Annotated in this window: 45 protein-coding genes and 2 pseudogenes; 22 read left to right on the plus strand and 25 right to left on the minus strand. The window is 69.3% G+C overall.

Annotated elements, in window-relative coordinates:
- Positions 1 to 1,313 precede the first annotated feature (1,313 nt).
- From ACZ7IB_RS40940 to ACZ7IB_RS40950, 3 genes are all read left to right on the plus strand, one after another.
- The gene (locus ACZ7IB_RS40940; RefSeq protein WP_470919787.1) at positions 1,314 to 2,318 is read left to right on the plus strand and encodes a hypothetical protein; all 1,005 of its coding nucleotides are present in this window, start codon (positions 1,314 to 1,316) and stop codon (positions 2,316 to 2,318) included.
- A gap of 574 nt (positions 2,319 to 2,892) precedes the next feature.
- Positions 2,893 to 3,681 (plus strand): hypothetical protein, encoded by a 789-nt coding sequence (locus ACZ7IB_RS40945; protein ID WP_470919788.1) that lies wholly within the window; start codon positions 2,893 to 2,895, stop codon positions 3,679 to 3,681.
- A 31-nt stretch (positions 3,682 to 3,712) separates the two neighbouring features.
- Positions 3,713 to 4,381: a hypothetical protein gene (locus ACZ7IB_RS40950; RefSeq protein WP_470919789.1), complete on the plus strand. Its 669-nt coding sequence runs from the start codon at positions 3,713 to 3,715 to the stop codon at positions 4,379 to 4,381.
- Positions 4,382 to 4,456: 75 nt separating this feature from the next.
- On the opposite strand, the gene ACZ7IB_RS40955 is transcribed toward ACZ7IB_RS40950, so the two are convergent.
- Complete coding sequence (locus tag ACZ7IB_RS40955; protein WP_470919790.1) at positions 4,457 to 4,609, minus strand: hypothetical protein; 153 nt, start codon at positions 4,607 to 4,609, stop codon at positions 4,457 to 4,459.
- 282 nt (positions 4,610 to 4,891) lie between these two features.
- On the opposite strand from ACZ7IB_RS40955, the gene ACZ7IB_RS40960 reads away from it, so the two are divergent.
- Both ACZ7IB_RS40960 and ACZ7IB_RS40965 read left to right on the plus strand, forming a co-directional pair.
- On the plus strand, positions 4,892 to 5,197 hold the full coding sequence (locus ACZ7IB_RS40960; RefSeq protein ID WP_470919791.1) for a hypothetical protein: 306 nt from the start codon (positions 4,892 to 4,894) through the stop codon (positions 5,195 to 5,197).
- Between the two features lie 96 nt (positions 5,198 to 5,293).
- Positions 5,294 to 5,623, plus strand: a complete 330-nt coding sequence (locus tag ACZ7IB_RS40965) for a hypothetical protein (RefSeq protein WP_470919793.1) — start codon at positions 5,294 to 5,296, stop codon at positions 5,621 to 5,623.
- A gap of 443 nt (positions 5,624 to 6,066) precedes the next feature.
- Here the strand turns inward: ACZ7IB_RS40965 and ACZ7IB_RS40970 are convergent, their stop codons facing one another.
- Both ACZ7IB_RS40970 and ACZ7IB_RS40975 read right to left on the minus strand, forming a co-directional pair.
- The gene (locus ACZ7IB_RS40970) at positions 6,067 to 6,339 is read right to left on the minus strand and encodes a hypothetical protein (protein ID WP_382959844.1); all 273 of its coding nucleotides are present in this window, start codon (positions 6,337 to 6,339) and stop codon (positions 6,067 to 6,069) included.
- Positions 6,336 to 6,614 carry a hypothetical protein gene (locus ACZ7IB_RS40975; protein WP_382959842.1) on the minus strand — a complete coding sequence of 93 codons (279 nt, stop codon included), beginning with the start codon at positions 6,612 to 6,614 and terminating at the stop codon, positions 6,336 to 6,338. The genes ACZ7IB_RS40970 and ACZ7IB_RS40975 overlap by 4 nt, the downstream gene beginning before the upstream one ends.
- Positions 6,615 to 7,109: 495 nt before the next feature.
- Between ACZ7IB_RS40975 and ACZ7IB_RS40980 the strand changes: the two genes are divergently transcribed.
- Complete coding sequence (locus tag ACZ7IB_RS40980) at positions 7,110 to 7,517, plus strand: hypothetical protein (protein ID WP_470919795.1); 408 nt, start codon at positions 7,110 to 7,112, stop codon at positions 7,515 to 7,517.
- Positions 7,518 to 7,849: 332 nt separating this feature from the next.
- Here the strand turns inward: ACZ7IB_RS40980 and ACZ7IB_RS40985 are convergent, their stop codons facing one another.
- Positions 7,850 to 8,341: a DUF6420 family protein gene (locus tag ACZ7IB_RS40985; protein ID WP_470919796.1), complete on the minus strand. Its 492-nt coding sequence runs from the start codon at positions 8,339 to 8,341 to the stop codon at positions 7,850 to 7,852.
- Positions 8,338 to 8,505 carry a hypothetical protein gene (locus ACZ7IB_RS40990; RefSeq protein WP_470919797.1) on the minus strand — a complete coding sequence of 56 codons (168 nt, stop codon included), beginning with the start codon at positions 8,503 to 8,505 and terminating at the stop codon, positions 8,338 to 8,340. The genes ACZ7IB_RS40985 and ACZ7IB_RS40990 overlap by 4 nt, the downstream gene beginning before the upstream one ends.
- Positions 8,506 to 8,933: 428 nt before the next feature.
- Between ACZ7IB_RS40990 and ACZ7IB_RS40995 the strand changes: the two genes are divergently transcribed.
- The 4 genes from ACZ7IB_RS40995 to ACZ7IB_RS41010 all read left to right on the plus strand — a co-directional run bounded on the left by ACZ7IB_RS40995 (position 8,934) and on the right by ACZ7IB_RS41010 (position 13,021).
- The gene (locus ACZ7IB_RS40995; protein WP_470919798.1) at positions 8,934 to 10,337 is read left to right on the plus strand and encodes a hypothetical protein; all 1,404 of its coding nucleotides are present in this window, start codon (positions 8,934 to 8,936) and stop codon (positions 10,335 to 10,337) included.
- Positions 10,338 to 10,637: 300 nt separating this feature from the next.
- Positions 10,638 to 11,126, plus strand: a complete 489-nt coding sequence (locus ACZ7IB_RS41000) for a hypothetical protein (protein WP_470919799.1) — start codon at positions 10,638 to 10,640, stop codon at positions 11,124 to 11,126.
- Between the two features lie 1,119 nt (positions 11,127 to 12,245).
- The gene (locus ACZ7IB_RS41005) at positions 12,246 to 12,701 is read left to right on the plus strand and encodes a MarR family transcriptional regulator (RefSeq protein WP_470919800.1); all 456 of its coding nucleotides are present in this window, start codon (positions 12,246 to 12,248) and stop codon (positions 12,699 to 12,701) included.
- Positions 12,701 to 13,021: a replication initiation protein, RepL2 gene (locus ACZ7IB_RS41010; RefSeq protein WP_470919801.1), complete on the plus strand. Its 321-nt coding sequence runs from the start codon at positions 12,701 to 12,703 to the stop codon at positions 13,019 to 13,021. The genes ACZ7IB_RS41005 and ACZ7IB_RS41010 overlap by 1 nt, the downstream gene beginning before the upstream one ends.
- Positions 13,022 to 13,619: 598 nt before the next feature.
- Here ACZ7IB_RS41010 and ACZ7IB_RS41015 read toward each other — a convergent pair.
- Positions 13,620 to 14,906, minus strand: a complete 1,287-nt coding sequence (locus ACZ7IB_RS41015) for a hypothetical protein (RefSeq protein ID WP_470919803.1) — start codon at positions 14,904 to 14,906, stop codon at positions 13,620 to 13,622.
- 832 nt (positions 14,907 to 15,738) lie between these two features.
- Complete coding sequence (locus ACZ7IB_RS41020; protein WP_470919805.1) at positions 15,739 to 15,921, minus strand: hypothetical protein; 183 nt, start codon at positions 15,919 to 15,921, stop codon at positions 15,739 to 15,741.
- Positions 15,922 to 16,063: 142 nt separating this feature from the next.
- Between ACZ7IB_RS41020 and ACZ7IB_RS41025 the strand changes: the two genes are divergently transcribed.
- Positions 16,064 to 17,332, plus strand: a complete 1,269-nt coding sequence (locus tag ACZ7IB_RS41025) for a hypothetical protein (protein ID WP_470919806.1) — start codon at positions 16,064 to 16,066, stop codon at positions 17,330 to 17,332.
- A gap of 99 nt (positions 17,333 to 17,431) precedes the next feature.
- Positions 17,432 to 18,718, plus strand: coding sequence for a zinc-ribbon domain-containing protein (locus ACZ7IB_RS41030; RefSeq protein WP_470919807.1), 1,287 nt, complete (start codon positions 17,432 to 17,434; stop codon positions 18,716 to 18,718).
- A 244-nt stretch (positions 18,719 to 18,962) separates the two neighbouring features.
- Here the strand turns inward: ACZ7IB_RS41030 and ACZ7IB_RS41035 are convergent, their stop codons facing one another.
- The 3 genes from ACZ7IB_RS41035 to ACZ7IB_RS41045 all read right to left on the minus strand — a co-directional run bounded on the left by ACZ7IB_RS41035 (position 18,963) and on the right by ACZ7IB_RS41045 (position 22,876).
- Positions 18,963 to 19,448, minus strand: a complete 486-nt coding sequence (locus ACZ7IB_RS41035) for a hypothetical protein (protein ID WP_470919808.1) — start codon at positions 19,446 to 19,448, stop codon at positions 18,963 to 18,965.
- Between the two features lie 692 nt (positions 19,449 to 20,140).
- Entirely contained in the window at positions 20,141 to 21,949 is a 1,809-nt protein-coding gene (locus ACZ7IB_RS41040; protein ID WP_470919810.1) for a hypothetical protein, read from the minus strand.
- A 3-nt stretch (positions 21,950 to 21,952) separates the two neighbouring features.
- Positions 21,953 to 22,876 (minus strand): hypothetical protein, encoded by a 924-nt coding sequence (locus tag ACZ7IB_RS41045; protein ID WP_470919811.1) that lies wholly within the window; start codon positions 22,874 to 22,876, stop codon positions 21,953 to 21,955.
- A 453-nt stretch (positions 22,877 to 23,329) separates the two neighbouring features.
- Between ACZ7IB_RS41045 and ACZ7IB_RS41050 the strand changes: the two genes are divergently transcribed.
- Entirely contained in the window at positions 23,330 to 23,797 is a 468-nt protein-coding gene (locus ACZ7IB_RS41050; protein ID WP_470919852.1) for a hypothetical protein, read from the plus strand.
- Positions 23,798 to 24,024: 227 nt separating this feature from the next.
- On the opposite strand, the gene ACZ7IB_RS41055 is transcribed toward ACZ7IB_RS41050, so the two are convergent.
- The gene (locus ACZ7IB_RS41055) at positions 24,025 to 24,345 is read right to left on the minus strand and encodes a hypothetical protein (protein WP_470919813.1); all 321 of its coding nucleotides are present in this window, start codon (positions 24,343 to 24,345) and stop codon (positions 24,025 to 24,027) included.
- Between the two features lie 408 nt (positions 24,346 to 24,753).
- On the opposite strand from ACZ7IB_RS41055, the gene ACZ7IB_RS41060 reads away from it, so the two are divergent.
- Genes ACZ7IB_RS41060 through ACZ7IB_RS41070 form a run of 3 tightly spaced genes read left to right on the plus strand, consistent with a single transcriptional unit; the run spans position 24,754 to position 30,927 of the window.
- Positions 24,754 to 28,005, plus strand: a complete 3,252-nt coding sequence (locus ACZ7IB_RS41060; RefSeq protein WP_470919814.1) for a DnaB-like helicase C-terminal domain-containing protein — start codon at positions 24,754 to 24,756, stop codon at positions 28,003 to 28,005.
- Positions 28,005 to 28,625 (plus strand): telomere-protecting terminal protein Tpg, encoded by a 621-nt coding sequence (tpg, locus tag ACZ7IB_RS41065; protein ID WP_470919816.1) that lies wholly within the window; start codon positions 28,005 to 28,007, stop codon positions 28,623 to 28,625. Before ACZ7IB_RS41060 ends, tpg begins: the two co-directional genes overlap by 1 nt.
- Positions 28,626 to 28,662: 37 nt before the next feature.
- Positions 28,663 to 30,927, plus strand: coding sequence for a helicase associated domain-containing protein (locus ACZ7IB_RS41070; RefSeq protein ID WP_470919818.1), 2,265 nt, complete (start codon positions 28,663 to 28,665; stop codon positions 30,925 to 30,927).
- Between the two features lie 682 nt (positions 30,928 to 31,609).
- Here ACZ7IB_RS41070 and ACZ7IB_RS41075 read toward each other — a convergent pair.
- The 10 genes from ACZ7IB_RS41075 to ku all read right to left on the minus strand — a co-directional run bounded on the left by ACZ7IB_RS41075 (position 31,610) and on the right by ku (position 38,158).
- Entirely contained in the window at positions 31,610 to 32,119 is a 510-nt protein-coding gene (locus ACZ7IB_RS41075; protein ID WP_470919820.1) for a hypothetical protein, read from the minus strand.
- Positions 32,120 to 32,374: 255 nt separating this feature from the next.
- Positions 32,375 to 33,268, minus strand: coding sequence for a hypothetical protein (locus tag ACZ7IB_RS41080; protein ID WP_470919822.1), 894 nt, complete (start codon positions 33,266 to 33,268; stop codon positions 32,375 to 32,377).
- The gene (locus tag ACZ7IB_RS41085) at positions 33,265 to 33,420 is read right to left on the minus strand and encodes a hypothetical protein (RefSeq protein WP_470919824.1); all 156 of its coding nucleotides are present in this window, start codon (positions 33,418 to 33,420) and stop codon (positions 33,265 to 33,267) included. The genes ACZ7IB_RS41080 and ACZ7IB_RS41085 overlap by 4 nt, the downstream gene beginning before the upstream one ends.
- 516 nt (positions 33,421 to 33,936) lie before the next feature.
- Positions 33,937 to 34,587, minus strand: coding sequence for a hypothetical protein (locus ACZ7IB_RS41090; protein ID WP_470919826.1), 651 nt, complete (start codon positions 34,585 to 34,587; stop codon positions 33,937 to 33,939).
- A gap of 238 nt (positions 34,588 to 34,825) precedes the next feature.
- Positions 34,826 to 35,602, minus strand: a complete 777-nt coding sequence (locus ACZ7IB_RS41095; RefSeq protein ID WP_406498271.1) for a class I SAM-dependent methyltransferase — start codon at positions 35,600 to 35,602, stop codon at positions 34,826 to 34,828.
- Complete coding sequence (locus tag ACZ7IB_RS41100) at positions 35,545 to 36,252, minus strand: hypothetical protein (protein WP_470919828.1); 708 nt, start codon at positions 36,250 to 36,252, stop codon at positions 35,545 to 35,547. Before ACZ7IB_RS41100 ends, ACZ7IB_RS41095 begins: the two co-directional genes overlap by 58 nt.
- A 250-nt stretch (positions 36,253 to 36,502) precedes the next feature.
- Positions 36,503 to 36,805, minus strand: coding sequence for a hypothetical protein (locus ACZ7IB_RS41105; protein ID WP_470919830.1), 303 nt, complete (start codon positions 36,803 to 36,805; stop codon positions 36,503 to 36,505).
- Positions 36,802 to 37,053 (minus strand): hypothetical protein, encoded by a 252-nt coding sequence (locus ACZ7IB_RS41110; protein WP_470919831.1) that lies wholly within the window; start codon positions 37,051 to 37,053, stop codon positions 36,802 to 36,804. Before ACZ7IB_RS41110 ends, ACZ7IB_RS41105 begins: the two co-directional genes overlap by 4 nt.
- Positions 37,054 to 37,073: 20 nt before the next feature.
- Positions 37,074 to 37,274, minus strand: coding sequence for a hypothetical protein (locus ACZ7IB_RS41115; protein ID WP_470919832.1), 201 nt, complete (start codon positions 37,272 to 37,274; stop codon positions 37,074 to 37,076).
- Positions 37,275 to 37,390: 116 nt separating this feature from the next.
- A complete protein-coding gene (gene ku / locus ACZ7IB_RS41120) occupies positions 37,391 to 38,158 on the minus strand; it encodes a non-homologous end joining protein Ku (protein WP_470919834.1) in 768 nt (255 codons plus the stop codon).
- 98 nt (positions 38,159 to 38,256) lie between these two features.
- On the opposite strand from ku, the gene ACZ7IB_RS41125 reads away from it, so the two are divergent.
- The 3 genes from ACZ7IB_RS41125 to ACZ7IB_RS41135 all read left to right on the plus strand — a co-directional run bounded on the left by ACZ7IB_RS41125 (position 38,257) and on the right by ACZ7IB_RS41135 (position 39,607).
- Complete coding sequence (locus ACZ7IB_RS41125) at positions 38,257 to 38,496, plus strand: hypothetical protein (RefSeq protein WP_470919836.1); 240 nt, start codon at positions 38,257 to 38,259, stop codon at positions 38,494 to 38,496.
- Positions 38,493 to 38,702 carry a LexA family protein gene (locus ACZ7IB_RS41130; protein WP_470919838.1) on the plus strand — a complete coding sequence of 70 codons (210 nt, stop codon included), beginning with the start codon at positions 38,493 to 38,495 and terminating at the stop codon, positions 38,700 to 38,702. The genes ACZ7IB_RS41125 and ACZ7IB_RS41130 overlap by 4 nt, the downstream gene beginning before the upstream one ends.
- A gap of 272 nt (positions 38,703 to 38,974) precedes the next feature.
- Positions 38,975 to 39,607: a hypothetical protein gene (locus ACZ7IB_RS41135; RefSeq protein ID WP_470919840.1), complete on the plus strand. Its 633-nt coding sequence runs from the start codon at positions 38,975 to 38,977 to the stop codon at positions 39,605 to 39,607.
- 202 nt (positions 39,608 to 39,809) lie between these two features.
- Here ACZ7IB_RS41135 and ACZ7IB_RS41140 read toward each other — a convergent pair whose 3' ends face one another.
- A complete protein-coding gene (locus tag ACZ7IB_RS41140) occupies positions 39,810 to 41,366 on the minus strand; it encodes a PIN domain-containing protein (protein ID WP_470919842.1) in 1,557 nt (518 codons plus the stop codon).
- A gap of 180 nt (positions 41,367 to 41,546) precedes the next feature.
- Here ACZ7IB_RS41140 and ACZ7IB_RS41145 point away from each other — a divergent pair, with 180 nt between their 5' ends.
- A complete protein-coding gene (locus tag ACZ7IB_RS41145) occupies positions 41,547 to 41,729 on the plus strand; it encodes a hypothetical protein (protein ID WP_470919844.1) in 183 nt (60 codons plus the stop codon).
- A 225-nt stretch (positions 41,730 to 41,954) separates the two neighbouring features.
- Here the strand turns inward: ACZ7IB_RS41145 and ACZ7IB_RS41150 are convergent.
- The 3 genes and pseudogenes from ACZ7IB_RS41150 to ACZ7IB_RS41160 all read right to left on the minus strand — a co-directional run.
- Positions 41,955 to 43,550 (minus strand): annotated as a pseudogene (locus ACZ7IB_RS41150) (PP2C family protein-serine/threonine phosphatase); the annotation flags it as partial.
- Between the two features lie 1,785 nt (positions 43,551 to 45,335).
- Positions 45,336 to 45,797 (minus strand): annotated as a pseudogene (locus ACZ7IB_RS41155) (trypsin-like peptidase domain-containing protein); the annotation flags it as partial.
- A 68-nt stretch (positions 45,798 to 45,865) separates the two neighbouring features.
- Positions 45,866 to 46,201 carry a trypco2 family protein gene (locus ACZ7IB_RS41160; RefSeq protein ID WP_470919846.1) on the minus strand — a complete coding sequence of 112 codons (336 nt, stop codon included), beginning with the start codon at positions 46,199 to 46,201 and terminating at the stop codon, positions 45,866 to 45,868.
- Positions 46,202 to 46,888: 687 nt separating this feature from the next.
- On the opposite strand from ACZ7IB_RS41160, the gene ACZ7IB_RS41165 reads away from it, so the two are divergent.
- Together ACZ7IB_RS41165 and ACZ7IB_RS41170 are read left to right on the plus strand one after the other, a co-directional pair.
- Positions 46,889 to 48,292 carry a hypothetical protein gene (locus ACZ7IB_RS41165; protein ID WP_470919848.1) on the plus strand — a complete coding sequence of 468 codons (1,404 nt, stop codon included), beginning with the start codon at positions 46,889 to 46,891 and terminating at the stop codon, positions 48,290 to 48,292.
- Between the two features lie 98 nt (positions 48,293 to 48,390).
- The gene (locus tag ACZ7IB_RS41170; RefSeq protein ID WP_470919850.1) at positions 48,391 to 48,801 is read left to right on the plus strand and encodes a hypothetical protein; all 411 of its coding nucleotides are present in this window, start codon (positions 48,391 to 48,393) and stop codon (positions 48,799 to 48,801) included.
- Positions 48,802 to 49,199: the final 398 nt, after the last annotated feature.

Below are 49,199 nucleotides of genomic sequence, written 5' to 3' on the forward strand. Positions count from 1 at the left end.
CAACCAGCCCCGGCCGGACACCCCAGTCGTCACCCTCGTCGGACCCACCAAACCAGCCCCAACCTCCCGGAAAAAGACCTAAATCACCGGTATTGCCTCTAGAAGTGTCTTGAAGATCTTGGAATCGTGCCCGACTTGCCCTGGCTCATGGCGATTGACATTTACCGGCAATCCGGGGTGAGTTGGGCAGCCAGAGCAAGATCTTCAGCAGTCTTCTAGCCGTCCGTGCGCCCCTCCCGTCTCATCGCCGGGGTGCCCCGTGCCTGGCGGGAAGACAGCAGCGTTCAGGTCAGGCATGATCGCGTGTGCCCGCGGATCAACCGCTCTGGGCCGCGGGCAACCTACTCTGCGTATTTTCGAGCCTCGTTCGGCCCAGCCACCGGCCGCGCTACATCCCCGCACCGGCGCGGCCGGGGCACTGTGGCAGGCGGAGCCCGCCCGGGAGCCCTTCGCACGCCGACCGGGCGGGCCGCACCCCGCGAGCTGCTGTCTGCCGGACACCAAGAGGACTCCCTCATCAACGACTCCGGCACCGGCAAGTGGCACCCCTGGATCGCCGTTGGCACCGCGATCGCCGAGGCCGCCTGGACCGTTCCCCGCCCCGAACGGCCCCTGCCGCGTACAGCGCCCCGCCACACACGCGAGGACACCACCAGTACACTCCTCACCGCCCGAACCCGTTCCCACGGCCCTGGCAGGGAAGCGGCCAGCCCCTGCAGAGCCCCTGACAGGCCTTGAGACCGTCACCAGCAACCCCCGCCCCAGGCTCCGCCACGGCCAGCCGCCTGGCTGCGTTTCCTTCCCGCAGACGATCACCGCGGGGTACCGTCCGCCGCCCATCAGCAGAAAGCAGACACCGCCCGTGTCCCCGGAGACCCCGATCTACAACCGCCTCATCGCAGAGCAAGGCGACATTCCTGCCCAGGTACGCGGCGAAGCCCAGAGACTGGGACGGGAGCTGGAGCGCGTTATACCGCCCGGACCCCGGCCCGTCTCAGCTGTGCCGGTACAGGACAACACACGCCCCCGGCCACATGCCTGACCACGGCCCACACCCCGGCCCGACCGCTTCCCCACGCCGTCCCGCACCGCTGCACGGCGTGGCGCTCTCCCCGCCTCGACCCCTGCGGCTACAGTGACGAACTGCGGCATTGGTCTGCTGCTCCTACCGCGAACCTCGGCCCCTCGGGTTCAGGCGGAGGCGAAGAAGCACGGTCTTCGACCAGTGCCGCCCCTTGACCTCACTACCGCACGCAGTGCCTCTCCCTCACGTTCCGCGGGCCGACGGAGCCGAGCGAAAGGTGCTCTTTGCGATGTCGGTGAACCAGATCAGCCGCCGCGCCCGCACGTACGCCCTCTACACCGGTACTCCCCGCCAGCTCGCCTGCGACACCGTCGCTGCCATGCCTCCCGACGCACCCCTCATCCCCGCGACGGCCGAACACGCACAGCTCCTCTTCGAGTCCGAGGTCTTCTACTGGGTACTCAACAGCCAACGGACCTACTTCGAGTACCCGTTCGGCATCCAGTACGTACAGCCCACCGCCGCCGGACTGCGACTGCACCTGGAGAGCACCAGGAGCCTGGACACCCTGCTGAGCGGACTGCTACCCCGCCGCATCCCGCGCAACTACACGGACGTGGACGAAATCTACGGCCTGAACGGAGTCCGCATCTGCGCGCGCTCCGAGAGAGGCATCGAACTCCGGCGCCTCGGACAGCCGACGAGCCTCCAGCTGACCGGCCCCTCCCGCCGCTCCTTCGAGAAGGCCGAGGCCGCCCTCGCCCGGCGCGTCGAGGAAGACGGAGGCGAGGCCTGCTGGCGAACGGAAGGCTTCACCGACTACGAGAAACAGTGGGACGCCGAACACCATCCGCTGGTCTACGAGTCCACGTGGCGCGACGCAGCCTGGCTCCCCAGCGGACTGCTGCGCCGCCTCGGCCTCCTGCACACGGTCGCCGTCCCCCAGGTCGTCACCGGCCACGAGTCGCGGCTGGGGGAATGGTGGATTCTGGAGCTGGACCACTTCTCCGACACGGGCCTGCGGCGGGCGGAGCTGGTGCAAGCGCTGACCGACCCCACGAACGGCTTGCCGTTGGAACTGCGCGGGCACCGCGACCTGGCGCCCGGCGAGAGCCTCGGCCTGGTACTGCTGAAGGCACCCGACGGTACCGCCGCGCTTCAGCTGCGCTATGACCGTGTCGACTACCCGGAAAGGGATCGCGCCGAGATGTTCAAGGCCATCCGGCGACGCATCGGCAAGCTGACCGGCGAGGCTCAGTTGCCGGTGCTGGAGGAAGGCCGGGCCGATGGGTGAACGCGATGCCGTGACGTCCAGGCGAGCCAACTGCCCCGCCCGCGCCCGTTCAAGAGTCCTTCCCCGGAGGGATGCTGCCGGATGCCGACCGGCCCGATCGCAACCGCTCGCGATACGGCGCTCCAGCCCCGCATCGTTCATGATCGGCCCAATTCGCGCGACGGCCTTGCGCCAGCCGACTGTTGCCCACGAGCATGGGGTTCCAGCCCGCACCCACGGTGTGCGGTCCCGCCGGTCATCCCCACCGTTGACTGCCCGGGTGAACTGAGCGGACGCTCGAACCGGTACGACCTGTGATGCACGTGCAGACGGCGACCTGACCCCTGGGCTTGGCGTCGCACTGAGGTGGGGCAGTGCGGTACGCGAAGCCGGGTTCAAGGAGCCTCATGTCCACCGCCCCACCGCACAGCGCCGCGCCCAGCGGACCCAGCCGAACCGGCTCGCCCGTCTCCTGGATGCCGAGACCCAGATCGGCTATCAGAAGGCGCTTCAGAAGGTCACCAGTACCAGCGAGGCCGGCCAACTGCCAGACCGCCTCGACCACCACGGGCTCGACCTGGCACTGCGCATCCTGATGCAGCAGGACTACGCGATGTGGAGCCCGCTCGCGGCCGGCCACCTGTGGCCCGACGCCTACCATCCGCTGATGCACGCCCTGCCCGGCACACGGACGAACCAGGCTCACGAGGCCCTGGAGCGTGCCCACGGCGCTGGAGTAGTCGAAGCCGCCGAGGACGGCGACTTCGACCCCGACGAGGTCCTCCACACCTGGGAAAAGGAGGGCGATGAGGACTACGTGGACGATGACCTCGACGAAGATGCCGAGGACAGTCCCAACCCGGACGGCAACGAAGCCGGTATCTCGCCGGGGCCGCGGAAGGACGCTGAGATCGCCGCCCGCTGGTGGCTGGACCGGCTGGCCGAGGACGGCGTTCTGCCCCGTTACTGCATGCCCGACCCGTACCCCGGCCGATACCCAGTGCCTCTCGATGACGCCCTCGATATTCAGCGGGCCACCGCTGATCTGGAGTCCTACGAAGCAGAACTGCGCCGCATCGTCAGTGACGAGCCCCGCGACATCGACGCCTACGCCCACCTCGGAAGCCTGTTTCTGCAGCGCCATGACGGCGAGTTCGGCGACCTCATCTCCTTCACCGGCCCCACTGCCCCATCATCTCGCATGGCAATGAGTGTCATCCGGCAGCCACAGGCTCTGCACGTTCCTCCGTACCTGCCTCTGACATACGCGAGTACGCAGGCAGGCGGACATTCGCGACAGAGGGACGGTGGCAGAGCATGGTCAACGGCATCCGCGACGGACTGTTCAGTCGCCTGTGAGGAGTCGAACTCGGCGTACCTTTGACTCCCGGCAGGTCCCAGTACTCCTGTGGCGCATGGGCCGCTTCAACTCCGCCGAACTTGTCCTGCTGAGGCTGCTCTACCTCAACCCTGCCGACAACCAGGGCGCGCGCGAACTCCTCACCGATGTCCGCGCGCACCGCCGCTGGCACCCTGGCATCACCGAGTCCGACGATCACCGCATCCGCAATGACGTCCTGGTCGTCGCCCGCCGCCCGGTCCATGTACGCCCCGGCAGCCTGCGCACCCTCCTGACCGCCGATGAGCACCCCGCACCGGACACCGTCACCGCGGTCGCACGCCGCGCCGCCGCTGCGGCCCTGGGCGCCACCTGGGACGGCCACTCGGCTCACGTCGTCATCGGTCCGCTCCGCGACGGCATCAAGGTGACGGTCGTTGCCCGGCACCAGCGCGGTCACAGCCTGGTCCCCGACGACTACTGGTGGGACGCCCACCCCGTCGGTCGGGAGATCGACGGCCCTGTACTGCTTGTACTGGTCGCTGACCGGGGCTACATCGCCGTCGCCCAGTTGCTGCGGGCCGACCAGCTGGCCGCCTACCGGGCCGCCGACCTTCCCGGCCGTGACCGCACGGCTTACACCACCACATTCATCCATGGCGGCACCCGCTACGGGATGAACCTAGCCTCCCTCGTTAACCACGCGCTCGACGACGTCCCGGATCGGCTCGGCCCCTGGAGCTGATCTCTACCGGTGCCGGCCCGGCATTTCCGCCCGGGCCGGCACGCTCCTCCGGCCTGCGGAGCGGTGAACACCGGCCTACTGGCCGGGCTTCACCTTCAGGATCTCGATGTCCGTTGCGCCCTCCCCCTCCAGCCGCTGCTTGCGCGCCTCGGCGCTCGGCAGGTCGTAGCTGACCGCCGACGTACGACTCTTGCCGTCCTGCACCCACCGGAGCTTGTAGTTCACCATCGTCGCCGTTCTCCCTCTTCCCGCTCTATCCACGGCGGCTTCCCAGCCGCACGCACAGATGCTCGCACCCTGCACGGACAACGGCTTACGGCTTTGGCCCTGGTGCCGGACAGCGGCGCACTTGGCGCTACGCCTACGCAACGGGGAGCCCGTGCCGAAGGCCGGCCGAATCCCCTGACACGCCAGGTGCGCACGAGACACAATCCCCACCACAGAGCGCGCTACCCGGCCCCCGCCCGGCTGTGCCCGCCCGCCGACGCAACGACTCGATACTGTGTCCGCGTGCTCAATCGATGGCATGTGATGCGCAGTTGGTGGGCTCTGGGTTCGCGGTGGTGGCAGATCCTGGTGGTCTGCGCCGCGGGTCTCACGGCAGCTGGCAGCATGGCGATCTCCCTTCCGCTGTGGCCCGACGGAGCGCGGCGAGCGGCTCTGTGGTGTGGCGGCGCGGTGGGCGTGGCCGCTCTGACCGTGGGCGGCTCCGTGCTTGCCTGGGCCCGGGTGACGGAGCGCGGGGTGTACTCACCGGGCTGGTACCGCCGTTTCGCGAGCGAGGCACGACAGCACCACAGGGGCACCAGCCCCTGAGAGCGTCTGGAGCTCGACGAAAAGGATCCCGTCAGCCCCCGTAGCGCGGATAGCCTGGGGACCCGGGACAGGACACTCACGGTCAAGGGAGCGCTCATGTGGGCCCGTCGCAAGAAACGCAAAGCCCTTGAAGAGCTCCGGGCCGGCGCGCTGCGTGCCATCTACTGCATGGAGCATCCTGACGGTCCGCGCACGGACCGCAATCCGCACTCCCAGAACGCCGAGCTCACCCCCTACGCGCTCGCGTCCATGCTCACCCGTGTCGTGTTCGACCAGGTTGCCCACATGATCTACGCAGGCCAACCCGAGCGTGTTCAGGCCCGCCGCGACTGGGCTGTGTGGGAGCTGGAGTACGCCGGATTCCCCGAGCTCGCCCGAGAACTGACCGATGAGATCGACACCCAGCGCGCCAGCGTCCCTTCGTAGAGGGGGACCTCACTGGGAGCTGTCGGCTGAGGCAGGCCACCGCCGGTGCGAGGTAGCGACAGCCGGTCATCGCGGGGGTGGCCCGCCTTGAGGAGGTTGGTTGCCCAGAAATCGTGCTGGTCGCTGACCGGGGCTACATCGCCGTCGCCGCCTTGGGCGGGTAGTCGAGCCGGTGCGAGGTATGAGTGGAATCGAGCCGACCCTCACCCCGGCGCGCACCAGGTCCTTCCCCCGCAGTACTGGAAGTCCCCAACCACGACGAACACTTGCCCCCATCCAACGCCTGCCATCTTGCCCGGTCACTCTGGCACAACGGCCCCGACCAGTACGCCTGGTTGGTAGCCGCCAGGATCACCAGCCGGGACGCTGTCCTGTCGCTCCGCCAGCCGGCACCGCACGCGGGCGGCAAGGGCACTCCGGCCCCTGGAGACCGGAGAGAGCCGTCAGTGGAACCAGACCAGGACAGGAACCCGGATCTCCTTCGCTTCTCTCATGATCATGTACTCGATGATGACCGGCTCGCCGGGCACTTCCAGTGAGTGCCGGACTCCGATGTCGTCCATCGAGTCACCCGGCGGGCGCCGCCCGAGATCGAGCGCACCTCCGACTTCGATCGCCAGTGCCCTCAGGAAGTTCGCGGTCTTCCTCCGCAGGTCCGCAGGCATGTCCAGGACGGTCCGTGCGGGAATCTCCTCGGTCCAGACGCTCCAGCTCATGCGACGTCGATGCGGGTGATGAGCTCGTCGACGGACAGCAACGAGCGTCCATTCTCCGCGTTCGCACGGCTACGGGCAGCCTCAGGAACGCGACTGATCATGGCTGTCTTCCACCAGCGGCGCATCACTCCAGGCACGGCCGATTCCTCCGCGGCGAGAACCTCGGTCTTGAAGCGCGCACTGTCGGCCCCGCCAAGGGCGTCAGCAATGGCATTGATGGTGTGCGGAACGGCAGGGATCCGGCGGTCCCGCGGGCTCTCAGGCTGGGCGCTCACACTTGTCCTCCAGGTCGGGACTTCGAGTGTCCTACACGACCGCGCGCGGGGAAGACCACATCGCGGCCTTCGCACGGAAGGGGGGCAACCGGGGGCGTAGGACTTACCTTCGGTTGGTTGTCCGAGCGCAGCCGGAAAGGGCCGGTCCCGACCGCCTCGCCGTCGCCAGGGCACAGGCCCGATGTGACGCCGCGCGCCTCGCCGCCGCGGGAACTCGGTCAAGCATGGGCGAGCGGCGGGGGAAGCAGGCGCGCGTGCCCGGCTGAACACGGAAGCCCGCCATTGCCGCGCGCTTCTATCGTGCGCTGCACGCGTGATGCCGACAGTGCGGCTCCGGCCGCTGGCCAGCCCGGCATAATCCTGTTGAATGCGCAGGTGAGAGCATCGACAGTCACCGGGGCTGACGAAGGGAGTGCGGCTGTGCTGTTGCGGTCGAGAAGGCCACCCGAATGGGAATGGGCGCTGGCCACACTGCGGGACCTGCGAATTCCTCCCATGGGGCGCGCCGAAGATCTCATTGCCTTCTTCGAGCAGCATCTCGGCTATCCCATCAGGGTGGACACCACGGATGACGTGATCATCAATGGAGCCCTGGAAAACCGAGCAGGCGGAAGTGTCGCCATCCGGATTCCGGCCGGCACCACCGGTTCACGTCGCAGACATCTCATCTGTCGTGGCCTGGCACGGTGTCTGTACCGACAGCCCGGAGACCGCACGGGCAGGCTCGACTACTCGTCAGCGATCGAGCGCGAGATCGAGACTGCGGCCACCCTGCTGGGTGTTCACCTCGCGGAGTCCGAGCGATTCGACCGGCTCGCCGAGAAGTTCGGTTGGTCTTGTGTCATGACTCTCGCCCCGAGGCGCCAGGCCGCCCCCAGGCGCAGGTGGCGGCTCTCCAGGTAGCAGGCCCAATGCCTGATCGAGTAGGGGCGCGGCAAAGACCGATCCATCACACGCCGCCACGTCGTCCAAGCCCAAGCTCACCGAGGCCACGCCGAACGGCCAGCAGCTCACCGCAGCGGCCGCCGACCTGGGCCCCCCGGCCCTCGCCGCCCGGCTGCGCCGCCCGCACCCAGTCTTTGGACGCGACGACGCCGACCTGCCCGCCGCCGAGGCTGCCGAGGCTGCGGCGAGGTCCTGCGGCTCATGGGCGGGCTGAACAGCTCCTGCTATAGCGCGGACGACCCCAGCGGGCGCCGAGGCTGAGCCGGTTGGGGCCGTTGGGTCTGACAGACCTAACCGCCATCGGCCTGGTCTTCCTCGCACCCCGGGCGGGGGAGCCCAACCAGGTCTCGCGTGGTGTCCGCGAGCCGGTCGACGGGCCCGTAGTCGCCCAGCTCGATGGCGAGCAGGGCGCGCACGAAGGCGGTGGGCTCGATGCTCCCGGTCGGGAACTCGAAGCTGCGTAGGACGCCGCCCTGGTAGGCGGCGCGGTGCCTGCATCCGGCCTGCAGGCAGCGTCCCTCCATGGCCAGCGCGAGCCGCCGGAAGGCCGCGTCCTTCTCCTCGGTGAGCTGGGCGGGACAGCCGAGGTGGTCCAGCGTGACCCGGTGGTGGGCAGCGTTCTGTCGCAAAGTGAGCCGTCCGCCCCCGGGCGTGACGGAGCGGCCCGCAGCCACCGGTCCGTACGGGTGCAGCAGCGGCAGGCCTGTCTCCGTGGCGTGCAGGACGGGCAGGCCGTCGTACTCGGTGTGCGGGCCTGCGGCGCCGCGGTGCTCGGTCGTCATGCGGTCCTCGTCTCGGTCGTGCGGGCGATGGCGGGCTCGTGCTTCTGGTCCTCGTCGTCGCGGTCGTCGTCGGCTGACCAGACGCCGAGCAGGCCGGGCAGGCCGGGGGTGGCGGCACCGAGCTGGACGGCGCTGCCTTTGGGCCGGCGGTGGGCGCGGATCACGGGCGCGGTTCTCCTGTGGTGGGCGGGCGGTACGCCACCATGGTGGCCCCTGCCCGGGCGCGTTCGGCGGGATTCGGCCCGCGCCCACACGATGGACGGTCCCGCGGGTTCCACGACTGTTCTTCTTCGCAGGCCAGCGCGTTGCGGTCCGGTCTCACGACAGACAGGCGAAGGCCCCGCGCGCGGGGGAGGGCGGAGCCGGTTGGACCCGTTGGGTCTAACTGGTCTGTAGCGGGGCGAGAGACGGGCGGTGCGGTCCAGGGCGCGCAGTAGCCCGGGCTCTCATCCGGCGCACCCGCCAGTCGCGGACACACAAGCTGACGGTTGGCCAAAAAGCGCTGTGCCGAAGAGTTTGCCAGTCATGTATAACGGAGCATTAGAAGTGCTACACAAGAAAGCAGCACTAAGCGAAGGAAGAGAGTAAGACTTTGGTCTACGACATCCGCCCGTTCGCCAACGGCACCCGGACCGACCATCCGGTCCCCGGGCTGCCGTTCGTCGACGACTCTCATCTCCCTCTGGACGACGGCCCGGAGGCCATCGAAGCCGTCGGCCGCAACAAAGGGCAGGGCATGTGGGGCCGCTTCGACGAGAACCACCGCGGCGACGGCTATCACGCCTTCACCACCGATCCCCTCAACCGCCAGCTCGGCTGGGCGGTCCGCTACCACCCCGACCACGGCCGGACCGTGCTCCTCATGAGCGACGGAGCCACCTCCTCCATGCACTCCGAGTGGTCGGCGGACCAACTGCTGTTCCGCGTCGGCGGCTACTGGTGGGACGGCGCCACCTGGTACCGGCCCGGGCAGATCTGGGATCCGGTCACCGAGGACTACGAACGCCGCAAAGCCCGCGCCGCCGCCACCGTCACCGCCGCCGACATGCTCGACGGCCGCGCCGACCCCGCCCGGGCGCACGTGCAGAAGGTCGCCGCCTTCGACCCCAAGGCACCGGCTTTGGACAACTGGCTCGACCACCTCGCGCTGTGGGCCAAGCAGCACCAGAAGCAGGGCAACGCGCTGCCGCTCGACCAGTGCGTCGTCGACCTGGCCAGTCCCGAACTCACCGGCGGCCAACTGCTCGGCGTGCCCGAGATGGCCGCGCTGGGCGGCATCACCGCCTCCTCCCTGCGGGCCTACATCTCACGCAGCTCCAGCGACGTGCCGATGCCGCAGGCAAGCGTCGGCGGCCGTGCGCAGTGGTCGCAGCCGGTGGCGGAGGACTGGGCGGAAGCCCGCCGACGCTCCGCCGAAGGGGTGCGAGCTGCCATGTCCGCCGGCGACCGCCACGACCTGTCGCCAGGCGCCGCCGATGTCCGCGACCGGTTCGCCGCCGACTTCCACGGCACTTTGTGGGACCGGCCGGACGTGCGCAAGCGGTGGATCCTGCGGCAGCGCAACGAGGCGTCGGTACGCGAGGTCGCCGACTCCCTGGCCTGGAGCGTCGCGGCCAGCCTGGACCGCATTCTGCCCACCCGCATCCTGGGCCCGACGATCCGGCACGCCGTCCTCGACGACTTCGCCCACATGATCGGCCTGCGCACGAAGAGGCAGACGCGCAAGGCAGGGACGGAGCCGCCCAAGGACACCTGGTGGGACCTCAACCTGACGACACCGGTGGCGAAGATGCTCGACTGGTTCGTACGGCACCACCCGGACTCCGCCCAGCGGTGCATCGGAGACATCATGCGCGAGGCGCACAGCCGCTGGGGCACCCCGGCCCAGGCGACCGGCAGGGCACTGCTCCGGTCGCTGGCCATGGACGGTGAGCTGGACGAAGACACCCTTGAGGAGTACTTCGCACGCGTGGTGCCCGGGAAGCGCAGTACCTGACGGTCTGGCACGCGCAGGAGGGGGCTGGAGCCAATGCCAGTGGCTCCGGCCCCCGCCGCGACTGTAACCGCTCCCTCCCTGTTGTCCTTGTTAGAGCCAACGGGCCTTAGGGCCGACGACATCCGATGGCGCCCCAAACCGGTCATCTGGTGCGCGGCGACCGGATACGGGTCGTACTGGCCACGGCGGTGGCCATGGGGCGAAGCCAGCCGGGTGAACAGACCGCGTGGTTCGGCCCCGGCCGCCGAGGCCGGGGAGAAGGTGAAGCGCGAAACGCCGAATTCCCTGGGGAGAGACGTGGTGAGTGAGCGAGCCGACCGGCTGCGGCAGGCGCTGGTGCTGCTCGGCTTCGACTTCTTGGCAGACCCCGAGCGCCCGCCCGCGGTGCACGAGCTGGAGATGGCCAACGGCCTGGTCGGTGCGGCCGAAGCGTGCGTACTCGGCGCGGAGATCGACACCATGAACAACGAGATCGCCGCGCGGGCGGAGGCGGTGGCCGACCAGGTGCTGGAGGAGGTTCTGCCCGAGCAGATCTCACCGCTGCTGGTGCACCAGTTCAGAGCTGGGCGGCTGGAGCGCTCCCTGACCCGGGCGGCCGGTGGCACCGAGACGAATCCGGACGACCCCGTACTGGCGGCGGCCCGCGATGCCGCTGTGCTCGCAACGGTGCTCATCAGCTACCGGCTCTCCACCGAACGCCTGGATGAGGAACTGCCGGAAGACTTCCTCGAACTCGCAGCGGCAGCCATGCGTTCCTGCGCCCAGCGCTTGCAGGGCCTGGCTGAGTAGAACCCCGAGCCAGCGGGGTGGCGCCCGTCGGGATACCCCGATACCGCCCCCTCCCGCTTCAGCTTCTCAGCGCTGCCTACTCGCGTGACACCCACCCGCCATCCCTCCGGGCCGGTTCGGCGTCACTCATGCGCCGCTGACCTCGTTGCCCGTTCCGGGCGCAGCCCGGACCTGCCCACACCCCACCGACCTCTCCTTCCGCCGCGGGCCCCATCGTTCGGTGTGGACCGCAAAGCCACTCAGCTCGACTCGCGCGAACACCCGGAGAACGTCGCGGAGTTCCTCGCGCCGTCGAACGGGAGACAGGCTCCCAGGCTGAGATCCCCGCGGCCCGGGCACAGACACCGCTCACGGACGCGAACGACGGCGACCAACCTTCCGCCGTTCCCCGCTCCTTGCCCTGCGAGGGCCCCTGGCCTGGCCCACGGTGTAGCGGACTCAGTGTGCACGCTCCGCCTCGTGGCCGAGACCGCGCCTCGCGCGTCTGGGCGGGCTAATGCCGGTGGGCACAGGGTGGGTGGCTGACCTCGCTTCGCGTGCGGCGCCGTACGCAGGTGCGGCTCGTGGACAGCATCAGCGTTGCTGAGTCTCGGGTGGCTCGGGCCGTGACGGCACAAAGCCAGGAAGCGTGGCTGGGACCGGTGGGAGGTGCCGCCGTGAGGCCGTGACCGGCCGCACGGCTGGGTGGCCTCCCGCCGGCCAGATCGCGAGTGCCGCGGCGCAGTCCTGCACGGGTTGTGGCTGAGGCCGCCAGCAGGTCCGTTCGGGCTGGTCAACAGGGAAGGGCGCGCGACGCGCCGGAGGGCGCGGGAATGTTGTGAACGTACGACCCGAGGGCTGGCACCAGTCCTGTACGTATAGAGAGAGGGCCGCGCCAGAATGCCCACTGACCTGGGGAATTGCCGATCTGGATACCGGTTCCAAGATCGGATATGCCGGTTGGGGGACCGCCCTATACCGGCTCACGGACCACTTCATTCCGATTGGTCAGTCCGCATATCCGGATCCACGGACCGGCATACATGACCTAGGAGTACATGTCCTGCTAGTTCACGGATCCTGCGCGAGGTAACGTAACGCCTGTACTCATGGGACATGTCGAGGGACCGGAGATTCCCGATGCCGCGCTCCGCGCACCAACGGCACGAGGGCCGCGGCGAGCCGCAGACCCGCTTCGGCTACATCGGCTCCTACAGCACCGTCGACAACGACCGGCTCGAGGCCCTGGCCGCGGTGCCCAAGAAAGACGGCGGCCTGACCGACCGTGAGTTCCGGATCCTGCAGTGGTTCGTGGGAGCCACGCCGGGATACGACAAGCCCGTCATGAAGACCACGGCGTACATCGCCGAGCGCAACGGGATGACGGGCGACGCGCTGGGAAGGATCATCCGCACCCTTGTCAAGCGTCGGCTGCTCTTCTTCGTAGAGGAGTTCGGCCGCCAGAAGTTCTACAAGGTGACCCCCTACCTCGCCAGTCAGGGGTCCTCCGCCGAGCAGCGCGAAGCCATCCGGGCGTACAACCCGCCCGACATCCCAGGCCTCGGGAACGGGCCTGTAAGGGGGGACGTGTCGTGATGACCGCCGACGATCCGCAGGTACTGGCGCGAGAGGTCCTGCGCCGCTCCGAAGACCTCACCCCCAACCAGCGCCTCCTGCTGCAGCTGTACGCAATCATGCCGAAAGAGCCGGGCGGCGCGGTGCGAAAGACGGCTCGCGAGCTGGCGGAGGAATGGCTGGGCTGGACGCCGAGCCTGTTCTCCCGCGTCCGCGGCCAGCTCGTCGAGGACGGCTGGCTGGAGTTCGTCGACAAGCTCTCCAACTCCCCCATCTACCGCCTCGGCGAGCGCGCGACCGGCCAGCGCACGGTCATCCAGCTCCACTCCCGCACTGCCTGACCCGCCGGTAGCGGCCGGCATTGGCGTCCTGCCTGCCGGTGGCGGTTACCAGAGGTCGGCGCAGGTGAGGACGTAGCGGCGCGGAAGGGTACCGGGGAGGAACTCGCAGAGCGTGGAACGGGAAGGGCGCACTTTCTCCGCCTTCGGCGGAGGGCCGAGTGCTCAGAGGCCTCACCTCAGCACCTCATCATTCTTTCCGTCGCCACCACCGGCGGCGCGACGACCGGGAAGGCCGTGGCTGTGAACCCCGCGCGCCCCTCTGGGGCATCACCCGGCTCTTCGCTGCTGGCAAGGGTGGTCCCGGGGTGCCTGACGAGCCCGTCACGTTCACCGGCGTGGCCCGCGCCGCGAATGTCTCGCACTGGCTCGTTTACGCCGACGGCGTGGCGACCAGCTACCCCTACGCCCGAGCACCCACGGCTACTGCGTCCCGTCCTCGTCCCCCTCGTCAGGGTCCTGGATCGGCATGCCGCCCACGTTGTCCTGCTCCTTCCTCGGCCAGCGCGCCGTCGCTGTCGGCATCCTTGCAGGCCATGACACCCGCCCGTGTCCGCACCTCGCCCGTATCTACCCGCGCGCACGGCGGCGAAGTGGCGCGTCACGCACCGGCCGAACCGGCACCGTTTCCGGCCGGTACAGGGCAGCTGAAGGAAAGGACCCGCTCGCACAGCCTGCCCGTGACGTGCGTTTCGGTCACCGCGACGTCCGTGAGCCACTCGACGGCTGTCAACTGCTCCATCAGCTCATCGAGTTGAGCGGCTTCGACGGCGCACAGCGCCGCCAGCGCCTCGACCTCAAGGCCTCGGCCGAAGGGCCCCAGCCGCCCATCGCCGCCGCTGTGCGCGGCACAGGCAAGAGCGAGCAGCCGCGCGGCGGCGGGCAGCTTCTTTTTACGCAGCGTGCGCTCGCCCACGACCTTCTGCGCCCACCCGGACAGCTTGGCCCGCATCGACTTCCCGAAGCCGAACGGCCCGCGGCCGCCGTCCCGGGGGAGGAGCGAGGGCACGATGACGTGGGTGGGGTTGTCGGAGCCGGAGGCGAGCAGATCGGCCACGGTCCCGGGCAGCCGCAGCCAGCCCGCGTCGACGACCCCCTGCAGGACCTGTTCCGCATCGCCCAGCGGCCAGCCGTTCACATCCAGGCTGGTGACGTTACCGCTGCCGGTGCACGCGGTGCGCAACGACAGCATGAGCACCAGCAGACGACCCTCCGGACCCGGAACCGGCGCGTGATCCCGGACATAGCCCAGCACAGCCCGCGCGTGCTCCCACTGGGCCGGTGCGGTCAGCACACGCGTGACGGCCCCCTCGGCTCCCTCACCGGTGCGCTGCTCATGCTGAAGCCGGGCGTTGGCCGCAGCCTGCTCCGCACGCCGCGCCTCGGCCCGCAGGCTCCCGTCGCCCGTCACGTCCGCCCAGGTGGTGAAGGCGAGCGCCTTGCGATCGTGCAGCCTGGCCAGCAACGCCAAGTCGGTCTCGCCGGCCTGCTGATAGGCACGAAACGCATCACCGAGTTCGATGAGCTCGTCGCGCAGGACCACAGGCCGCAGATCATGCGGCACCAGGCGCTGCGCGATCTTTCCCTGCCGCCTGGCCCGGCGCGGCCTTGGCGCGGCCACACCCGATCGAGGCGCGGGCAGCCGATCCCCGCCGACCACATCCCTATCCGGAGCAGCCGGCGAGGCGGCAGAGAAGTGGGGCACCCCCACCACGCCTTCGGCGTTACGGGACGGTGCGGGAACCTCACCCGCGCCAGGGGCAGAGGACGGCGCCGCGCCAGAGGCGGTGGCCACCACACGCGCGGCGGGATGGGCCGCCGCACAGCGCGCACAGCACTCCCACGCCCGCCACCAGCGCCCCACCGGATCGGTGACCACGGCCAGCACGACCGCCCCTCCGCACCGCCAGCCCGCACCCGCAGGGCCCTGACCGGCCCTCTCGATGTGCGACTGGCACCCCTCAGCGCGGCACGCACACGCTGCCTCCCGCCGCGGCCCTCCCGCCGCCCGCAGGTGGGCCTTCAGATGTGCAGTGGCGAAAGACCGCCCCACAGCGGCCGAATCCAGGCGCTGCGGTGTACAAGCCGGCCGACTGCAGGTGACCCTCACCGCCGCCACGCCGCGCCCCGCAGCATCCAGACGTACGGTCCACACCCGCCCCGCCACCCGCTCGCTCGCCACCTGGGCCTGCGTCATGAACCGCCCCTTACCGCTCCACCGAAGTCCCGAAACTGCTGGTCGACATCATCCGCTATCCGCCACTCCCACCGCAGGGCACCGACCACGCCGTGTCAACATGACTCCGGCTGGCACCACCGCTCTCCTCAGTCCCCCACTGCCCCTCTCTCGAATCGTGGGACATCGTCGGGGGTGAGGTCAGGGCGGCCCCGGCGCCATCGCGCAGGATGTCGCCAGCGTCCGGCGATGTCCCGGGCGACGTCGACGCCGACCTCCACGACCAGCTCCGGTCGCACGCCGCGGCGCGGGCGCGGCGCTGCTCCTCGACGGCCGCCGGCACCGGTGCCGGGCCGCTGTCGGCGGCCGCCAGCCGGGCCCGGGCACGATGGAGACCCACACCAGTACCTGAGCAGGACCAACCGCTGGACGTACAGCTCAAGGCCAACGGCGGGAGCCAGCCGAACCCGCCCGGGGGCGAAGCGGCCGCGCCAGGCCCGCACAAGGCGCCCCGCAGGACGGGCCGCCGCGGGTGGCGAGCCGGTCACTGCCGCAGCCACAGGTCCAGGGCGTACCGCAGGATCTCCCGGACGACCCCGGATGACACTCCCGACACGATCCACCCACCCACCGCCTTCGCCTCCGCCGTGATCCTGCGACCACGCCGGCCCTCGTGCTGCCGGTCCTGCTTCCGCTTCACGATGATCTTCATCTTCTGCTCCCTCATGTTGCCGTGGTGCCGATATCGGCAAGGGAGCCGGAAGGCCGGGGTGTTCAGCGAGCTGCCTGAACCGGTGAACAGACGTCAGCCCAGGCCAGAGCGGGCGAAGATACTGTTCACCGGAAGTTCGGACTGAACAGGGAGACCCATGGGAGAGTCGTCGGCACGTGACCGGCTGGCCGGGGAACTGCGGAAGCTGAAGGCGGCCTCCGGTCTCTCACTGACACGGATCGAGCAGCAGGGCAATAGGCAGACCCCGGCCGTGAAGCTGGGCAAGAGCAAGCTCAGCAGCTGGCTCAAGGGGGAGAGCGCCCCCGAGGACGACGCCTCCTTCCGGTACCTGATCCAACTGCTCGAGTCCCGGGCCCGGAAGAACGGTGTCCCGGAGAGGGGAATCTCCTGGTGGTGGGCGCTGCGGAAGGACGCAGCCGGGGAACGGACGGCAGCCGGGCCCCCGAAACCCGCGAACCGCTCTGCCCAGCCCGCCCCCGCCGAGCCACACGCCGGAGACGTGGACAAGGCCGCGCGGCTACTCCGTCTCCTCCCGCTCGACGGTCTGTGGCTTCGCTGGTTCCAGGACGCCGAGACGATGTTCAAGGTCCCGCTGACCGTCAGCGACCCGGTGTGCGACGCCCACCGCCCCCTGGAGACCGACCGGCCCGACTACGTCGACCCTGAACTCCAGGCAGCCCACCACGAACTCGTCGCAGCCCTCGGCGCTCTCTGCTACGAGCTCAATGGCATGACCGATATCTCCGACGAAGGACAGGACGTCCTGGAGATCAACCATCCCGGCACCAGCGCCGAACGCAACGAACTTAACCGGAAGGCATGCCAGGCCCGGGACCACTTCCTCCCCGCGTACGACAGGATGATCAACCTCCTCAACGCCAAGGGGCTGCTCCCTCCCGCGCCCAAGGAATCCCTCGACATTGCAGTCGACCTCCTGGCCGCACGCTGGACCGACGGCGGAGTACTCACCGCACCCCTCACCGTCGCCGCCTCGCTGCCGAATACGGATGCCACCGCCCCGTACTACTTCGTCGTGCAGGCAGTCAGCCGCAACAACCAAGCCCCTCAGATCGCCACCGTCGGCATCGAGGTGATCCAGCCCGATGGCGCCACGGCCACCACGTACCTGTTCCCGGCACGCGGACCGAAGAACCGGCCCCAACTGCCCTTCCAGCTCACCGCCCACGGCGCAGACCAGGCCCTGGCGAACGCGCCAGAAGTTGCTGCAGCTTTCCGAGCCCTCGGCGACGCAGCTGCCAAGATGCGCCCCTTCGCCCGCACTGGAAGCGGCCAGGTCTTCCACGGAGAGTGGAGGCCCGTGGCCACCTTGCCCTCCCCTGGACGCGGCCCTGCCGCCCGCAGCCTCCTGACAGGAGACAACGGGGGGCCCGGGCTGGCGGGTTGACTGACTGCTCGGGTGCACAGACCCTTCTTGGCCGCCCCCACACCGGGGCCTTGCCGCCCTCGCCGCCCGGCCCGTGCTGTCACTCTGGGCCGGCGTGCCTTGTATCGGCCGGAGCCCCCTGGGGCCCACGCTGGTCGGGGCGTCATTCGTTGTCCGTGGTATCTGATAGACCCGACGATGATGAATGACGGACGTGTGTACTTTGATGCCACTTTTCCCTTTCCGCGGCGGAGGGCCAGCCTGAGCGCAGAAGCCGCCGTCGCAGAGTGGCGTGTCGCTGCCGACTGGATCCGGGGCCAGGAACAGACGTTGAGCGCGGTGTTCCTGGCTGAGGGGCGCGACGAGTTACCGGTGGACGACTACGGGCAATGGCGTCAGCAGCAGCGACGCCGGTTGGGGGAGGCCCGCGAGGCGTGGGCGGACGCCCTGATGGAGGCTGGCTGGGCCGTGAACAGATGCTGGGCGTACATGCGTCCTGATCTGCTGAGCGAATACGACGCGGGGCACGCGGAGAATCCGCCCGAGCTGCCTTTCGAGGAAAAGCTGACGTCCATGCTGAGCGTTTGGTGGCGCTGCAGCCGCGACGAGAATCACCGGTGGAGGACCTCGGTCAATAACCGGCATGCCGCTGGGACCGGGTGTCCTCGGTGTGCCAAGAGAGGAGTCTCCCGCCGGGAGCAGGATGTCTTCACGGCGCTGCGCGAGAGGCTTCGGGAGCTGGAGAGTCCGGCCTCGGTCCCGCGCTGCACAATTGATAGCAGTGTGCGGCGTATGCGCGCCTGGCGGGTCGACATGCTTTTGCCTGGTAGGCCGGCGGTGGTGGTGGAGTACGACGGTGCGTATTGGCACAAGGACCGGCTCCAGAAGGACCGGGACAAGACTGCCGACTTGTCGGCCGCGGGCTACGTGGTGATCCGCGTACGTGAGGACCCGCTGCCCGCCGTCACGTCCAACGACATCGTGTGCGCCGAGGACCTGCCGGCCCGTGAGGTGGCGGAATTGGTGCACCGCAGGATCGGCGAACTCGCCCGCGGCGGCCAAGCACACGGGAGCACCTCCACACCAGGAGCGGACCAGTCACCGGAACAGCTGGACCTGTTCTCCGAGGACTCTGCCCCGGACAGCTTCTCACCAGTGCCGCGGGGCCGTGTTCCGGCCGTACTCGGTGCCCACACAAAGGCTGCCGTCGCGGTACTGATCCACGAAGCGTTGCTTGCGGTGCACGAGGCGCAGGTTCATGAGGATCGCGCGCTCGGTACACAACAGAAGGTTCTCCGGATGATCCCTCAGGCGCTACATGAAATGAAGTACGGCGTAGGGAGGGCTGAAGCCCTGACCAAGGCTGCGATCCGGGTGATGTCCAGCGAGGAGCTACCGCAGAGGTGACCCCGTGGGCGTCTGCTGAGTCCCCACGCCGACGCTTCGTGCCGGGCGCAGACCGCCTCCGGGCGACGCCCGGCCGCGAGGACTTCTGCAGCTCCGGTTGGTCGAGTGCGGCGTTCATCATGTACCGCTGGAGAGCGACCGGGCTCGGATTCGGGGCGTGTGTCCTCAGCCCGAGCTGTCGGCGGTCGGCCGTACGGCCAAGTACGGTGCGGAACCGTTCTGCGGCACGCGTATGAGCTCCGGGTCAGGCTTGCCGCACAATCACGTGCTGGTGGGCGGAACGGTTAGCGTCCTGCGGCAACGGCACGGTGAAACCCTGGCTGATGATGAAGCACGTGCCGTTATTGCCCTGTTTGGCCAGAAGGTAGCGTCCCGCGTTTTCTGGCCAGGGAAGCGCGCCAACGTATGGCTCATGTCGGAAGTCCCCGTCCCAGTCCACGTGGCTGCCGCCACGCTTCAGAGCGTCAAGAGCCGCTGCAGCCCAGTCCAGACGCTCCTTGACCTGCGCGATGGAGAATTCCGCCTCCTGGGAACCGAGTAGCGTCCCTGCATTCATCTCTTCAGCCCAGTCCAGGCGCTCCCTGTACTCCTTGATGGCACGTTGCACCTTGTGCGGGTCGTCGAAGGCATCCACCTTCAATTCGGGAGACAGGTAGTTGGCGAGGGGCGTCATGCCGTCGAAGCTGTCGATGGGTGGGGTGCTGAGAATGTGCCAGTCGTGGATGCTCACGCCGATGATCCTAGAGTTCGCGAGCTGCCAGGGCGGGCGGTAGCCGTTACCTTCAGCATTGTCGGCGGCTCTTCGGGCCACTCCCCGACGCGCTGGACTCTTCCAGGCGAGAGCGTCGGCCAACTGTGCGCCTTTCCCAAGGGGTTGGCGGGAGTCCCGCGGGAGGCCCGCAGCCTGGCTTGGCGGCGAGCTCGAGAGCCGTGGAGCGGCCCAGACGGATGCCGCCGCCTGCCGAACCGATCGAACACGGGTGGCTTACACGACTGCGGGGAGCGGGGCGGCGGTGAGGTAGCCGCCGTGGTGGTCGCACCCCAAGAAGCCATCGGCCACGAGGCGGCGGAAAGAGTCGACCAAGGCAGTGGGGGTAGCGATCGAGTCGCGGCCCGCAAGCGCTCCCGGGAGCCGGGGCAAGAACCGTAGGCGCCCCGGGCAGCCCAGAGCGCCGTGCGGTCCTGCGAGCCTCCGGCTGGGACCAGCAGCTCCTCGAAGGCTTCGGACTCCACGCCGCTTCCGGATCCGACGCGTTCTGACCCCGACCAGGACTACTGACGCGGGGAAAACCGGCCGAGTGGCCGCCCCGCCCTGCGTACGGGCCAGCACAGGCGGACCGTCATCTGGGTCCGACGGGGACGGAGGTCCAGCAGGCCCCCGGGGCGCCTAGCCTTCGCCCCGGCGCCAGTGCGCGACTCCTGTTACTCCTCTTCGCCGACAACGGGCAGAACGCGCATATGGTGCTGCGCTGCACTGACGGAGGCGGTGCTGGGGACAGGAACCGGCTCGTACGGCTTCCACAGCGGGGCCTCCCGGTGATGGTCCCGGTCCCAGCGAGGTGCACCGACCAGCGCGACCACCCGGTTGAGAGGGATCCGAACCGGGCGGTGCTGCCCGCCGGGCTTGAGCAACAGATCCCCCTCGCCGACGTCGTCGAGGGTGCCGTACAGGCTCGCCCAGACGCCTTCGGCGCCCTCGGGCCCGCACCACATGTCGAGGCGCAGCACCTGCCAGTTCAGCCACCGGTGCAGCTCCTTGAGGAACGCGGTCTCCTCGCTCCCGCCCGGAATCCAGCAGCCATAGCCGTCGCTCAGCGCGGCCGCGGTCCGAGACGCTCGCTCGTCGGCGTCGCCGCGCTCGATCCGGTGGCTCGCCGCGGCGCGGGCGCGGCGCTGCTCCTCGACGGCCGCTGGCACCGTGTCCGGGCCGCTGGCAGTGTCCGAGGACAGCACGGGGAAGGCAGTGCGCAGCAGCTTCAGGGCTGCGGCCTGGTCGGTGCGGCGGCGGCCGGTGACGGGCCCCGCGGCCTCGAACCGGGGCGGGTAGTGCCCGCCTTGGCTGGCCTGCTCCTTCTCCAGCTTGGCGACGATGTGCCCGGGCGCGGCGATGACCGCCGAGTAGGAGGGGCCGGTGGCATCTCCGATGTCGCTGAAGCAGTCGCGGCGCCGAGACCCGAAGGGGACCAGCGGACCGAGCACCGGGGAGGCGGCGAGGTAGGCGATGGGGGCGTCCCGGCCGTTCGTGAGCGGCCAGTCGTGGACGAGCAGCAACCGCGCCGCCATGTGCGCCGACTCGGCCTCGAAGTCGCTCTCCAGCCGCGCGCAGGCCTCGGCGACCGCGCGCGGCCACCACACCGCCAGCTCCGCATCCGCCCAGGCCGACGGGCTGTCGTACCCCTCGCCCCGGGTCTGCGGCGCCGGGAGGCGGGTGACGTCTACGACGCGCGCCCTGGCCAACTCCTGCGACACCGCGTCATGGACCAGCCCGGCCGTGCGGGTGGCGCACATCCCGCGCGAGCGGGCCGCCAGCCACACCCCGCACACCAACTGCCACACATCGACTTCCGACTGCGACTCGTACCGCTGCGCACGGCGGGCAGACTTCCCGGCGACCGCGGCCGTCACCTCGGCCAAGACGCGCCGCTCCGGGCTGCCGACCGTGCGGCGCACCGCATCACGGGCACCGTTGTAGGCGTCGACCTCCGGGCAGTCGGCGGCGTACCCGGCCAGGAACTCGACGAAGCCGGCCTCCAGCTCCTTGCGGGCCTCCGCCAGCGCCCGGGCGTCCTTGGCCAGCTTGCGGTCCGTGCGGGCCCGCTTGAGCCAGGCGGCGAACTGCTCCTCCTGCCCGGGCCGCTGCTGGGCTGCATAGCGGGCGTAGCCGAGCCAGGTGCGCACCGCCCGGTCCGCCTGGGCGCGCCGGAGAGCCACCGCCCGGCTGGCGGTGAACGCTGCGGCCCGCCACAAGGCGTCCGGCGCGTCCGGCAGGGAGACGGAGCACTTCTTGCAGATCTCGCCGAACACGTCGCACAGCGGGTAGGTGGCCGCGTCCGCCACGGTCCGGGCGTGGCGGCAGCCGCCGTAGGAGTAGCGCCGCAGGTCGGAGTGGGGGACGTGGTATTTTCCGCCGCCACCGCCGGTCAGGGCGACCCGGACCGTGGCGAGCGCGGGCAACTCCACGCCCAGGATCTCAAGGCCCCGGGCGGAGATGGCAGGAAGGGACTGGGCCACGGCTCATCCCTCCTGTCCGGCCGCGGACGCGGAAGGCCCCGTGACCGGAGCGTCAGCCTCCGGGCCGTCGGCGGCCCGGATGTGGTGGCGGGCCAGCGCGTCGGCGAACTGGGCCGAGAACTCGACCAGCTCGGGCAAGGTGTAGTCCGACGTGAGGGCCCGCAGCATCATGGAGACCTGGATCTGTGCCAGATCGAAGGCGAACCGGTGCTCACGTGCCAGGACGAAGGCTGGCAGCGCGCGCCCCGCGTCCCCCGCCGCCACGCTGCCGCAGGCCCTGGCCCACAACCGCAAAGTCACCGGCAGCGTCGCCTCCGGTACTCCGGCCAGAATGGCCATGGTGGGCAGGTCCCACACGTCGCGGTTGAAGACCTCCTCGGCGGTGGTGAACCCGTCGGTGAAGTCGACCGCTCCCACCAAGCCCCGCCAGTGCTCCTGAATCTGCTGCTCAAGCTGGTCCAGCGAGGTCCGCCACTCCCCGTGCGTCTGAAGGCCCCGGCCCTGATTGAAGGACGCGATACACCCGGCGCCCAGATAGAGCCAGGCCGCCGCGAGGTCCTCGCTCTCCGCCTCCTCGCAGTACGCCGCGAACTCGGCGCGCTCTTCGGCGTCCTCGTCCTGGGCGACCAGGTCGGCGACGAACAGGGCGGTGAACCGGCTGAGCACGGCCCGGGCACGCTCGGCCCAGGGGGCGAGTTCCGACAAGGGCACGGGCGCGGCGGGTGTCTCCAGCAGGGAGGCGTCGGCAGCGAGCAGGATCTCGACGGCCTGCTCCCGGCCGGCCTTGTCCAAGACCGGTGGAAGCAAGCCCTTGCGCGCGGCCTCGGCGACCCGGCGCAACGCCTCCTGGTAGCCGCACCCCGATGCCCGGTTCAACGCCCGGGCGATCTGCTGCTGGTGGCTGATGTTGGACTTCTTCGGTGCCATGACGAACTCCTGCACATACCCCGCGATGCCGTCCCACCACAGCAGGCGCCAGGGAGCGTACGAGGCGTCAAGGACAAACCGGTACGACCAGTCACGTTCGCATCCGAGCGGCCGCTCGATTCACCCTCGACCAGAGGTGGGCCCGGCCGCGGCGCGCACCAGCGAAGTACGCCACCACGACGATACAGGGCAACAGCCGCACCGCGTGCCGTGACAGCCGACGCCCAAAGCGCCCTTCAGCGGCGGGCCTCTGCGGCCGCATCGGGAACGTGACTGCCCGTAGGCGAGGCAGCGGCCGAACGGTCCGGGCGGCCTGACGGCCCTGACCGGATCGACGGCGACGTCGCGCGCTGAGCAGGCGACGACCACGAGGCGCGCCACGTTGAAACCTCGGCGACTCGGCCTCGAATCGTCTTGTCAGGCCCTCTCTGTAGGGTCCGACGGGTGAGTGACATGTATGAGCTGATGGTCACGGTTGATCTGCGGGACGAGCTCTCCGAGCAGGAGCTCGTCGAGCTCCGTTGGCATCTGGGAATCGGGCCGCAGCCCGAGCGCCTGTCCATCGTGACCGAGTTCCCCTCCGTGGCGATGGACGAATCGGGGCCCCCGGTGGTCGAGGACAATCCTCATCCACTGCTGGCCGAGAGTGGTGCGGCCTCGCGGGTGGGTGGCGCGCTCTGCTCGATACTGGCCAGCCGCGCGGACCTGCCGCGGAAGGGTTGGTCACTGACCTCCCGGCAGGAAATCCACCCGGACGACTTCGAGAAGGTCGGCGAGCTGCTCTGCTGGCTGGCTGCCCGAGTTCACGACACCCACAGGCTCGTGGACGACGCGGTCTGGGTTGGCTACCTCAGGTTCCACGAAGCCCTGACGTCGCATGTCCTTGAGGTCGAGAACGGGCAGGCCAGCTGGCCGACCTAGAGTCTTTCTTTGCTTCGGCCCGGCTGGCGGCGTGGCGCCCGGCCCGCGAGGCCCGGCTGTGGTCGGCAACGTGTGGAGTAGGCCTGAAAGGCCTGAACGATGTACACAATTTCCTGAGCTTCGGAGAGAGCCCGCGGGGTGTTCCGGCTTCGGGTCGGGTGAAGTGATCTGCCGTCGCCCTTTCGGGGCGTGCGATTTCCGGGCGTTCCGGCGGTGGCGGAGGCCTGTTACTCGGCTCCCATGGTGTGACGGACCCACTGCGGCGGTGTTCCCGCGACGGTCAGCTGGTGGGTGCCTTCCCGCTGGGAGGCACCGTGGACCTCTTCCAGGAACGAGCTGACCAGACGGTTGCCCGCCTCTGGCGTGATGTCTGAAGTCTTTAGCTGGGGAAGGGTGTTGCCGGGAAGGACGTGCGCGTACTCCTCACCGTCGGACATGGTGAAGTACAGGCGCCGGCTCCCGTGCCAGCTCACCGTCCGCACGTCGTCCGAGTGGACCAGTTGGGAGCCCTCTTCGGCGGTGATGAGGATGAATACGTTCTCGGCCATGTCGTTCCCTTCGGGTATGGACCGGTTTCGAGTGGAGGCAGGCCCGCGGGGTGGGGCTGTGCGTCCGGGACCGGGCGGCAGCCGTGACGGCCAGACGCCAGAAGAGGCTTATCGGAGCATTTGTCCGAGGCGGCTGCCCGGGGCTGGTGTCAGTCTCGCAGTATGTGGTCGGGCTCAGCTCGTGGTTCCGCCGCATTGATCGCATGGCGTCAGGGTCTTACAGATGGTTCCACCTCGAAGTTCTATCATTAACGTTACTTATTTAACGTGCTCGAAATTCGCTATATAGAAGGAGAGTTGAGCCATCTATGGCTCTTGACGTTCAAGTTGTGAGGTAGGGTTGCGTTACGTTTCGAGCTGCGAAGAGGTGCGATGTCCGCCGCTACCGAACCTGAGTCAATTTCATCCATGGGTGTACACGAGGCCCGGAAGCAGCTCACGGCGCTCGTCGCCAGAGCCGAGGACGGACGCACCACGCGGCTGACCCTTGACAGGGACGGGCTGGCCGCCCTGCTGGCGCCGGTGTCCCGTCTGGGTGCGGACGCGGTGACGGCGCTGAGGCGTGTGTCGCTGACCAATGCCCGGCCAGAACTGGGCACCCTGGTCACGGAAGCAGCCGGTGGCATCCCCTGTGCCCTGGAGCGCCGGGGCACTGTTGTGGCGCTGCTGCTCGCAGACATCGAAGGGCAGAGCCCGGCGCCGCAGACCACCGGTAGCCGTGCCAAGCCGGCCCAGATCGCCGACATCCTGCGCGAGGCGCACTCCCCGCGCGGGATGATGTTCGGCCTGCCGTCCCTGGACGCTGCCGTGCGTGGCCTGGCCGACGGGCGGCTGATTGTCGTGGCCGCACCGCCCGGAGCAGGCGGCAGCCTTCTGGCCACAGCAGCAGCCCGCACCACCGCCATCGACCACGGCCGACCGGTCCTGTACGCGGCCTCGGGTCTGCGCCGCGACGATGTGGCAGCCCGCATGGTGGCCGGTCACCTTGCGCTGAGCTATCAGGACCTGCGCGCCCGCACGCTGCCTGCTGAGCAGCAGGAGGCAGCCGACGCCTACGCGGCCCGCCTGCATGCCCCGCTGTACATCGACGATGCCGACCTGACCGCAGAGGTCATTGCGGAGAGCGCCGCCTGCATGGGGGAGCTCGCACTGGTGGTGGTCGACCGGCTGCAGGCAGGGGAGCGGGAAGGGACCGTGCTGTCCGGACGCGGCCTGCCCGGGGCTGCCCGGACGCTTGCCGCTCTGGCGGAACGCCTGCGCGTGCCCGTGCTGGCGGTCGTGGACAGCAACGACCCGGACGTCCTCACGTCTTTGCAGCCCGATGTCATGCTCACCCTGACGCGCGACCGCGCCCGGGCCGAAGTCGCCGTGTGGGAACGGGACTTCGGTCCCCTGTCGACCGTTTATCTGGCGGCGGATCTCTCCTGCGCCCGGTTCACCGAGGCCGCCGCCGCGAAGCGGGTCCTTGAGCTGACGCCCGGCACGGGCAGTGAGAGTGAGCAGGCTCGGGCCTTTGATCACGCCCGGGCGCGGGACGAGGGCCTGCAGCCCACCGGGCCGGTGCACTCCCCGGCCCCGGACCACACGGCGGCCGTGCCGTCGGCCCGTCATGAGCCCCAGCCTGCCGCCGCAGCGGCACCGGCCGAGACCGTCCCCGTTTTGGTGAAGGACACAGACCGCCGTCCGGGCGCCTGGCCCACGGGAACCAGCCGCCCCACGCCCGCGAACGAACCCGCCCCCGCAGCAGCTCCGGCTGCCGTCCCCGCGACCGCTGCCCCGGTCGTGGACACCACGGCGGTCAGCGCGGAAGGCGTGGGCGAGGACGAACAGCCCGGGGTCGTGAAGTCCCCGCGCACGCCCCGCCGCTTCGACTACGGGCCCTTCGCCGTGCTCGACGGTGAAGGTTCCGCCTACCTCGCGGGAGGCCGCTCCCAGGCGTGCAAGGCCACCACGCTCGTGGACGTGGCGCAATGGGCCCTGGCCCGGCCCTTCGGCACTCCTCGGGCCACCCCTTTCGGCTTTGACCGGGATCCGCTCGTGGTCCTGATGCCCAAGGCCGCCGAGATGCTCGGGCTGCCCGCTTTCCCGGACCCGGGCACCCGCGCCCTGGACGTCGACCACCCGGTCCTCCACGAGATTGCCCAGGCGGGCTGGAGGACGGCCCGACGCGGTGACGATCCCTGGTTCAGTTCCTGGCCCCGGGTCTACCAGCCGTTGACCGAGCAGGGGGAGCGCCGCTCGGTGCAGTTCGCCATCCTGTCCTGGGGTGCGCTGAGCAAGGACGGCTGGCCGCTGCCGTACGACGACGACACCGGCGCCTTCACTGTCTCCGTCACGGACGTCGTCGGGTTCCTCGACACCTACAGCAGCACGGTCACCACCCCGGTCAGCTCTGTCGCGGCCACGTCACAGGAGCTGATGAAGCAGCTGCGACCGCGGACCCGGCCCTGGAACTACGCGAGGCCTGGCGAGAAGCCCGACGTGCGCCCGGCGTGGGTGAAGGACGCGCTGCACGCCGCGGTCGATCCGGCCCCGTGCGAGGTGCCCCCCGAGCACCCGCTCGCCCGTGACCGCACCGACCCCTCGCAGGCCCTGAACGAGGAGGCCCTGTCGTGGTGGCGGATGCCGACCAAGGCCGAGCGCGAGTTCGAGTTCGTGGTGACCGTCGACCTCTCGTGTGCCTTCGGCGCCGGTTCCAACGGCACCACCGTGGGGCTGTGCGCCCCCTACCACCTGCCCCAGGTCCGCTTCGACAAGAAGCTGCCCGGCAGCTGGAACGCGGACCTGTCTGAAGTCCCCGTCCCCAGAGGGCTCCCGAACCCCTTCACCCCGGACGGCAGCACACCCACCGGGCCCGGCTGGTACGAGACCCACAGCATCGCCTACGCGATCGAGCTGGGCCTCCAGCCGGGGCTTTTGGAGGCCTGGGTGCGCCCTTCTGCCGAGCAGGCGGCAGCGCTCGGCATCACACCGCACCCGCCGATGCTCATCGACCCCGACGAGCACGGCAACAGCAAGTACCCGCCCGTCCCGCCGTTCGGCAACGGCCCCTACCTCGCGCCCTGGTATGACCAGCTGCGCGACGCTCTCCTGGCCACCTACGCCCGTCTGGGCGTCACCACCATGCAGAAGGGCGAGGACCGCGCCGCCTACGACGAGCGGTTCCTCACCGCCATGGCCCAGCTCGAGGGCGATAAGTTCCGCAAGCTGCACGCGACAGACCTGCAGGTACTGAAGGCGATCAAGGCCACGTTCAAGTCCGGCATCGGCAAGTTCCGCACGCGGGACCGCCGTACCGGAGGCCGCTCCCGCGATCCTCACGCCCCCTGGCCGGCGCTGAAAAGCCCGCAGTGGCGGCCGGACATCCGGGCCGCGATCATCGCGCGCTCCCGGACGAACATGCACCGGAAGATCCTCAGGACCATGGAAGCCACCGGCGCGGTGCCCCTGGCCATCCGCACGGACTCCATCAGCTACGCCTCGGCCACCGACGACGTCCTCGGACTGATCGGGCACAAGGGCGGCTTCACCCTCGGCCCCAACCCCGGCCACGTCAAACCCGAGCCCACCCGCAGCATGGACTGGTACCTGGGCTTGGCCGAGAAGGGCATCAACCCCGCCTCCAAGATCAAGAGCCTCGACCACGACGGAGACGAGTGATGGCCCTGCGCTTTCGAACCCCGCAGAGCCAGGACGCAGCCGCCCAACGGCTCTTCACGGCCCTGGAAAAGACCGCCGCCCAGGCCCGGGAGAGCCTGGTCGCCCAGGCCCGCAGAACCCTGCCCGACCGGCTGCACACCCCGCATGCGCAGATCGCCTACCTGCACCGCCGCACCGGCTCCAGCACCCGCAAGGTCGCCGACATGCTCGGCGTCCACCCAGAGACCGTCCGCCGCTACCTCAAGGGCCTGCGCAAACACCCCCCGGCCGACTTCGCCGATCGCCTGGAGACGGCCGTGCGCAGCCTGTACCGGGCCCGCCCCCGGATCAGCCAGGCCCAGGTGGACGCAGCGATGTGCATCCGCGGCCTGCGGGTCAACATCCGTGGCTCCTTCGGTTTCTCCAGCCCCGGCGGCACCAGCGACGACCCCCGCGAGCGCTGGCTGAACGAAGACCTCACCCGGGAAGCGAGCCGCACCCTGGTGGCCGCCTGGCACGCGGGAGACGGCACCCACGCACTCGAGATCGCCAGCCAGGGCGTCACCACCGCCTACTTCGACCTCGACCCCGGCATGGAGTGCGACCTCTCCGGCCTCGCGTACATCGACTTCGAACTCTGACCACCGCCCGGGCCCGCGCCCCTGGAGGAAGCCGCGCATGTTCATCCCCGCACAGCAGCCGGAACGCAAAAGGCTGAAGAAGCACCAGAAGACGGCCGTCCAGGCCGCGCTGCACACCCTGCGCGACGAGGAATCCCGCTGCCACATCGTCGCCCCCTGCGGCACCGGCAAGACCCTCATCTGCGCCCGCCTGTGCGAGGAGCTCGCAGCCACCGGCCACGCCAAGCGGCGCTTGATCCTCTTCCCAACCCTCGACCTTCTCCTGCAGAGCATCCGCGTCTTCCAGGCCGACAGCGCCCACACCGGCGACCTCATCGCCGTCTGCGGCCCCCTCGACGAACTCAGCGAGCTGGGTGTGTCCCGCGCCGGCGGCCCCGACGAGCTCGCCGACATGCTCACCGGACTCGACCACTACACCGTCTTCGCGACCTACGCCCACCTCGTCGACAGCGGCAACTTCCACGGCACCCTCATCACCGCCCACCGCCGCGGCATCATCCCGCCCTGGGACCTGATCGTCTGCGACGAGGCCCACCGCACCTCCGGCAGCCTCGACAAAGCCTGGTCAGTCGTCCACGACGACGACGAGATCCCCGCCGCCCGCCGCTTCTACTGCACCGCCACCCCCCGCATCTGGTCCGCCGACCCCAAGTACGCCGAAACCTTCGCCCCCCGCGAGAACGGCCTCTACCTCGTCGCCAGCATGGACGATCCAGAAATTTACGGCCCCCGGGTGTTCGAGATGCAGCTGTCGACCGCCATCTCCGAAAAACTGGCCCGCGACTACCGCATCGTCCTGGTCGCCGTCGACCACCCCGACCTCCAGCCCCGGCTGCGCCGCACCCGCACCGCACGGGCCACCGACCTGGTCGCCATGATGAGCCTGGCCACCGCTGTCCTGAAAACCTGCGCCACCTACGGCGTTCGCAAAATGATCACCTTCCACAAGGCCATCGCCGACGCCACCGCGTTCATCCAGTCCCTCATCCCCACCGCCAAAGCCCTCGACGGCGAAGTAACCGAGACCCCCCACGGTCCCGTCCCGCTGCGCCCCGAGTCCCTGTGGGCCCACTCCGTCTACGGCGAATCCCCCGACCGCTTCGAGAAGCTGGCCGCCTTCCGCACCGAGCCCGCCCCCGCACACCTCACCATCCTCGCCAACTCCCGCCTCCTCGGCGAAGGCGTCGACGTCCCCACCGTCGACGCCCTGTGCTTCGCCGCCCCCAAATCAAGCGTCACCGACGTCGTCCAGGCCCTCGGCCGCGCCCTGCGCCTGCACCCCGACGGCTCCGACAAGGCCACCATCCTGGTGCCCATCTACCTGGCCGCCGGAGAAGACCCCAAAGACCTCCTCAACGCCGACTCCTTCCAGCCCCTCTACGACATGCTCGTCGCCCTGAGCTCCCACGACCTGCGCATCGCCGACCGCATCCCCACCACCGAGCTCCCCGCGCCGGCCGCCGAACAGGCACCGGCGGCCGCCGCCGGCAGCGAGCCGCCGCCCGCCGAGCAGAGCGCCGAGCCCACGGTGGAACTCACCCCCGAAAACAACACCATGCCCCCCTTCGGCGGCGGCGGAGACTTCCCCGAGATCGTCGGCACCGACGGCACGGTCCTCACCCCCCGAGAGATCCACAACGTCATGACGCTGCGGACCTTCAAGCCCCACAACCTGTCCAACGACTGGATGGACATGTCCCGCCAGGTCACCGCCTACTGGGAAGAGCACGGCCACCTGTCCGTCACCCGAGACCAGGCCGCAGCCCTGCAAACCGACCCCCACCGCGTGGACCTCTACACCTGGCTGGACAGCCAGCGCAGCGCCTACCGCAAGGGCGAACTCGACGAATGGCAGACCGTCTTCCTCAACGCCCACGGCATGCTCTGGAACCCCGCCGAAGCCAGCCGCGACACCTTCATCACGTACGCAGAGGAATGCGCCCGCGAACACGGAGGCCTCGCTGTCCCCGTCAGCTACACAGCCCCCGACGGCACCAAGGTCGGCGAGCGCCTGCGAAGTTACCGGGCCAGCGCCAAGAACCACACCATCGACGCCGGACTCAGGTCGCAGCTCAACCGCATCGACCCCCACTGGTACCCCGGCTGGCACTTCCGCTGGCAGAGCAACTACCAGACCGCCGCACACCGCTACCGCCAGGGCCAGAGCCTCACCCAGCCCGGCGACGGCCGCGCCTACCGCACCTGGCTGCGCAACCCCGGCGACGACCTGACCATCGATCAGGAGGAGCTCCTGCATGAGATCGGCCTGGCCGACGACGACCAGAGCGTTCTGACGGGCTGACCCCCGGCCCTATTCCGCCTGGCCCGCTGCCTGGAACCGCCTGTGCCCAGGCATCCACTCACCTGGGCCCTGCGGCCTTCCTCGCGGCCAAGGCCCGTTCCCGATGAGGACTCTTCGCCTCCCCGCTCGTCCCGTCGTTGTAGCGGACGGTGCACGGCTGCGCTGGCTGGGCCCAGCACTGCGTACAAGAAATGTCGATCCAGGCAGTCGCCGGGTCGGCGCCGGGAGCGATGCGGCCGACTACCGGCGGCGTCGGATCCTGCTGCCGGGGCGGACGCCTGGGCCGCTCCGCCGTAGCCGTCGGATCGCACGACGCGTGCACCGGCTTCCCCCGTGTACCGCGTGCCCGGCTGTACACGGGGGGACTCCGTCGTCGGGTCTCCGCACATCGCGCAGATCAACGGTCCTCGCTTGGGCCGTGGTTTCTCAGTGGCCTGCGGTTTCCGAGCGGGAACGGTCTCTGCCGTGCCGTCCGCGCGAGTCACCGTGACCGCTGAGGCCGGCGGGACGCTGTAAGTGCGAAGGCGGGGAGTGGCGGTATGCGTCTGCCCCTTGCGCCCGCCCCGACCGATACGTCAAGTCATGCGCAGAGCCTAGAGCTCCACGCAGCCTGCCGCGCCCGCCTCTGGTGCTGGCATCACCGAGCCTCGTCACAGGCGCCGCTGCGCCTGCCGTGGCGGGGTCAGCGGGGGAGAGGGATACCGAGGGCGGCGGCGCGGGCCTGGACGGCGGTGGGTGTCTCGCCGCCTCGGAGCCGTCGGCTGGCGCTCTGCCCATCGAGGACGATGCCCATGGCCGTAAGCCCGATGCCCAGGCGCAGGCAGGCGGCGGCGACGGGCGCACCGTCGGCACCGAGGGCGTGGATCCAGGACTCGGTCTCGTGCGGCCACATCCGCAGGTCGGCCCACGCGGCAGCCTGGGCCCGCAGGACGGCCGCCCGCATGCGCGGCGCCCGGGCCCGCAGGATGCCGTAGGCGTGGTCCTGCAGTGTCCGGCGGGAGCCGCGCCGGACGCTGCAGGTGGGCTCGGGAGCGCGGCGGCGGGCGGCGGACAGGTCGGCGCCGAGGTCGAGGCCCTCGCGATCGGCGATCGCTTCGGCGTTCGCCGCGGCCGGCCGCCCGGTGGGCCCGCCGGGGACGAGGTAGGTGTAAACGGCCTGCAGCTCGGGGTCGTTGAAGGGCGCGGGGGACATGGCGGTCTCCAGAGATGGGTGACAGGGGGCAGACATGCCGAAGGCCCCGTGCGCACAGCACACGGGGCCTTCGAGGAGCGAGCGTCAGAGCGTCAGCGGCATCTCAAGGGGCCGCGGACGGATGAGGAGGAGCGGCTTCCTGCCGCTGGTGACACGGAGTGGATACGCACCCCGCACGAAGCGGCCAGCGTACCGGCGGGACTCGCCAGGAGGGGGCGGTTCGGCTGAACTGCCCGGCCGGACGGGCGTTCTGGTTCAGCAGGGGCGGGTCCGGCTGCTCATCTCCAGCAGAGCGGATCGCAGTTCCCCGGCCGCCGGGACCGTGTCCGGCCGGGACTCCGCCTCGGACGCCCAGCCCTCGATCTCGGCATCGCTCCACCCCCAGGCCGGCCTTCGCTCCTCTTCCTCACGCAACTGCCGGTCGTACCAGTCCTCCTCAACGGTTTTGCCACACAGGGCGCGGATCTCCCGGCTGCGCTCGGCACGGTCGAGCGCAGCCGGGATCGCGGGATCGGCGTCGGCACACGGATAGAAGTCCGACAACCGCGCACCCCGGGGCGGGACCGGGCGCGGGCCGAGGCGGTCGCGGGCGGCGTTGAGCTCCCTGGTGACGCACTCGGACGCCTCGCAGGCGGCAAGGAACGCGACCAGCAGCTCGGCAGAGGGAAGCCGCTTGCCCGCCAGAACCAGGGACAGCGTGCTCCTGGGCAGCGCACCGGCCCCCGCTCGCTCCAAGGCGGACAGAGACGGGTCCCCGGCCTCGAGGCGGACCCGGCTCATCGCCGCGACCAGCCCTCGGAGCGTGGCGATCCGCCCGGGCGTGTACGGCTTGCGGCCGGCTCGGGCCGCCGCAAGCCGGGCCGCGGCGGCTTCCGCCCGGGCCGCCCGCAGCAGCCGGACCGCCTCGTCCGCCTCGACCTTGCCGACATCGGCCGCCTCCGAGCGGGCGGCCCGCGCGAAAGCCGCGACGACCTTCTCGGTCGGCATGCGGCCGTCGACCGCCCGCCGCAGTGTCGACGCCGTGTACGCGCCCTGGATCGCGGCCGCCAGACTCTCGAAGGTGCGCCCGCCCTTGAGCCCGAGCAAGTAGTCGATCAATTCCTGGAGTTGCGACGGGATGTGCTGCCCGGGCACCGGATGGCGGGTCACCCCTGCCCCCCGGCGCAGCGCCCGAGCAGACAGGCGGCGGGCAGCCGCAGCAGCAGGGCACCGGCCGCCGCGCACAGCCCGACCAAGGCGGCCGGCAGGGGCCGCTGGACGACGGCGAGCACGGTGACGGCCCCGACGAGGGCGATCACCACCGCCGCTTCGGCAAGGGCGAGCCGGCCGTGCCCGGGGGGGCGCCTGCCCGGCGACGTCGCCGAGCAGGGCGACGGGCTGAGGCATGGGGCCAGGCGGAAGAGACATGCGGCACCTCCAGAAAGGCGAACAATGAGGGGAGACACGACCGGCGCGGCCACGACGGCTCCGGCCCGGCAGCGCGGTACGGGCCCGCTGCCGTGGTGCCCTGATGGTGACAGCGCGGCCACCGACGAAACCAGCGCGCCGCCGTGCCGCCGCGAAGTGACGTACCTTTCCCACTCGTTCATCACCGCAGGTCACACATAACCTTGCGCAATTTCCCGGCACACCCGCCGCTACGCCCAGCTCGGCCAGTACGGCACGCTGATCCCAGCCCATCGGCTGCTCGGCCCGGCTGCGCCAGCACCGCTGCGCGCCGGTTCATGCAGTTCGGCCGCAGCCCCAGCAGCGCCGTGCCCTTCCTGCCCCGACACTCGCTTGCGGCCTTACCGCCTACCGGCCGCGCCCGACCAGGCTCACCCGCTGGTGGAGCTGTGGGGCCAGCCGAGGGTGTCGCACAGCTCCTGCACGGTCCGCCGCGTGCCGGGGTCGGCGTGCGCAGAGATGCCGACGGCGGCGTTGAGGACAACCGGGGTCTCCAGGCTCTGGTGGAAGACAGCGAGTGCGGCGAAGGGGTAGTCGGAGGTGAAGTACTCGGAGGCGGCGAGCTGCCCGGCCCAGACCCAGCCGGGCCGCATCCACGCGGCGCCATAGCGGGAGAGGTCGACCGCCAGGATCACGGGCACGCCGCCGAGAGAACGCCCCTGGGCGGCCTTCTCCCTGCCGCGCCCGGCCTCGAACGCGGCGTAGACGGCAGACGACATCGGCCCGGTGAGGTCGCCACCGGCGACCTGCCACCGGCACCGCTCCTCGCTCTCCTCGACGTGGACGGTGACGGTCAGCGCACCGGCATTCTTCACGTCGTCGACATCGATCACCACCGGCGCCGCGCCGCAGGCGCCGTGTGCGGCGAGTACCTGATTACGGACGGCGGCAGCGACCGCTTCCACGGCCCCCTCCTGGAGCCTGCTGGGGTAGCTGCTGAAGACCAGGCGGGCACCGAGACCGCGGCCGGCGCCGAGCTCGGCCTCGACCCGCTTGGCTTTATCGAGCAGTAGTGACGTCACTTGTCGATGGGTTTGGGAGGCGCCCCGAACCACGGTCGGGTGATGTTGATGAGTTTGGGAGGCACGAGGGCTCTTGCCAGGGCAGCATCGGGATGCTCTTGGTGAAAGGTGCTGGTCATGCCGCAGATGTCGAAAGTCGAGCTGTACGCGGCGATCTGGCGTGACCATCGCGGCGGCATGTCGATGCGGGAACTGGAGCGCAAGCACGGCGTGACGTGGCGGATGGTGGAACCATCACCTACCCACCGGCGCGGGCCACGAGCAGCGGCTGGAAGAAGCCAGTCTCCTGCGGCATCCGCCACTCGGGGTCGACAAACCCGGCCTCGGCCGCGAGGCCGGCCAGCCGGTCCTGGCCGAGTGCCCAGTAGGTGGTCCGGCGGACCTGGACGCGCCATTCTCCGCCTGCCGGAAGGAGTTGGAAGTGCTCCAGGTCGTAGTGCTCGCCGTCGTCGTGCCAGTGCCAGAGCTGGAAAGTGACGGTTCGTTCTTCACCGTCGGCGCCGTCGGCGGTCCGGTGGACTTGTGGAGGCGTCGAAGCCGGGCGGTCGCGCAGCAGGTCGTCGTAGGGACGTGTGCTGACCAGTAGCAGGCCGGCGGGACGCAGCACGCGGCGCATCTCGGCCAGGGCGGCGTGCACATCCTGCTCAGTCAGCAGGTGAGGCAGCGAGTTGTCGGCGCAGACGACGGTGTCGAACCGGCCGTCAGGAATCGGGAGGCGTCGCATGTCGGCGACGGCCGTGCGCAGGCTCAGGCTCCGGCGGGCGGCCTCACGGGCAGCGCGGGCGGCGGCGCGGGGGCTGAGGTCGGTCCCGGTGACGCGGTGCCCGCGCAGCGCCAGGCCGATGGCCTGCGTGCCGATGCCGCAGGAACAGTCGAGGACCGCCGCACGATCTTGGCCGATCAGGGCGTCCAGGGCGCCCCCCTGCCGACGGACGCTCGCGTCCCAGTCTGAATAGATCAGGTGGTAGTCGTCGGCCAGTTCGTCGTAGAAGTGCGCCACCGATATCTCGGGCATGGCTCGAGATTACCGTGCCTGCTTCCCCGGAGGTGCCGGCCATCCCCGTGATCGACGCGAACGCTCTCACTGACGGCAGCACCGTCATTTCCCGTGAACATCTGCGAGCGCGTTGATCGCCAACTGCTGTTGAAACTCATCGACAAACGCTGCTGCTGAACGCGAACGAAGCCAACCCGCTCGACGAGCTCGGCGATGCCCTGCGGCGCCCGCGCAGTCACCTCCACACCCGCCGCCAGGCCGCCGTCGGCGGGGGACAGGACAAGAAGGTCGGGGTTGGACACCTTGGTGTTCCCCAGCCGGTAGCCGACACCGGCGGACGCGAGGGCGAGCGCGACGGCGAACTCGCCGCGCATCTCCAGCAACTGGCCCATCGAGGTCAGGCCAGCAAACTCCCGCTGCTTGGCCGCCCACCGCGGATCGTCGCCGACAGCCTGGTCCAGGGCATCGAGCATTGCGTCGAGGACGTCGAGCGCGGCCCGCCCGGCAGGGGCATCGCCCCGGTCGGGCCAGAGCCGAACGGGGTGGTCCTCAACCGCGTTGCCCAGCCACCGCTCCAGCACGGGTCTCCTCGCCGAGGCATCCGTGCCGTAGTTCTGTCTCTGTGCGTGGCTCTGCCCGGGGGCATCGGTGTCAGTGCCGTCCGTCATAGTGCCGTCCTTGATCAACGAAAGTGGGCGGACAAGCTGCGGGCGCTGTCGCCGCTGTTCTGGATGCACATGATGTACGGCCGGTTCGAGCTGGACAGGAACAGCCGCCTCGATCTGGACCTGTCCATCCGGCGACGGTGCCCGGCCCGCGCATCCCGCAGGGTGAGGCAGCCGCAGCCCCCGCGTGAAGATGACGTTGCCTGGGACCACTGAAGCGTCCTGGGCAACGTGCGTGAGGGGCAGCGCTCAGCTACTGGCTCTTGGGCGTGAAGGTGTATCGGTCTCCCTCTCCCTGTGGGGTGATGTTCCCTTTGATCACGGTGGGCTCTGGAGGAAGAAGCCGGCAGGAGGCCACTGGGGAATCGAAGGTGACTTCCTGGGTTGAGCCGCTGCGGCTCGTGGTCACTGTGACCGAGGTGAAGATCTCACCAGCGTCGATGCGGGACTGAATCCTGTCCAACTCGCCTTGCGGATCGTCGAAGACAAGGATCTTCCATCCATCTCTGTCGTCCGTCCCCTGGATATCCAAGTGCCTCGGCTCCTGGCCGCTCATGCAAATCCCCTTGTCTCGATGTGTTCCATGATGAATGCGGTCACTGCTGTGGCGGTTAGGTCGATCCTCGTGGCAGCGTCATCCGGCGGGCGGCCCCACCACGTCCCGTCGTACGGGGCGCCGCAGATGCTGATCGGCGGGACCTCACCGGGCGGGCTCTCGCTGCGACGCCAGAGGGCTCCGTCGATGTGCGCGGTGATGTGCTCGCCGTCCGGCGGCAAGGTGAGAGTAAGCGAGGAGTCGGTCACGTCCTGGTTTTCGGTGGTGTTCAGGATGCGCTCGTGGGTGCGGTCGGCCAGCTGCCGGTCGTTCCAGCAACGTCCGCAGCGACCTCGTGCGCGTGACCCAGCGCCGTGCGAATCCGGGCGGCCAGGTCCTGGGCCAGCTCGGCACGCTCCCGCTCCCGGACCTTCTCGTCGTCCAGCAGCTCGGCGATCCGCAACAGGGCGGAACTGAGTAGCGCTGACATCGATGCTGATACTCGGGTTCCGGACGGCCGACCCCGCCTGTGAACATCGCGGGCGATCGACTCGGAGATTTCCGGAGATAACTGCCGGACGGCCAGCGGGCCCACGCCGCGGTTTCTCAGTTGCCACGCTCGGCTTGGGCTGCCCGTACGCTTGCCTCCAGCGCGGACATCAGGTCCACTGCTGGTGCCGTCTCCGGCGGTTCGGCCAGCTCGGTGCCGCTGGCCTTTGCGGTGATCAGCTGCTCCAGGGCGTGTCCGTACTCGTCGTGGATCTCGCGTTTCTCGATGCCGGTCAGCTCCCGGATCAGCACCTCGGCGAGCTCCAGCTCCCGGTCCGTGACCGGTGCCGGCGGAGCTAGATCGCCGGGTTCCCGCAGCTCGTCCTCCCAGAGCAGGGTCTGAACGACCAGTACGCCGCGGCGTGGCCGCAGCACCGCCAGGCGCTCCCGGTTCCGGATGGCGATCTTGGCCACGCCGACCATTCCGGTGCGGGCGAGGGCCTCCACGAGCAGGGCGTAGGGCCGATCGGCTCCGGGACCGCCAGGGCCGGCGTAATACGGCTTGGCGTAGCTGATTGGGTCGACGTCCGCCCCAGGGACAAAGCCGAGCACCTCGCACGTGTGCTTCGTCGGCAGCGGCAGGCGCGCCAGGTCTTCCTCGGTCAGCGGCACCATGCGGCCGTCGGGCAAGGCGAATCCCCGCCCGACCTCCTCATACGAGATCTCCCGGCCCTCCGCAGGGCAGAAGCGCCGGTGCTCAACCCGGCTGCCGTCGGAGACGTGGATCTCGTGGAGTCGCGCGTCATGCTCGGCGGTGGCCCCGAACAGCCGGACAGGCAGCGCGACCATCCCGAACTGGATCATGCCGGACCAGACGGTCCTCATGACTCCAGCGTCGTCCGCTGCCGGTCGGGGCGCATCCCCCGCATTCGCCCCCGCGTCTCAGCCTGCAACAGGAATCGAACATGTGCTCTAATCAAGCCATGGCGCGAAATGGCTTCCCCGACGACCTGGTGCAGATGGAGAGCGACTGGATCCGCACGTACGAGGAGCTCGCCCGCCGCTCCCCAGCGACCAGCACCACCGCGCTCCGGCGCCGCCTGATCCTTCTGTCGTGTCATCTGGCCGGTCACCACTACTGGACGGAGGCGGGCCGATCGCCGACAACCTCGGGGGAGCTGCGGCACTACGCCCGTGCACGCGGCCGGACGGAGGCGGCATGAACGAGATCACCGAGACGCAGCGACGGATCCTGATCTGCGTCCGCGAGTGGATCGCCGAACACGGCGAAGCGCCGACGATCCGGGAAATTGGCCAGCAGGTCGGGCTGTCCAGCACAAGTTCGACGGCCTACCAGATCGGGAGGCTGGAACAGCACGGGGTGATCAGCCGAGCCGGACGGAACTGGCGCTCCATCCGTCTCTGCTGATGGGGCGAGAGGTAGCGGAATTCGGGATCGGCCAGGGCGCCGTCGCGAGTCCGCGATGCTCGCCGTGGCCCGCAGGGCAGCCTGGCACGCCGCCCGCAGCGCGAAATGAGGGAGCCGTCCGCACACGACTGGACGGCCCGGCTACGGGGTCGATAACGCGTAGCCCATGCCCGTAGTCACCTCGGTAGCCGTCTCCCGGGAGACGGCTGTCCGGATGCGAATGGCTGATCACCGTCTCACGCCGTCTGGATGACGGCCGCCACAGTGACGCGATGGACGCAGGACTTGCCGCCGTACTCGGCGCCACCGTCGGAGCCCTTGGCACAGCGGCGGCGGGCGCCAGTGCGGCGCTCCTCAGTCGCAGCACGGCCCGCCACCAGGTCAGGACCGAAACCCTCCGGGCCCTGCGCGAGTCACGGCGCGCCACGTACGCCAGCTACGCGAAGACGATCGACCACTACCTGGACAAGCTCTCCACCACCTTGACCCCTCTGTATCGAGTTGACCGCTTCCCGGACCAGCGCGAGGTGTGGATCGAGAACGCCCACAAGCGGTGGAACGAGGCGCTCACGTACCGGCAGAACGAGGTCGATACCCAGCGGGTCCTTCTCCGACTGGACGCCACCCGCCCGGTGGCCGAGGCCGCGCTGCAAGTGGCCAAGTGGTCTGTCCTCCTCAGCCGGGCAACCGGCCGCGCGATCGCCGCCCTGAAAGGGCAGGACCTGGACACCGGCCCCCTCTCGCCACCGTCCACCGGATACGCCCAGATTCTGACGGCAGAAGGGTTCGACCCGGAGGAGCCCGACCTCGACCTCCTGCAGTCACGGGCGCGCGAGGCGTACGACGCCTTCCTGAGCGTGGCCGCCGCCGACCTCGGAGAGGACGGAATCCTGACTGACGCCTGACGGGCTCCCCGGGAGACCGTCAGGCGTCAGGACGTGCGCGGACCGCGGATATCTGCCCCCGGACTACGACCCCCTGTCGCTGGCACGCACGCGTGACGTCCTGGACCAGGTTGCCCGGTCCGCCGCGTACCGGGGGTGACGTGTAGTACGGCCGGGGCCGCCCCCGCACTGCGGTCCGGTCGGCCCGCAGTGACCGGGCTCCTCAGTCCTCCCGCGCGTCGCCTGGGGCATCGGGATCGATTGCGGGCTCAACGTCGTCGGCGGCTGAGAACGACCGCTGCTCGCTCTCGACCTCCTCATCGGCGGCAGACAGATCACCGACGCCTGCCGCCATGGACGCCGCAGGGGAGTCGGCGAAGCTCGTACGCGGCAGGAACGCGGCGATGTCGAGCTTCGGCTGGTTTGCGGAGAGCCGTCGGGCGAGTTTCTGTGCCGGGCTGGTGAGCAGGGCTGCTTGGGAGGCGGCGATCTGCTCTGCAAGTCGCTGTACCGGGGTGAGTGCTTTCACCTGGTTTGCGGCGAGCTGTTGGGCGAGCTTCTGCACTGGGCTGGTGAACAGGTCCGCTTGGGAGGCGGCGATCTGCTCGGCGAGCCGTTGTGCCGGGCCGTTGGCGATGTCGAGCTTCGGCAGAGACACTGCGAGCTGTTGAGCGAGCAGACGCTCCGCCGGGAAAGCCCCGACCTGAAGATTCCTGAAGGCTCGCCGGGAGAGGCCGGCGACCCGTTCCTTGAGGCGCTGCAGGATTTCCATGCTCGTTGTGTCGGACGTGTCCGGGGCCGACGGGTCGCGCGTCTGGAGAAGGGTCGGCGTCTCGTCTCCGTCGCGCGCGGAGAACAGGACCTTCATCTCCCACACGCAGGCGACGTACCGGGCGGCAGCGTCAGGCCCATCGGCCGCGAGACCGTACAACAGCCACTTCGCGTTGGCCGTGTACCAGACATCACCTCCGATCTCGTGCCCCGTGACGTCCGTGACGCTGAGCAGATCCACCTCCGGAGAGACCAACCACTCATGCCACTCGACCGTTGTGTCGGCGGGGCCAAGACCGACAAACCCGGTGGGCGAACTGAGCATCTCCACAGCGGTCTGGGCAACCAGGCCCCGTACGGATAGCGACTTCAGCAGCTCACCCGCAGCGACCACCGCATCCTTCCCGGACACCTCCTTGGTGAACTCGGAGACGACCTGGTCGAAGTCCGTGAGTCGAGTGAGCCGGTCCTCCAGGCCCCGAAGGTCCTCGTTCATCGGGTACGGAAAGACGGTTCCGTCCCCGAAGTCCGAGGTGTTGTTCGTGACGAAGCAGACGTTCTCGTCCGGGTTCTCCTTGAGGAACTCCAGGATGGAAAACCAGATCGCCACATCGCGTGCGCCCTCAGAGTGATCCTTGGCCCGCTTCGCCGGCGGGAGGGCCATCGCCTCGCGGGCCAGCGCCTTGCGCGCAACCTCTCCGCTGGTCTCGATCACCTCGAATATCTCCCCGTAGACACCTCGCCAGTGATCCAGGAAGCGCTCCAGGTCAAGAGGCTCCAGAGAGCTCTCCAGTTCCCAGGGAAGCACGTTACGCAGCTTCTCCAGGGTGCTCACGACCGCCTGGTGCTTGTCGGGGTAGAACTTCGCCTGGTGCGCGGCCATCTCCTCCAGCACCATCCAGGGCACGGCCACCCTGTGGTGCTTCGACTGCCGCAGCTTCCGGATGATGTCGGCCCGCGGACCCTCTGGCGGCAGAAGGTTCAGCGCATTCGTATCAAAGATGATCAAGCGTGCCTCCGTACTGATGTGCGCGCATCATCCCGCAAGATCCCAATCAGCAAGGCATAGCTCTGCGGCCACCGGCCGCACCGGGGCCGCACTCTTGGACAATGGCGTGTGCGGGACATGCTCTCGTTCCGCTCTGCGTGCCCTCTGGGTGGCCGTCACGGAGCCCGCACGCAGAGGGACTTGCCACGCCCTTCCCCGAACGCCCCGGAGCCACTCTTGGACGCCTTCGCGGACGCTTCCTGCTCCCGCGGGGAAGCGCACCACGCCGAGCTGCTCCAGACGCTCGCGCTGCCCGTCTATCAGCCGCGCGCCATCGCGCCGTGCGACGCCGGCCGGGCAACCCACCCGCCAGCGGTCTTCTGAACCTCCGCGACCGCGGCCATCATCGCGGCCCGGGTCCGCTCGATCCGAGCAGGCCACCGCGGCGACTTCACCGCTGCCGTCACCCGCACATGCTCCTGCCACCGCCGCTTCTACGTTCCTCCACCCAACCGAACAGGTCCCGGGCTGGCTATGTTCACGACCGTCGCAGGAGCAGAAAGACCCTGACGACCGGCTTTCAGCTCCACCGCGCTGCGCCACCCCCTACGCGACATCAGGCTGCGCGATCCCGTCGAAACGGGCGGCGAGCAGCGCGATGTCGTCGTCCCGGTCGCCCGGGCCGAGCATGCCGAGGACGTCGTCGCAGAGCGCTTCCAGCGGCGGCGGATGGTCCGGGCCGGTCAGCTGCGCGGTCGTGGCGAGCCGCTCCCTCAGCTGCTCGATGCCCGTCCAGACGTCGCGCAGCCGCGACTCGACCAGGCCGTCGGTGTAGAGGAGCAGCGTCGCCCCGGCCGGGGCGTCCAGCTCCACCGCCTCGAAGTTGACCCCGCCCACGCCGATCGGCGCTCCCGGCGGGACACGCAGTACCTCGGCGTTGCCGCCCGGGTGCAGCAGCACCGGCGGGGGGTGGCCGGCGTTGGCGATGGTGATGCGGTGCGCGACGGGGTCGTACACGGCGTACATGCAGGTCGCCAGGCGATCACTGCCCAGATCCCGCGCCAATTCGTCCAGGTGGTGCAGCACTTCTTGTGGCGGCAGGTCAAGAGCAGCGAGCGCTTTAAGCATGCTGCGGAGCTGTCCCATCACGGCGGCAGAGGTCACGGAGTGACCCATGACGTCGCCCACGACGAGGGCCACCCGGCTGTCCGGCAGCGGGATCGCGTCGTACCAGTCGCCGCCGACCCGGGCCGTCTCGGCGGCCGGGAGATAGCGGGAGGCGAGCCGGACACCGGTCGGCTGCGGCAGCGAGTCGGGCAGCATGGTGCGCTGCAGCTCGTCGGCGATGTACGCCTCGCGTCCGTACAGCACGGCCTTGTCGATGCCGAGCGCGGTGTGCGTCGCCAGCTGGGCGGCGACCAGCAGGTCATTGGCCTCGAAGTGTGGCCGATCGGGCCCGCGCAGGAAGACAGCAGCGCCGATCACCCGCCGTCGGCCGCGCAGCGGAGCGAGGATCGCGCGGTGCCCGGCGGGCACGGTCCGCCCGGCGCCGAGCAGCTCGGTCAGCGCGGCCCGGGCCGCCGCAGAGTCCCCGAAGACAGGCCGTACGCCGCGCAGCACCTGGGCGAGCGCGCCGCGCGCCCAGACCTCGCAGAGCTCGGCCGCGGATGTCAGACCGGCGAGGGCGGGAGGAAGCAGCCACTCGGGCTCCGCGGAGCTCTCGGTCTCCTCCTCGCTTAAACGCAGCCGGTCGGACCGGCGCAGCCGCAGCACGAACGGCGCGACAGGCCGCTCGTCACCCACCGGCACCGGGTCGCGCAGGTAGACCAGTATGACGTCGGAGAAGGTCGGCACGCTGGCCCGGCACAGGCCCAGCACGATCTCGTCCAGGTCTATGCCGCGGGCGATCCGCCTGGTCGCGGCCCCCACGAAGCGCAGCCGGTCTCCTTCTCTCCTCGCCTCGGCCCCGTCGCCGCTGCGCCCTACCGGAAAGCCGGCGCTTGGGGTCCCGCCTCCGCTCGGTGCTGCGGAAGTGGCCGCTTGAGCGAGGATTGGGCGCTGAGGGCCTGAGGGAATGGGGCCTGGAATGTCGGACCCCGGGGTGCCCAGGCCAGGCGCGTTGTCGCCGCCTCGTGCGGACGTACTCCGCATCGCGGAGCCACCCCGTCCTGTGATCGCGCCGGCCAAGGCCGTCTGTTGTGCCATTTGTACGGCTGCTGCGGCCGTGACTGCAGATTGGTGGGTTGCGAGGGCGTCGGCCGGCCCTGCTGGAGCAGTGGGGGGAGAGGCACCCGGGCCGTCACCGTTCTTCGTCGTGTTCGGGTAGCCATCCTGTTCTGGACCATTGTTGCCCGGGTCGTCCGCATTCGGCGGCCTCCTGCCAATACCGGTCTCGAGGAAGGTGAGGGCGGCGCTGACAGTGCCGGTGGCCCAGGCGTAGATGTCAGAGTCGGCATCGGGTCGCTGTGCCTCCTTGGTGATGGCGTCCTGCAGGCCGAGCAGCCACGACCGGGCTGCCTCGGGGGAGAGCTGAGCGGCGATGGTCTTGGCTGCCAGAGGCAGGAGTTTCTCGGGCGCAGCGGCCACAGCGCGGGTGGCGGCAGCGGCGAGGTCGGGGTGGGTGGTGCTGGCTCGGGCAATGACAGTCAGGCTTCGGTGCTGCTGGTCCATTTTCAAGTAAGGGTGGGCCAGGAGATGTTCGATGAATTGGTGGTCGCTGTCCCGTTCGACTTCTGTGATCAGCGCGGCACTCAGCAGGTCAGGGCCCATCGCACCCCAGCGGGCTCCGCTGCCCGAGGGGTATGCGGCGGTGAGAATGTCTTCGTAGGCGGCGAGCAGGCGGGCGTCGTGCGGCGCAGTGTTGGGGAAGCCGCGGTGATGGACGTCGAAGCCGACGGCGACAGCGGCCTGTGCGTCGCCGCGTCTCTTGGCGCCTGCCAGGACCTGGACGGCGACCATGGTCCGCATCAGAGCCTCGTCGAAGAACTCACCACGAGCTTCAACGATCCGGCGCCAGTACCTCATCTCGTGGGCGATCAGGACGTCCATGGGGTTCTCGTGGCGGGCGAAGTCGGCGTCGAGAGCGGCGAGGACATCGGCGAGTGCCGCTATGTGCAGTGAGATGAGGGTGTCACCTTCCGGCTGAGCGGCGGACACGAACCCACTGTCGATGTCAGGAGTTGGCTGAAGGGGCGACGTTGCCCAGTCGTCGCCGAGCCCGGCGTTCTGGAGCAGCTGGATCCGCTCGGAGAAGGCGTTCTTGGCGTCTGCGACGGCGCCCTCCTCGTCCGTGCCGCGCAGCGCGTCTGCCAAGTCGATGTCAATGCTCGCGCTGGTGCTCATCACGCGGGTGCCTCGCCAGGCACGGCACACCGAGGGCCACCAGTTGTCACGTGCGCGGGCGAGGAGAAGGACACGGACCGGGCTGCCGTCGCGCCTTGCGGCGAGGGCATTGAGGACCTGATCGACTTGGCTGCGGCGGGTCTCCGCATAGTCAATGGCGATGAGCAGCGGGTATGCGGTGGCGGCGAACTTGCCGTAGTGGGGCGGTTGCTGGAGTGGGGTGTCGGCCAGGAAGCCCCCGGTCCACGGCCGGAGGGCGTGGTTGTCCGGATGGGGCTGGGTGAGCCGGTGGAGCAGTTCTGTGACCAGGCGGGTCTTGCCGATACCGCCCATCCCGGCGATGACTGTGACGTCTGTGCTGCGGCTGGTACGGCACCAGGCCTCCAGCGCATCGAGGTGCCTGGTCATGCCGGTCAGCGGCACGACCTGCGAGCGCGGGTTGAGCAGGTAGGAGGACGACAGCTGGGGGTCGGGCGCGTCGGCGAACAGCATGCTCAGGTCGGCTGACTGCAGCTGGGGCGGCATCCCGGTCGCGGTGGTGAAGGTCTCGGTGAATCCGGCCGCCACAAGCAGGCGCGTGGCCGGCATCACCATGAGCATCCTGCCTTGCCAATGCTGCGAGGCGAGGGTGGCCAGTCCCACGACCGTGTCCTGGCAGAACACCCCGGCCCCGGACAGGCCGTGCCAGAGCTCGGCGGATGCGGGAGAGGCGTCGTCGACCTCGAAACTGTAGAGCCCGGAGCGGGAGCCGGTGTTGGGCTTGATATGCCCGTCGACGGTCTTCGGGTCGCTCACGAAGATGTTCGGACTGTCAGGCAGCGATCGGCGCATCGCCCGGGGGAAGCCGGTCATCGTACACACCGGTCGTGCGGCCGGGTATTCGCACGTCAGCTCACCCCAGCGCACCACCGTCAGGCCGACGCCCAGCAGTGCGCGATCGGCCTGCAGCAGCACAGCGTCCAGCGTCGCGTCCGACCATACGACCTCGGCATCTGCGGTCGCGCCGTGTTCGTCCCGGACAGTGACAGGTTGTGTGTCCCCACCCAGGCAAGCGACGTGATGTGCAGTCAGGACCAGCCCCGGTGCCACTAGACAGCCAGACCCGAACATTCCGGTACGAGGGTTGACAACCTCGACAGTCCGCTGCCCCAGAGAGTTCCCCACCAGTTGCCCGCATCCTACGAACCGACAGCGGGAGCGGGTAGCGGATCCAGACCGCGACCAGTGTCACCGATCGGCAGATCGCGCCCACTGCTGTCAGGTTCCACCTGCAAGGTGACGGTCATGCGGTGCGTCGTGGCACTGACGCGCTCGCCGCGGCCGTCGGCAGAAACGACGAACGCCTTGACGCCGCCGCCTGCTGCCGCGGTACGGCGCAGTTCGATGCCGAGATCAAGGGTGATCTCCTTGACTGTGAAGCGAATCGGGGATCCATCCCCGATTCGCTGGGCCGCAGTGAGGCCCTCGCGAACCGCCGTGATCGCCTCGCACAGCTCAGTGCCGTCCAGCGCCATGTGTCTCCCCTGATCACTCATATGGAGTGGTTAGTCTCCTCTTCCGCGCTGGGCAGAGGGGAGAGAATTGCGAAGAGAGCAAAAAAATGCGACCACCACCGCTTGATCAGCAGGGGCGCACTCCTCGCCGTGCAGTCCGCCGGATTCTTCGCACGGACACGGCTTTCCCGGCTCTTGCCGAGCGTCGTGAAACAGCTGCGCCTTGAGCGCGCTTCGTGGCCTCTGCCTCGTTGGCGGCCGCCTGGCTGGCCGAGGTGCCCTAGCGGTACCGCCGGACGACGTGTAGCACTTTCTCGACGTGCCCGGTTGACCACACAGATGTGGGTCGCGTCCTTCTCGTGGTTCAGCAGACGGGTGTGGTGGCGGGCTCGGACGAGGCACCCTTCGAGATGGGCGAGGGTGCTCTCCTCGTGCGACAGGATTTCGAGGTCCTGGTAGTACTGGGGGCGTGTTCCGCGCGGCGGGCGTCATCGGCAAGCCGGTCGACAAGCTCGGCGAGCGGACGGGGCCAGGTCGCGCGGACATCCACGTCGACGAGCGGCGTCCCTCATTTTCGGGCCGGCCGCCCGGATACCGGGCCCGGCATGGTCACCCTTGTCGTGTACATCGAGGACGACCGGCCGCTACTGGTTCCGCCGTTGGAAAACTACTGCCCGCGGGCGACTGGGGCAGCTAGTTTCAGGCCGTATGAGCAAGCATCTTCCCCTGCGTGAGGCCGTGTTGTCGTGGCTCGAGTACGCGGGCAGCCTTTCGCCGACGCCCCAGTCCATCGTGGTACTGATGCTCCAGCCCCACTGGAAGGACGTGGAGAGAGCGCTGGCCGCCGCAGCGCCAAGGGAAGAGCACCCCGATCTCTACGCCAAGGTCAACGGAGACTGGGTCCCGGACCCCCGAACGCTGCTGGGGGAGTCGGGCCTGGGCGAGGCGGCACGTCTCATTGCCCAAGGCGCACCGGTCCCCGTCTCCGAGGTCGCGGATAACTTCGTCACCTTCTGCACCGGCCCGACGCCGGTCCACGAGCGATGGCTGCTCCTCAACGGCACCTTCCCCGAGGGAACACGGATTCCGCTGGGGCGGCACACCCTGCAGACCTTCACTGCGGACGAGCTCCGTCAGACGGTCCCGATGCCAGCGCTGAACGTCCTGCAGCGCCGGAGCCATGATCTCGGCCTGATCACCGGCGCACCGTTCCTCTATGTTCCTGATCCCGGCCGCACGGTCACCCGTCGACCGACCTGGTTCGACTTCACCGGCCCGCGCGCGGAAGCCCAGCACTGGCAGGCCCTCCTTCCACTGATGCTGTGGGACAGCGAGCTTCTCCGGGTGGCCTCGGTCTTCACCGTCGCGCGCGGACGACGCTTCGATCTGGACCCCAGAGATGTGCCGACCGCCATCCAGGTGTATGAAGGCCGGTACGGAAGAGAGGAAGAGGTCGAGGTCCGCGACACCGGCGACTTCCATGTCTCGGCCTCAGACCTCCCGGCCCTGACTGACTTCTGCACCGCTATCTCGGCGAAGATCAACGCGGTCATGTCAGGCGCGACCCACAAGCGACGCATCCTCAACCGGCGCGCCCGGCGCCTCGAACGTGCCGCCCGGCACCTCTTGGCCGCTTACCAGCGTACCTACACCGACTACGGCGTCTGGGAGGTGGAGGCCGACGAACTGTACCTCGACTACGTCATCGCCCTGGAAGCCTTGCTGATCAGCCCCAACGACAAACGCGAGGGCACCGCCGATAACATCCGCTCCCGCGCGTCCGCCCTGTTCCTCACCCCTGACCACCAAAATGAGGCCAAGGCCATCGTCAAGCGCGCCTACAAGGCCCAATCCACTTACGTGCACGGCGACGTGATCAAAGACCAGACAGAACAGGAGAAACTGAAAGAGCTGCGAACCCTCCGGCTCCTCACCCTGCAGATCATCCTGCGCTGGCTCGTCCTGACTCCTTCCGACACCGACGACCTAGCGCCCCTGCTCGATGCCGGCGCCCAGGGCACAGGCCGCGAACACCACATCAACCAGCCCCTGCGCGCCTTCTTCACCACCACCCCGCCACGCAGCCGGCCCGCCGACATCACCGCCATCTGACCCCTGCGGGAAGCCGACAGCACCGAGCGGCCGGCGGCACACACCGCCGACGAAAATCAATTGTTGCGATGAGCGCAAAAAAATGCGACCATCGCAAAATGGACTTGATTGCCGACCTTGCAGCCATCCGCCACCCCCTCCCCACACCCGACTCAGTCACTCCGGCCGATCAGTACCCCGACGCCTACGCCGCCGTCGAACGTCACCGCGCAGACGACATGCACCACCTCGAAGCCGCCAGCGACGGCCTTGAGGCCGACCCCCTGCTCCTCGCCCTGGAAGAGGCCCGCGCCCGCAAGGCCACAGCAGACGCCGAGATCCGCCAACTGCTCGCCTACGGACGCGCGTTCCAGGGCCCGCGCCCGTACCACCTCGAATCCCTCGCCAAGGCCAGCGGCATGACCCCCTCAGGCATCCGCACCGCCTACGGGGAAGCCGAGCTCAAGCACGTAGCGCAGGAGATCGGGCGACAGCCGAACGGGCGAACCAAACGCCCCGCCGGCCGATAGCGGGTCGGCAGGCGTCACTCCCACCGACATGAAAGGGGGTATCCGTCGATCCCAGGAGTTCAACCAAATCGACACCTTGGACGTCAGGTCCAACCTCGGCACTAGCTCATGACCCATCGCCAGAATCTGACGGACAGTCAAGCGCCAATCAGAGCCCCCGTCCCTTGTCGCTGCCCGAAGTAGCCGCAACACACGACAAGTTGGAAGACGCCAAACCAAGAGAAACCACAGCTCAACCAGTCGCGAGGGCATGGCGCGCAGCAGAATGCCCAATCCGAAGCGCAGCGGAGGATTACGGGGCGCAGCCCCGCCCTGCTTTCGTTGGGTCGCAGACCCAACTACGGCCGCTTGCGGCCGCTCTAGCGAAGGGCGCAGCCCTGAGACACCCGCTCCGCGGG

The organism is Streptomyces sp. NPDC037301, assembly GCF_055602785.1.

Coding starts and splice junctions, on each gene's coding strand:
- ku (WP_470919834.1), bottom strand. CDS start 38,158: ATGAGGACCGTCTGGTCCGGCATGATCCAGTTCGGGATGGTCGCGCTG.
- tpg (WP_470919816.1), top strand. CDS start 28,005: ATGGCCCTGCGCTTTCGAACCCCGCAGAGCCAGGACGCAGCCGCCCAA.
- ACZ7IB_RS40985 (WP_470919796.1), bottom strand. CDS start 8,341: ATGACGACCGAGCACCGCGGCGCCGCAGGCCCGCACACCGAGTACGAC.
- ACZ7IB_RS40950 (WP_470919789.1), top strand. CDS start 3,713: ATGGGCCGCTTCAACTCCGCCGAACTTGTCCTGCTGAGGCTGCTCTAC.
- ACZ7IB_RS40955 (WP_470919790.1), bottom strand. CDS start 4,609: ATGGTGAACTACAAGCTCCGGTGGGTGCAGGACGGCAAGAGTCGTACG.
- ACZ7IB_RS41075 (WP_470919820.1), bottom strand. CDS start 32,119: ATGTCCCCCGCGCCCTTCAACGACCCCGAGCTGCAGGCCGTTTACACC.
- ACZ7IB_RS41095 (WP_406498271.1), bottom strand. CDS start 35,602: ATGCCCGAGATATCGGTGGCGCACTTCTACGACGAACTGGCCGACGAC.
- ACZ7IB_RS41055 (WP_470919813.1), bottom strand. CDS start 24,345: ATGGCCGAGAACGTATTCATCCTCATCACCGCCGAAGAGGGCTCCCAA.
- ACZ7IB_RS41060 (WP_470919814.1), top strand. CDS start 24,754: ATGGGTGTACACGAGGCCCGGAAGCAGCTCACGGCGCTCGTCGCCAGA.
- ACZ7IB_RS40945 (WP_470919788.1), top strand. CDS start 2,893: ATGCAGCAGGACTACGCGATGTGGAGCCCGCTCGCGGCCGGCCACCTG.
- ACZ7IB_RS41045 (WP_470919811.1), bottom strand. CDS start 22,876: ATGGCACCGAAGAAGTCCAACATCAGCCACCAGCAGCAGATCGCCCGG.
- ACZ7IB_RS41050 (WP_470919852.1), top strand. CDS start 23,330: ATGTATGAGCTGATGGTCACGGTTGATCTGCGGGACGAGCTCTCCGAG.
- ACZ7IB_RS41020 (WP_470919805.1), bottom strand. CDS start 15,921: ATGAGGGAGCAGAAGATGAAGATCATCGTGAAGCGGAAGCAGGACCGG.
- ACZ7IB_RS41135 (WP_470919840.1), top strand. CDS start 38,975: ATGGACGCAGGACTTGCCGCCGTACTCGGCGCCACCGTCGGAGCCCTT.
- ACZ7IB_RS41160 (WP_470919846.1), bottom strand. CDS start 46,201: ATGGCGCTGGACGGCACTGAGCTGTGCGAGGCGATCACGGCGGTTCGC.
- ACZ7IB_RS40980 (WP_470919795.1), top strand. CDS start 7,110: ATGGGGCGCGCCGAAGATCTCATTGCCTTCTTCGAGCAGCATCTCGGC.
- ACZ7IB_RS40940 (WP_470919787.1), top strand. CDS start 1,314: ATGTCGGTGAACCAGATCAGCCGCCGCGCCCGCACGTACGCCCTCTAC.
- ACZ7IB_RS40970 (WP_382959844.1), bottom strand. CDS start 6,339: ATGAGCTGGAGCGTCTGGACCGAGGAGATTCCCGCACGGACCGTCCTG.
- ACZ7IB_RS41100 (WP_470919828.1), bottom strand. CDS start 36,252: ATGACGGACGGCACTGACACCGATGCCCCCGGGCAGAGCCACGCACAG.
- ACZ7IB_RS40965 (WP_470919793.1), top strand. CDS start 5,294: ATGTGGGCCCGTCGCAAGAAACGCAAAGCCCTTGAAGAGCTCCGGGCC.
- ACZ7IB_RS41070 (WP_470919818.1), top strand. CDS start 28,663: ATGTTCATCCCCGCACAGCAGCCGGAACGCAAAAGGCTGAAGAAGCAC.
- ACZ7IB_RS41170 (WP_470919850.1), top strand. CDS start 48,391: ATGGACTTGATTGCCGACCTTGCAGCCATCCGCCACCCCCTCCCCACA.
- ACZ7IB_RS41165 (WP_470919848.1), top strand. CDS start 46,889: ATGAGCAAGCATCTTCCCCTGCGTGAGGCCGTGTTGTCGTGGCTCGAG.
- ACZ7IB_RS41005 (WP_470919800.1), top strand. CDS start 12,246: ATGCCGCGCTCCGCGCACCAACGGCACGAGGGCCGCGGCGAGCCGCAG.
- ACZ7IB_RS41130 (WP_470919838.1), top strand. CDS start 38,493: ATGAACGAGATCACCGAGACGCAGCGACGGATCCTGATCTGCGTCCGC.
- ACZ7IB_RS41025 (WP_470919806.1), top strand. CDS start 16,064: ATGGGAGAGTCGTCGGCACGTGACCGGCTGGCCGGGGAACTGCGGAAG.
- ACZ7IB_RS41010 (WP_470919801.1), top strand. CDS start 12,701: ATGACCGCCGACGATCCGCAGGTACTGGCGCGAGAGGTCCTGCGCCGC.
- ACZ7IB_RS41125 (WP_470919836.1), top strand. CDS start 38,257: ATGGCGCGAAATGGCTTCCCCGACGACCTGGTGCAGATGGAGAGCGAC.
- ACZ7IB_RS41115 (WP_470919832.1), bottom strand. CDS start 37,274: ATGTCAGCGCTACTCAGTTCCGCCCTGTTGCGGATCGCCGAGCTGCTG.
- ACZ7IB_RS41105 (WP_470919830.1), bottom strand. CDS start 36,805: ATGAGCGGCCAGGAGCCGAGGCACTTGGATATCCAGGGGACGGACGAC.